At 62.6% G+C, this 56,614-nt stretch carries 54 protein-coding genes and 1 tRNA gene (2 of these 55 running past the window's edge); 25 read left to right on the plus strand and 30 right to left on the minus strand.

Features of this window, described 5'->3' with window-relative positions; translation table 11 throughout:
- From HFC70_RS08250 to HFC70_RS08285, 8 genes are all read left to right on the plus strand, one after another.
- Positions 1–233: the final stretch of an ABC transporter ATP-binding protein gene (locus tag HFC70_RS08250; protein ID WP_168472746.1), read on the plus strand. It extends 901 nt beyond the left edge of the window; only the last 233 of its 1,134 coding nucleotides appear in the window; its start codon lies off the left edge, out of view; the stop codon is at positions 231–233.
- A 12-nt stretch (positions 234–245) separates the two neighbouring features.
- Positions 246–449 carry a twin-arginine translocase TatA/TatE family subunit gene (locus HFC70_RS08255; RefSeq protein WP_168472747.1) on the plus strand — a complete coding sequence of 68 codons (204 nt, stop codon included), beginning with the start codon at positions 246–248 and terminating at the stop codon, positions 447–449.
- Positions 450–516: 67 nt separating this feature from the next.
- Positions 517–1,236 (plus strand): Sec-independent protein translocase protein TatB, encoded by a 720-nt coding sequence (gene tatB, locus HFC70_RS08260; protein WP_168472748.1) that lies wholly within the window; start codon positions 517–519, stop codon positions 1,234–1,236.
- Positions 1,233–2,057 carry a twin-arginine translocase subunit TatC gene (tatC, locus tag HFC70_RS08265; RefSeq protein ID WP_168472749.1) on the plus strand — a complete coding sequence of 275 codons (825 nt, stop codon included), beginning with the start codon at positions 1,233–1,235 and terminating at the stop codon, positions 2,055–2,057. The genes tatB and tatC overlap by 4 nt, the downstream gene beginning before the upstream one ends.
- Before the next feature lie 93 nt (positions 2,058–2,150).
- A complete protein-coding gene (gene serS / locus HFC70_RS08270) occupies positions 2,151–3,437 on the plus strand; it encodes a serine--tRNA ligase (RefSeq protein ID WP_168472750.1) in 1,287 nt (428 codons plus the stop codon).
- A 22-nt stretch (positions 3,438–3,459) separates the two neighbouring features.
- Positions 3,460–4,230, plus strand: coding sequence for a 5'/3'-nucleotidase SurE (gene surE / locus HFC70_RS08275; protein WP_168472751.1), 771 nt, complete (start codon positions 3,460–3,462; stop codon positions 4,228–4,230).
- Positions 4,227–4,880 carry a protein-L-isoaspartate(D-aspartate) O-methyltransferase gene (locus tag HFC70_RS08280; protein WP_168472752.1) on the plus strand — a complete coding sequence of 218 codons (654 nt, stop codon included), beginning with the start codon at positions 4,227–4,229 and terminating at the stop codon, positions 4,878–4,880. Before surE ends, HFC70_RS08280 begins: the two co-directional genes overlap by 4 nt.
- Positions 4,881–5,029: 149 nt before the next feature.
- On the plus strand, positions 5,030–6,607 hold the full coding sequence (locus HFC70_RS08285; RefSeq protein WP_168472753.1) for a LysM peptidoglycan-binding domain-containing M23 family metallopeptidase: 1,578 nt from the start codon (positions 5,030–5,032) through the stop codon (positions 6,605–6,607).
- Positions 6,608–6,666: 59 nt separating this feature from the next.
- Here HFC70_RS08285 and HFC70_RS08290 read toward each other — a convergent pair whose 3' ends face one another.
- Positions 6,667–7,536, minus strand: a complete 870-nt coding sequence (locus HFC70_RS08290) for an ATP-binding protein (RefSeq protein WP_168472754.1) — start codon at positions 7,534–7,536, stop codon at positions 6,667–6,669.
- Between the two features lie 214 nt (positions 7,537–7,750).
- On the opposite strand from HFC70_RS08290, the gene yajC reads away from it, so the two are divergent.
- The 5 genes from yajC to HFC70_RS08315 all read left to right on the plus strand — a co-directional run bounded on the left by yajC (position 7,751) and on the right by HFC70_RS08315 (position 12,524).
- Positions 7,751–8,098, plus strand: coding sequence for a preprotein translocase subunit YajC (yajC, locus tag HFC70_RS08295; protein WP_168472755.1), 348 nt, complete (start codon positions 7,751–7,753; stop codon positions 8,096–8,098).
- Between the two features lie 64 nt (positions 8,099–8,162).
- On the plus strand, positions 8,163–10,718 hold the full coding sequence (gene secDF, locus HFC70_RS08300; protein ID WP_168472756.1) for a protein translocase subunit SecDF: 2,556 nt from the start codon (positions 8,163–8,165) through the stop codon (positions 10,716–10,718).
- Positions 10,719–10,723: 5 nt separating this feature from the next.
- Complete coding sequence (locus HFC70_RS08305) at positions 10,724–11,110, plus strand: Mth938-like domain-containing protein (protein ID WP_168472757.1); 387 nt, start codon at positions 10,724–10,726, stop codon at positions 11,108–11,110.
- 65 nt (positions 11,111–11,175) lie between these two features.
- Entirely contained in the window at positions 11,176–11,988 is an 813-nt protein-coding gene (locus tag HFC70_RS08310) for a phytoene/squalene synthase family protein (RefSeq protein WP_168472758.1), read from the plus strand.
- 77 nt (positions 11,989–12,065) lie between these two features.
- The gene (locus HFC70_RS08315) at positions 12,066–12,524 is read left to right on the plus strand and encodes a hypothetical protein (RefSeq protein WP_168472759.1); all 459 of its coding nucleotides are present in this window, start codon (positions 12,066–12,068) and stop codon (positions 12,522–12,524) included.
- 45 nt (positions 12,525–12,569) lie between these two features.
- Here the strand turns inward: HFC70_RS08315 and trmFO are convergent, their stop codons facing one another.
- From trmFO to HFC70_RS08330, 3 genes are all read right to left on the minus strand, one after another.
- Positions 12,570–13,988 (minus strand): methylenetetrahydrofolate--tRNA-(uracil(54)-C(5))-methyltransferase (FADH(2)-oxidizing) TrmFO, encoded by a 1,419-nt coding sequence (gene trmFO / locus HFC70_RS08320; protein WP_168472760.1) that lies wholly within the window; start codon positions 13,986–13,988, stop codon positions 12,570–12,572.
- 102 nt (positions 13,989–14,090) lie between these two features.
- Positions 14,091–14,234 (minus strand): DUF1127 domain-containing protein, encoded by a 144-nt coding sequence (locus tag HFC70_RS08325; protein ID WP_168472761.1) that lies wholly within the window; start codon positions 14,232–14,234, stop codon positions 14,091–14,093.
- A gap of 264 nt (positions 14,235–14,498) precedes the next feature.
- Positions 14,499–14,645, minus strand: a complete 147-nt coding sequence (locus tag HFC70_RS08330) for a DUF1127 domain-containing protein (RefSeq protein WP_168472762.1) — start codon at positions 14,643–14,645, stop codon at positions 14,499–14,501.
- Positions 14,646–15,381: 736 nt separating this feature from the next.
- On the opposite strand from HFC70_RS08330, the gene HFC70_RS08335 reads away from it, so the two are divergent.
- From HFC70_RS08335 to tig, 4 genes are all read left to right on the plus strand, one after another.
- Positions 15,382–16,488 carry a DUF2157 domain-containing protein gene (locus HFC70_RS08335; protein ID WP_168472763.1) on the plus strand — a complete coding sequence of 369 codons (1,107 nt, stop codon included), beginning with the start codon at positions 15,382–15,384 and terminating at the stop codon, positions 16,486–16,488.
- On the plus strand, positions 16,485–17,081 hold the full coding sequence (locus HFC70_RS08340; protein ID WP_168472764.1) for a GDYXXLXY domain-containing protein: 597 nt from the start codon (positions 16,485–16,487) through the stop codon (positions 17,079–17,081). The genes HFC70_RS08335 and HFC70_RS08340 overlap by 4 nt, the downstream gene beginning before the upstream one ends.
- Positions 17,082–17,200: 119 nt before the next feature.
- Positions 17,201–17,285: transfer RNA gene (locus HFC70_RS08345), tRNA-Leu, on the plus strand.
- A gap of 185 nt (positions 17,286–17,470) precedes the next feature.
- Positions 17,471–18,961 (plus strand): trigger factor, encoded by a 1,491-nt coding sequence (tig, locus tag HFC70_RS08350; RefSeq protein ID WP_168472765.1) that lies wholly within the window; start codon positions 17,471–17,473, stop codon positions 18,959–18,961.
- 86 nt (positions 18,962–19,047) lie between these two features.
- On the opposite strand, the gene HFC70_RS08355 is transcribed toward tig, so the two are convergent.
- Together HFC70_RS08355 and HFC70_RS08360 are read right to left on the minus strand one after the other, a co-directional pair.
- Positions 19,048–19,347, minus strand: a complete 300-nt coding sequence (locus HFC70_RS08355) for a putative quinol monooxygenase (protein WP_168472766.1) — start codon at positions 19,345–19,347, stop codon at positions 19,048–19,050.
- 46 nt (positions 19,348–19,393) lie between these two features.
- The gene (locus HFC70_RS08360; protein ID WP_168472767.1) at positions 19,394–20,410 is read right to left on the minus strand and encodes an NADP-dependent oxidoreductase; all 1,017 of its coding nucleotides are present in this window, start codon (positions 20,408–20,410) and stop codon (positions 19,394–19,396) included.
- Positions 20,411–20,519: 109 nt separating this feature from the next.
- Here HFC70_RS08360 and HFC70_RS08365 point away from each other — a divergent pair, with 109 nt between their 5' ends.
- Complete coding sequence (locus tag HFC70_RS08365) at positions 20,520–21,068, plus strand: TetR/AcrR family transcriptional regulator (protein ID WP_210259187.1); 549 nt, start codon at positions 20,520–20,522, stop codon at positions 21,066–21,068.
- Between the two features lie 139 nt (positions 21,069–21,207).
- On the opposite strand, the gene HFC70_RS08370 is transcribed toward HFC70_RS08365, so the two are convergent.
- Positions 21,208–21,696, minus strand: a complete 489-nt coding sequence (locus HFC70_RS08370; RefSeq protein ID WP_168472769.1) for a hypothetical protein — start codon at positions 21,694–21,696, stop codon at positions 21,208–21,210.
- A 304-nt stretch (positions 21,697–22,000) separates the two neighbouring features.
- Here HFC70_RS08370 and HFC70_RS08375 point away from each other — a divergent pair, with 304 nt between their 5' ends.
- Positions 22,001–22,657 (plus strand): DapH/DapD/GlmU-related protein, encoded by a 657-nt coding sequence (locus tag HFC70_RS08375; RefSeq protein WP_168472770.1) that lies wholly within the window; start codon positions 22,001–22,003, stop codon positions 22,655–22,657.
- Positions 22,658–22,744: 87 nt separating this feature from the next.
- Here HFC70_RS08375 and sthA read toward each other — a convergent pair whose 3' ends face one another.
- The 8 genes from sthA to HFC70_RS08415 all read right to left on the minus strand — a co-directional run bounded on the left by sthA (position 22,745) and on the right by HFC70_RS08415 (position 32,741).
- A complete protein-coding gene (gene sthA / locus HFC70_RS08380; RefSeq protein WP_168472771.1) occupies positions 22,745–24,151 on the minus strand; it encodes a Si-specific NAD(P)(+) transhydrogenase in 1,407 nt (468 codons plus the stop codon).
- A gap of 205 nt (positions 24,152–24,356) precedes the next feature.
- Entirely contained in the window at positions 24,357–25,751 is a 1,395-nt protein-coding gene (locus tag HFC70_RS08385; RefSeq protein ID WP_168472772.1) for an amidase, read from the minus strand.
- 34 nt (positions 25,752–25,785) lie between these two features.
- On the minus strand, positions 25,786–26,799 hold the full coding sequence (locus tag HFC70_RS08390) for an ABC transporter ATP-binding protein (protein ID WP_168472773.1): 1,014 nt from the start codon (positions 26,797–26,799) through the stop codon (positions 25,786–25,788).
- Between the two features lie 262 nt (positions 26,800–27,061).
- A complete protein-coding gene (locus HFC70_RS08395) occupies positions 27,062–28,051 on the minus strand; it encodes an ABC transporter ATP-binding protein (RefSeq protein ID WP_168472774.1) in 990 nt (329 codons plus the stop codon).
- The gene (locus HFC70_RS08400; protein ID WP_168472775.1) at positions 28,048–28,923 is read right to left on the minus strand and encodes an ABC transporter permease; all 876 of its coding nucleotides are present in this window, start codon (positions 28,921–28,923) and stop codon (positions 28,048–28,050) included. The genes HFC70_RS08395 and HFC70_RS08400 overlap by 4 nt, the downstream gene beginning before the upstream one ends.
- The gene (locus tag HFC70_RS08405) at positions 28,920–29,870 is read right to left on the minus strand and encodes an ABC transporter permease (RefSeq protein ID WP_168472776.1); all 951 of its coding nucleotides are present in this window, start codon (positions 29,868–29,870) and stop codon (positions 28,920–28,922) included. Before HFC70_RS08405 ends, HFC70_RS08400 begins: the two co-directional genes overlap by 4 nt.
- Before the next feature lie 305 nt (positions 29,871–30,175).
- Positions 30,176–31,708, minus strand: coding sequence for an ABC transporter substrate-binding protein (locus HFC70_RS08410; RefSeq protein ID WP_168472777.1), 1,533 nt, complete (start codon positions 31,706–31,708; stop codon positions 30,176–30,178).
- A 124-nt stretch (positions 31,709–31,832) separates the two neighbouring features.
- Complete coding sequence (locus HFC70_RS08415) at positions 31,833–32,741, minus strand: LysR family transcriptional regulator (RefSeq protein WP_168472778.1); 909 nt, start codon at positions 32,739–32,741, stop codon at positions 31,833–31,835.
- 184 nt (positions 32,742–32,925) lie between these two features.
- On the opposite strand from HFC70_RS08415, the gene HFC70_RS08420 reads away from it, so the two are divergent.
- Together HFC70_RS08420 and speB are read left to right on the plus strand one after the other, a co-directional pair.
- Entirely contained in the window at positions 32,926–34,128 is a 1,203-nt protein-coding gene (locus tag HFC70_RS08420; protein ID WP_168472779.1) for an aminotransferase, read from the plus strand.
- 98 nt (positions 34,129–34,226) lie between these two features.
- Positions 34,227–35,285, plus strand: a complete 1,059-nt coding sequence (gene speB, locus HFC70_RS08425) for an agmatinase (RefSeq protein WP_168472780.1) — start codon at positions 34,227–34,229, stop codon at positions 35,283–35,285.
- On the opposite strand, the gene HFC70_RS08430 is transcribed toward speB, so the two are convergent.
- The 14 genes from HFC70_RS08430 to tssA form a co-directional block, all read right to left on the minus strand.
- Positions 35,282–36,247 carry a serine/threonine-protein kinase gene (locus HFC70_RS08430; RefSeq protein WP_168472781.1) on the minus strand — a complete coding sequence of 322 codons (966 nt, stop codon included), beginning with the start codon at positions 36,245–36,247 and terminating at the stop codon, positions 35,282–35,284. The genes speB and HFC70_RS08430 overlap by 4 nt on opposite strands.
- Positions 36,240–36,935, minus strand: coding sequence for a PP2C family serine/threonine-protein phosphatase (locus tag HFC70_RS08435; RefSeq protein WP_168472782.1), 696 nt, complete (start codon positions 36,933–36,935; stop codon positions 36,240–36,242). The genes HFC70_RS08430 and HFC70_RS08435 overlap by 8 nt, the downstream gene beginning before the upstream one ends.
- 11 nt (positions 36,936–36,946) lie before the next feature.
- A complete protein-coding gene (gene tagF, locus HFC70_RS08440) occupies positions 36,947–37,693 on the minus strand; it encodes a type VI secretion system-associated protein TagF (protein ID WP_168472783.1) in 747 nt (248 codons plus the stop codon).
- A gap of 14 nt (positions 37,694–37,707) precedes the next feature.
- On the minus strand, positions 37,708–41,274 hold the full coding sequence (gene tssM / locus HFC70_RS08445; RefSeq protein WP_168472784.1) for a type VI secretion system membrane subunit TssM: 3,567 nt from the start codon (positions 41,272–41,274) through the stop codon (positions 37,708–37,710).
- A gap of 10 nt (positions 41,275–41,284) precedes the next feature.
- On the minus strand, positions 41,285–42,166 hold the full coding sequence (gene icmH, locus HFC70_RS08450) for a type IVB secretion system protein IcmH/DotU (protein WP_168472785.1): 882 nt from the start codon (positions 42,164–42,166) through the stop codon (positions 41,285–41,287).
- Positions 42,163–43,503 carry a type VI secretion system baseplate subunit TssK gene (tssK, locus tag HFC70_RS08455; RefSeq protein WP_168472786.1) on the minus strand — a complete coding sequence of 447 codons (1,341 nt, stop codon included), beginning with the start codon at positions 43,501–43,503 and terminating at the stop codon, positions 42,163–42,165. The genes icmH and tssK overlap by 4 nt, the downstream gene beginning before the upstream one ends.
- Before the next feature lie 70 nt (positions 43,504–43,573).
- Complete coding sequence (gene tssJ, locus HFC70_RS08460) at positions 43,574–44,059, minus strand: type VI secretion system lipoprotein TssJ (RefSeq protein ID WP_168472787.1); 486 nt, start codon at positions 44,057–44,059, stop codon at positions 43,574–43,576.
- Positions 44,056–46,047, minus strand: a complete 1,992-nt coding sequence (gene tagH / locus HFC70_RS08465) for a type VI secretion system-associated FHA domain protein TagH (RefSeq protein WP_168472788.1) — start codon at positions 46,045–46,047, stop codon at positions 44,056–44,058. The genes tssJ and tagH overlap by 4 nt, the downstream gene beginning before the upstream one ends.
- Complete coding sequence (gene tssG, locus HFC70_RS08470) at positions 46,044–47,138, minus strand: type VI secretion system baseplate subunit TssG (protein WP_168472789.1); 1,095 nt, start codon at positions 47,136–47,138, stop codon at positions 46,044–46,046. The genes tagH and tssG overlap by 4 nt, the downstream gene beginning before the upstream one ends.
- On the minus strand, positions 47,135–48,883 hold the full coding sequence (tssF, locus tag HFC70_RS08475; protein ID WP_168472790.1) for a type VI secretion system baseplate subunit TssF: 1,749 nt from the start codon (positions 48,881–48,883) through the stop codon (positions 47,135–47,137). Before tssF ends, tssG begins: the two co-directional genes overlap by 4 nt.
- Before the next feature lie 15 nt (positions 48,884–48,898).
- Positions 48,899–49,309: a type VI secretion system baseplate subunit TssE gene (tssE, locus tag HFC70_RS08480; protein WP_168472791.1), complete on the minus strand. Its 411-nt coding sequence runs from the start codon at positions 49,307–49,309 to the stop codon at positions 48,899–48,901.
- Between the two features lie 84 nt (positions 49,310–49,393).
- Entirely contained in the window at positions 49,394–50,875 is a 1,482-nt protein-coding gene (gene tssC / locus HFC70_RS08485) for a type VI secretion system contractile sheath large subunit (RefSeq protein ID WP_168472792.1), read from the minus strand.
- 99 nt (positions 50,876–50,974) lie between these two features.
- Positions 50,975–51,481, minus strand: a complete 507-nt coding sequence (tssB, locus tag HFC70_RS08490; protein ID WP_168472793.1) for a type VI secretion system contractile sheath small subunit — start codon at positions 51,479–51,481, stop codon at positions 50,975–50,977.
- Positions 51,482–51,657: 176 nt separating this feature from the next.
- A complete protein-coding gene (gene tssA / locus HFC70_RS08495) occupies positions 51,658–53,427 on the minus strand; it encodes a type VI secretion system protein TssA (RefSeq protein WP_168472794.1) in 1,770 nt (589 codons plus the stop codon).
- Between the two features lie 308 nt (positions 53,428–53,735).
- On the opposite strand from tssA, the gene HFC70_RS08500 reads away from it, so the two are divergent.
- From HFC70_RS08500 to HFC70_RS08515, 4 genes are all read left to right on the plus strand, one after another.
- The gene (locus HFC70_RS08500; RefSeq protein WP_168472795.1) at positions 53,736–54,080 is read left to right on the plus strand and encodes an STAS domain-containing protein; all 345 of its coding nucleotides are present in this window, start codon (positions 53,736–53,738) and stop codon (positions 54,078–54,080) included.
- Positions 54,081–54,099: 19 nt separating this feature from the next.
- A complete protein-coding gene (locus HFC70_RS08505) occupies positions 54,100–54,528 on the plus strand; it encodes an ATP-binding protein (RefSeq protein WP_168472796.1) in 429 nt (142 codons plus the stop codon).
- An 87-nt stretch (positions 54,529–54,615) separates the two neighbouring features.
- Complete coding sequence (locus tag HFC70_RS08510; RefSeq protein ID WP_210259188.1) at positions 54,616–55,011, plus strand: hypothetical protein; 396 nt, start codon at positions 54,616–54,618, stop codon at positions 55,009–55,011.
- 64 nt (positions 55,012–55,075) lie between these two features.
- The gene (locus HFC70_RS08515; RefSeq protein ID WP_168472798.1) at positions 55,076–55,849 is read left to right on the plus strand and encodes a MinD/ParA family protein; all 774 of its coding nucleotides are present in this window, start codon (positions 55,076–55,078) and stop codon (positions 55,847–55,849) included.
- 10 nt (positions 55,850–55,859) lie between these two features.
- Here the strand turns inward: HFC70_RS08515 and HFC70_RS08520 are convergent, their stop codons facing one another.
- Positions 55,860–56,614, minus strand: the 3' portion of a protein-coding gene (locus HFC70_RS08520) for a serine/threonine-protein kinase (protein ID WP_168472799.1). The gene runs 721 nt beyond the window's last position; 755 of the gene's 1,476 nt are visible here — the last part of the coding sequence; its start codon lies off the right edge, out of view; the stop codon is at positions 55,860–55,862.

The raw sequence follows: 56,614 nt of genomic DNA on the forward strand, positions 1-56,614 counted from the left end.
TGCTCGAGGAGGGTGGCACCATTCCGGCCCGCATCGTATCGCGGCGTTTCCTGGGTGTCGTGGAACTGCTGAGCCTCGCCGTGCCGGGCAGCGACCAGGTGGTGCGGGCACGAATTCGCGCCGATCAGCTGGGGCAGGGCTTGCGCGACGTGACGCTGCGTGTAAACCAGCAGGACATTTTGGTATTTGAAAAAGATCTGCAAACACCTTACATCGGTGTGACAGAGAAATAAGGAGCTGAACTCATGGGTTCTTTTAGCATGTGGCATTGGCTGATCGTTCTGGCGATCGTGCTGTTGCTGTTCGGTCGCGGCAAGATCCCGGAACTGATGGGCGATGTGGCCAAGGGCATCAAGAGCTTCAAGAAGGGCATTTCGGAAGACGAAAAGCCCGAGGCGCCGGTCGCTTCTGGCAAGACGGTCGAGCATAAAGCCGACGAAACCAAGTAACGCTCAACGCGTAACGGACATGCGGCCCGAGACAGCGGCCGCATCGGCGGCCTTAGGAGCCTGATTCATGCTGGACATTGGCTGGACCGAATTGCTTGTCATAGCAGTGGTCCTTATCGTTGTGGTAGGCCCGAAAGACTTGCCGCCAATGCTGAGGGCATTCGGCAAGATGACGGGTCGTTTGCGCAAAACCGCCGGCGAGTTTCGCGCGCAGTTCGACGAAGCGCTGCGCGAGGCCGAGCTGGACGATGTGCGCAAGACCATCAGCGACGTGAAAAACCTTAATCCGGCCAGCTCTCTTCGCGATGCCATCAATCCGCTTCGGCAGATGGGCAACGAGATCAAGGCCGATTTGAAGAAAGCGACGCAGGTCGAGACATTTCCCGTGGATGACAGCAGCGCTGTCACGCCGAAGGATGCGCCTGCCCAGCCGATGACCGCCGCCGACCTGCCGCCGCTGGCCACGCTGCCGGCAACACCACCTGTCATTCCGCCGGCAGCACCGGCGCCTCAACCGGCCGTATCTGTGTCGGAACCGGTTGCCCCTGCTGCACCGGCTGCAAAGCGGGTCCGCAAGCCCAAGGCGGGGGTGGAGCCGACGCCGTCGAACGAAGCGCTGACCGTGGCTCCGACGAAGGCGCCAAGGGCGGCCAGTGCTGCAAAGCCTGCCGCAAGCGCCAAGCCGCCGGCCAAATCCAAGGTCTCGGCAAAGGCTTCGCCTGCTGAGACGCCGGCCAAGAAACCCGCCGCGAAGAAAACTGCTGGCCGGAAAGAGGACCTTGCATGACCGGCGACATCGAAGACAAGCCCCAGCCGCTGGTCGAGCATCTGATCGAGCTGCGCACGCGTCTGATCTGGGCGCTGGGTGCGTTCTTTCTGGCTTTCATCGTCTGCTTCGCCTTCGCCAAGCAACTCTTCAACTTCCTGGTCGTGCCCTATAAATGGGCGGTTGTCTGGGCCGGGCTCGATCTCAACAAGGCCGAGTTGATCTATACGGCGCCGCAGGAGTTCTTCTTCACCCAGCTGAAGGTGGCCATGTTCGGCGCTCTGGTCATCGCCTTTCCGGTGATTGCCGCGCAGATCTACAAATTCGTGGCGCCGGGCCTCTACAAGAACGAACGGCAGGCCTTTCTGCCCTTCCTGATCGCTTCACCGGTCCTGTTCCTGCTGGGCGGCGCGCTGGTCTATTTCTTCTTCACGCCGATGGTGATGTGGTTCTTCCTGGCCATGCAGCAGGCGCCCGGCGAGGGCGAAGTGGCCATTTCGCTGATGCCGAAAGTGTCGGAATATCTCAGCCTGATCATGTCGCTGGTGTTTGCCTTCGGCCTGGTGTTCCAGCTGCCCGTGGTGACAACGCTGCTGGCGCGGGTCGGCATTCTGGAAAGCAAGTGGTTGGCCGACAAGCGCAAGTATTTCATCGTCGTCGCCTTCGTGGTGGCCGCGGTGCTGACGCCGCCCGATCCGATCTCCCAGATCGGTCTTGCACTGCCGACCATCCTTCTCTACGAGGTTGCCATCTATGCGGCACGACTCGTCGAGCGCGGACGGGCCAAGACGGCAAAGTCCGAGGACGAGACCCCCGAGGCGACCGAGAACGGCGAGGCCTGATCGGGCTCGCTCTGATCGTGTGCCGCATTGCCCACGGGATCGGGCCGCTGGCAGGTCCGTTCCGATTTTTCGACTTAACGATCTGGAACGACGATGCTTGATATCAAATGGATTCGTGAAAACGCCGAAGCCCTCGATCTGGCGCTTGCCAAGCGCGGCGCCGAGGCCCTTTCAGCCGGCCTGATCGAACTTGACGAACGTCGTCGCTCCGCCGTCCAGTCCCTGCAGGACATGCAGTCGCGCCGCAATGCCGCCTCCAAGGAGATCGGCGCGGCGATGGCGCAGAAAAATTCCGAGCTCGCCGAAACGCTCAAAGCCGAGGTGGCGCATCTCAAGGACACCATGCCGGTGGCCGAAGAGGAGGAGCGCCAGCTCTCGGCCGAGCTGACGGATGCCCTGTCGCGCATTCCCAACATTCCCTTCGACGACGTGCCGGTCGGCAAGGACGAGCACGACAATGTCGTCGCTCGGACGATCGGCGAGAAGCCGCGCTGGAACCATACGGCGAAAGAGCATTTCGAGATTGGCGAGGCGCTCGGCTATATGGATTTCGAGCGGGCGGCCAAGCTGTCTGGTGCGCGCTTCACGGTGCTGACCGGACCGCTGGCGCGGCTTGAGCGGGCGCTCGGACAGTTCATGCTGGACCTGCACACGTCGGAACATGGCTATACAGAAGTCAGTTCGCCGCTGATGGTGCGCCCCGAAGCGCTCTACGGAACAGGCAATCTGCCGAAGTTCGAGGAAGATCTGTTCAAGACGACCGATGGCCGCTACCTGATCCCGACTGCCGAGGTCACGCTGACCAATCTGGTGTCCGGAGAAATCCTCGACCAGGAAAAGCTGCCGCTGCGCTTTACCGCGCTCACCCCGTCCTTCCGCTCGGAAGCAGGCTCCGCCGGACGCGATACTCGCGGCATGTTGCGCCAGCACCAGTTCTGGAAATGCGAACTGGTGTCGATCACCGATGCGGAAAGCGCCGTTGCTGAACACGAGCGGATGACAGCCTGCGCCGAGGAAGTGCTGAAACGCTTGGGTCTGCATTTCCGCACCATGACGCTGTGCACCGGCGACATGGGCTTCGGCTCGCGCAAGACCTATGATCTGGAAGTCTGGTTGCCGGGTCAGAACGCCTATCGCGAAATCTCGTCCTGCTCGGTGTGCGGCGATTTCCAGGCGCGGCGGATGAATGCCCGCTACCGCGCCAAGGACGGCAAGGCGACGCAGTTCGTGCACACGCTGAACGGTTCCGGCACGGCGGTCGGTCGCTGCCTGATCGCGGTCATGGAAAACTACCTGAACGAGGACGGCTCGGTGACCATTCCCGACGTGCTGCTGCCCTATATGGGCGGCCTCACAAAAATCGAAAAGGCCGTCGCCTGAGGTCGCAAGAGGGAGGTTGGGTATGCGAATTCTCCTGACCAACGACGACGGCATCCATGCCGAGGGGCTGGCGGTGCTGGAGCGTATCGCCCGCCAGTTGTCGGACGATGTCTGGATCGTGGCGCCCGAAACCGATCAGAGCGGACTTGCCCATTCGCTGACGCTGTCCGAGCCGCTTCGCCTGCGCAAGGTTGCCGACCGGCATTTTGCGCTGCGTGGCACGCCGACCGATTGCGTGATCATGGCGATCCGCCAGGTGATGGGTGGCAAGCCGGATCTGGTTCTCTCCGGGGTCAATGCCGGTGCCAACATGGCCGATGACGTGACCTATTCGGGAACGGTGGCCGGCGCCATCGAGGGTACGCTGCAGGGCGTGCGGTCGATCGCGATCAGCCAGGCCTATCATTATGACGGCGGCCGTGTCGTGCCGTGGGAGGTTGCCGAGACGCTGGCGCCGGACCTGATCGGCAAGCTTGTGCAGACAGACCTGCCGGATGGCACGTTCCTCAATCTGAACTTTCCGAACTGCGCGCCGGGCGATGTCCAGGGCATTGCGGTCACGGCCCAGGGCAAGCTCGATTTCGGCCTCAGCGTGGAAGAGCGCTCGGACGGACGCGGCTTTCCCTATTACTGGCTGCGGTTCGGAGAGCGCCAGGGCAATTTCCGCGAGGGCACGGATATCCATGCGCTCAAGCACCACAAGATTTCGGTTACGCCGTTGAAACTCGACATGACCGATTATACGGTTCAGGACCGCCTGGCGCAGGCGCTCGGGTTTGGAGTTGCCGGTTGAAAAGCGCGATGCTGGAGAAGGAAGGATTTGCCGCCCTCGTGCTTCGGCTGCGGGCCGAGGGGATTTCCGACCTCGATCTCCTGACGGCTGTCGAACAGACGCCGCGTTCGAAATTCGTGCCGCCGCTGTTTACCGCCCAGGCCTATTCGAGCCACACGATCCCGATCGATTGCGGCGCCTTCATGGAGGGTGCCGATCTCGCCGTACGGCTGCTCGACCGGCTGCATGTCAAGCCGGGGCAGCGCGTGCTGGAAATCGGCACCGGCAGCGGTTTCATAACCGCCATTCTCGGACGCTTGGCTGAGCGCGTCGTGTCGATCGATCGCTACAAGACTCTTCTGGCCGCGGCCCAGACCCGGCTCGATACCTTCGGCATCAAGAACGTGGTCTTGCGCCAGGCGGATGGCAGCAGCGGCCTGGTCGGCGAGGGAACATTCGATCGGATACTGTCGACCGCCGCATTTCCGGCCATGCCGCGCGGCTTTGCCGAGCAATTGGTGTCCGGTGGCATCCTGCTCGCGCCGCTGATGACCGACGACGACCGCTGCGTCATGGTCCGCCTGACAAAGACCGGCAGCCGCTTTGACCGGGAAGACCTGTTCGAGGTTCCCTATCTGCCGCTGACACCGAAAATCGCGTCCTACCTGTAGGCAACTGAGGAGCGCGCATCTGCCGGCTTATCGGGCGGTTTCCTTGCCTTTCTGCAAATAGTTCACGCGGATCTGGTGCGATTAACCCCACAGTAACACTAACGCGCTTTAATAAACCTACTAGAGTTTGCGTCGTAAGTAGGTTGTAAATGCGTATGAGTGTATCTCCGAAATCCGGATTGCCAGTCGCCCGCATGTTCGCGGTAAGCCTTCTGGCCAGCGTTGCGGCCGGTTGCAGCTCTGATGCGACGCGCTTCAGCGGTTTGTTTTCCAGCACAGACGATATCACGACGAGCTCGACGCCGCGGCGGAGCATTACCGGGCTCAACGGTGCCGTGCCTGTGCCCAGCGGCGACATGGCGGGATCGTCAGTCGCGCAGCAGCCCGACTATACGACGCGGCAGCAGGCGATGAGCCAGCCTTTCCCGGCACAACCCGGCTATAGCGCGCCGTCGTCGAATGCCTCGGCCGCCCGCATGGCGTCGGCGCCGGTTTCCGTCGAGCGCGCAGAGCTTGCGGCTCCCTCCAGCCAGCCGGCCACGATGCGCCCGCCGGCGGCACAGCCTTTCCCGGCCCAGCAGCGCGTAGCCGCAGCGCCAGCCATCGTTCCGCCAGAGGCTGAACCGTTGACGACCGGCAGCAATCCGCAGGGCGCCAAGAGCAGCGGCTGGAGCACGGCCAATGCGCCGCGTGTCACGCTTCGCCCCGGCGAGACGGTTGCAGCATTGTCGAAGCGCTACGGCGTTCCGGAAAAGGAAATCCTGAAAGCCAACGGCCTGACGAATGCGTCGGACGCCGCTGCCGGCCAGGCGATCATCATCCCGACCTATGGCGCTCGCGCCACGCCGGTCCGTGCCTCCGCTGATGGCGCATTGTTGCCGCAGGGCCAGGCACCGGTTCCGAACCGTGCACCTGAGCAGAAGGTGGCTGTGTTGCCGGCGTCGGGGACGTTGCGCGACAAGTCGCAGTCCGGCGACAATGCTTCCGGCAACAAGGTTGTCTCTGGCGACGGCAAGGCGCCTGCGCCGACCGGTGGCTCCTATGTCGTCAAGCCCGGCGATTCGCTGACCAAGATCGCCAAGGCAACCGGCACACCGATCGATGCGCTGAAAGCGGCAAACGGTCTGAAGGACGCCAATATCCGCGTTGGCCAGAGCCTGAAGCTTCCCGGCGCCGGCGCGGCGACGGTTGATCCCGATGCCGTGAAGACGGCCTCCGTGCCGACCAAGAAGGTCGAGCCCAGCAGTCCTGCGCCATTTGCAAGTCCGGCGCCGGCTAAGGCCCAGACCCAGACGGTCAATGAAGTGACGGCATCGGCCGATCCGAAGGATGTGGCGCCCGAGGCGACCGGCATCAGCAAATACCGTTGGCCGGTGACCGGTGCCGTGGTGGCCGGGTTCGGCGCCAATGTCGACGGCAAGCGCAACGACGGCATCGATATCTCCGTGCCCACCGGAACGCCGGTCAAGGCGGCCGAAAACGGTGTGGTGATCTACGCCGGTAATGGTCTGAAGGAACTCGGCAACACTGTTCTGGTGCGCCACGACGACGGCACCGTGACGGTCTACGGCCATGCTGAAGCGGTCGGCGTGACGCGTGGCCAGAAAGTGCAGCGCGGCCAGCAACTGGCAACATCGGGCATGAGCGGCAATGTGAAGCGTCCGCTGCTGCATTTCGAAGTGCGCAAGGATGCGACGCCGGTCAACCCCATGACATTCCTTGACTAAGGTACTGCGTTTCAAGGAATTCTGATGAAGGCCCGGATACGTCCGGGCCTTCTTTCGTTTCAGCTGCGGTCCATGGCCACGCGCAGGCGGCCGGCGAGGTCCTGGATATATTGCCAGGCAACGCGTCCCGACCTGCCGCCGCGGGTGGTTGCCCATTCCAGGGCCTCGGCATGCAGTTGCGGCTTTTCGAGCGGCAGATGGAAATAGTCCGCATAGCCGTCGATCATCGTCAGGTAATCGTCCTGGCTGCATTTGTGGAAGCCGAGCCAGAGACCGAAGCGATCGGAGAGCGATACCTTTTCCTCCACAGCTTCCGACGGATTGATGGCGGTCGACTGCTCGTTTTCCATCATGTGGCGGGGCAGGAGATGGCGGCGGTTCGAGGTGGCGTAGAACAGCACATTGTCCGGCCGTCCCTCGATGCCGCCGTCAAGGGCTGCCTTCAGGGATTTGTAGGCCGTGTCGTCATGGTCGAAGGAGAGGTCGTCGCAGAACAGGATGACCCGGTATTCGGTCTGCTTCAGGAGGTCGAGGAGGGCCGGCAGCGAGGCGATGTCCTCGCGGTGTACCTCGACGAGCTTCAGGGCGACGCCTGTATCGGAGCGTACGGCCGCATGCACCGCCTTGACCAGTGAGGATTTGCCCATGCCGCGGGCGCCCCAGAGCAGCACGTTGTTGGCCGCGAAGCCTTGAGCGAAGCGCTCGGTGTTTTCATGCAGGATGTCGCGCACCCGGTCGACGCCGCGGATCAATTGCAGCGCGACGCGGTTCGGCCGTGGGACAGGCTGCAAACGACTGCCGATGGGCGACCAGACGAAACAGTCGGCTGCAGCCCAGTCGTTGACGGCGGGGGCAGGACCGGCGAGCCGTTCGACGGCATCAGTCAGGCGGCGCAGTTCGGCCAGAAGCAGTTCATTGGTGTCGGACATGGCGTTCCTCCTTGAAAAGGCAGGAGAAGACCTCTCGCTGCGGCATTTTCGATGGCGGTAGCATGGCGTTTTTCCGTCCGAAAGGGTAAGAGGCGAGGAATCGGTACGCACTGGGGCTGTTCTTGTTGCAATCGCGACCGGCCCCACTATATTCCGGCGGCCGAAAGCGGACGGGTTCAACCCCTCTTTCCACGCCATTCTCGAGGAGTTTCTTATGTTTATTACTGAAGCATTTGCGCAGGACGCAGCACCGGCGATGGGCGGACTTGGGTCCGGTCTCGAGATGCTGTTCCTGTTTGCGCCGTTGATGGTGATTTGGTACTTCTTCCTGATCCGCCCGCAGCGCCAGCAGCTGAAAAAGCGCGAAGAGACGCTCTCGGCCATTCGCCGCGGTGACCAGGTCGTGATCGGCGGCGGCATCGTCGGCAAGGTCAGCAAGGTCGTCGACGACAAGGAACTCGAAGTCGAGATCGCCGAAGGCGTCAAGGTTCGCGTCATGCGCAGCTTCGTCGCCGAAGTCCGTGTCAAGGGCGAGCCGGTCAAGGCCGATACGCCCGCCTGAATATATCTGTTCCTGCCTGGTTCCAGACCGTCCTGATGTGATTTAACGCGCAATCGAGATCCGCATGCTGTACTTTTCCCGCTGGAAGACCGTTCTGATCTGGCTTGCCGTTCTGCTAAGCGTGCTGGTTGCCGTGCCAAATCTCTTCAGCGACGAGCAGCTTAAGGGCTTTCCGTCCTGGCTTCCCACGAAGAAAGTGACCCTCGGTCTCGATCTTCAGGGCGGTTCGCACATCATGCTCAAGATCGAGTCCTCCGACATCGTCAAGGAGCGGCTGGAAACGACGGTTGGCGATATCCGCAACTCCCTGCGCGAGGCCGGCATTCGTTATACCGGCCTGTCCGGGGTCGGACAGGCGGTTCAGGTCAGGATCACCGACGAGAGCCAGATTGATGCGGCCAAGGAGGCCCTGCGGCCTCTGACGGAAGCCGTCAGTGCGGGAACCTTGACAGGCGGCTCCATTCAGGAGGTGACGATCGAGGACGGCGGTAACGGACAATTGCGGCTGAACCTTACAGATGCGGGCATCAATTACCGCATCTCGTCGGCGCTTACCCAGTCGATCGAAGTTGTACGCCGCCGCGTCGATGAACTGGGCAATACCGAACCGCTGATCCAGCGCCAGGGTGCCGACCGGATCATCGTCCAGGTGCCGGGCCTGACCGATCCGCAGCGGCTGAAATCATTGCTGAACCAGACGGCAAAGCTCTCCTTCCATATGGTCGACAGCAGCATGCCGGTCGAGGAGGCGATCAACGGTCGTCCGCCGGCCACGGCCGAAGTCCTCTACAGCCAGGACGATCCGGCCGTGCCTTATCTCGTCGAAAAGCGGGCGCTGGTCTCGGGCGAAAACCTTGTCGACGCCCAGGCGAGCTTCAACCAGCAGACCAATGAGCCGGTGGTGACCTTCCGCTTCGACAGCCGCGGCGCGCAGCGTTTTGCGCAGGCGACGCAGCAGAATGTCGGCCGGCCCTTTGCCATCGTGCTTGACGATCAGGTGATCTCCGCCCCTGTCATCCGCGAGCCGATCATCGGCGGGTCCGGTCAGATTTCCGGCAATTTTTCCGTCGAAGGCGCCAATGACCTGGCCGTCCTCCTGCGCGCCGGCGCGCTGCCTGCCACATTGACCGTGGTCGAAGAGCGCACGGTCGGTCCGAGCCTCGGTGCGGATTCGATCCGTGCCGGTGTGGTCGCGGGTATCATCGGGGCAGCGCTTGTCGTCGTCTTCATGGTCGGTTTCTACGGATTCTTCGGTGTGTTGGCCGTCGTCGCGCTGGTGGCCAACGTCATCATGATCCTTGCCGTGCTCAGCCTGCTCGGATCGACGCTGACCTTACCCGGCATTGCCGGCATCGTGCTGACCATCGGCATGGCGGTCGATTCCAACGTGTTGATCTATGAGCGTATCCGCGAGGAATACCGCAGCGGCCGTGCGCTGATCCAGTCGATCGATACGGGTTTCAGCAAGGCCTTCGGTACGATCGTCGATGCCAATCTGACGACGCTGATTGCCGCCGTGGTTCTGTTTTTCTTAGGCTCTGGTCCGGTTCGTGGGTTCTCGGTAACGCTGGCCATCGGTATTATCACCACGGTCTTCACCGCCTTCACGCTGACCCGCTGGCTGTTTGCCGAATGGGTCCGCCGCCGGCGCCCGAAGCTTATGCCCAGGGGTGTGCGCACAGGCATTTTCGACGGCACGAACATCCCGTTCATGGGTATCCGCCGCTATGTCTTCATGATTTCGGCCGCCGTCTCGCTCGCCTCGCTGATCGGTTTTGCGACCGTTGGCATGAGTCTTGGCATCGACTTCACCGGCGGCTCGATCATCGAGGTCAAGTCGCGCGCCGGCGACGCCGATATTTCCGACATCCGCACAAGGCTCAGCGAGCTCAATCTTGGGGAAGTCCAGGCTCAGGGTTTTGGCGATCCGCAGAGCGTGCTGATCCGCATCCAGGCTCAGGAGGGTGGCGAGAATGCCGAACAATCCGCCATCAGCCTCGTGCGTGCCGAACTGGAAGATACCTATGAGTTCCGTCGCGTCGAAGTGGTCGGTCCGGCCGTATCGGGCGAATTGACCCAGACGGCGACGCTTGGCGTCCTGGTCGCGCTGGCCGCAATCTTGGTCTATATCTGGTTCCGCTTCGAATGGCAGTTTGCCGTGGGCGCCATCATCGCCACGCTGCATGACGTGATCCTGACGATCGGTCTCTTCGTGCTGACCGGGGTCGAGTTCAACCTGACGAGTATCGCAGCGGTGCTGACGATCGTCGGCTATTCGCTGAACGACACCGTCGTGGTTTATGACCGCATGCGCGAAAACCTGCGGCGTTACAAGAAGATGCCGCTCGACGTGCTGATCGATACTTCGATCAACCAGACTTTGTCGCGCACCATCCTGACATCGGTCACCACAATGCTGGCGCTGGCGGCGCTCTATCTGTTCGGCGGCGAAGTCATCCGCTCCTTCACCTTCGCCATGCTGTTCGGTGTTGCCGTCGGCACCTTCTCATCGATCTATATCGCCGGTCCGATGCTGATTGCCTTCAAGCTGCGGCCGGAGAGCTTTCAGGACGAGGGCGACGGAAAGCCGGACGTGCTTGCCGGCAAGGCGCAGGCCTGAGCGGCGTGAGCAAGGGGATCATCGTTCGCGAGGCGCATTTTCCAGGCCGGGCGCCGATCGATGCCTATGGCAATGGCGGCTTTCGCTTTGCCGAGATGTCGCATCGCGGGTCGCTGCTGCTGCTTCCCTCCGGCGTCTATGGCTGGGACGTGGAGGAGGGGCAGGCGCTGGAGACCACGCTGTTCCAGCGGCTGATGGATGAGGCCGGGAATATCGAGGTGCTGCTGGTCGGAACCGGCACGGCGCTGCGTTTCCTGCCGCCGGATCTCAAGGCCATGCTGAAGGGGGCCGGCATTTCCGCCGACCCGATGAGCACCGGTGCTGCGGTGCGCACCTACAATATCATGCTGGCCGAAGAGCGCGCGGTCGCCGCCGCATTGATCGCGGTCTGAGCACGAGGCAGAGGTTCTAAGTTTTGACCAGCGTCGGGACCAGCAATCAGGATCTTTGCCTATCCATGCTGCGCGATACGGATCGCGACCGCTATCTGGCCTGCCTGCTGTCGCCGGCCGACAAGCGTGGTTCGCTGGCCGCACTCTATGCCTTCAATGCCGAGATTGCTCGTGTCCGCGACCAGGTGAAAGAACCCTTGCCCGGCGAGGTCAGGCTGCAATACTGGCGCGATCTGTTGGGTGGCGCGGCGCATGGTGCGACGGCCGCCAATCCGGTGGCAGCCGGCCTGTTGCAGGCCATCGAGCTCCATCATTTGCCGCTCAAGCCCTTGCTGGACATGATCGACGCCCGCGTTTTCGACCTATATGACGATCCGATCGGCTCTCGCTCGGCGCTCGAGGGCTATGCCGGCGAGACCGCATCGGCGCTGATACAGTTGGCAAGCCTTGTCCTTGATGGTGAGGCGGCGGCGCGCAGTGCCGATAGGGCTGGACACGCCGGCGTAGCGCAGGCGATTGCCGGTCTTCTCCTGCTGATGCCGCTGCACCGTTCCAGGGGGCAGGTCTATATGCCCAGCGAAATCCTGGCAGCCACCGGGCTTGACCGGGACAGTTTTCTGGCCGGCGCGGACCGCGACCGTATCTCGGCAGCAGTCGAGGCCTTTGCCGGGCTCGGCCTCGATCATCTGGCCAAGGCGCGCAGTTATGGCCGGCCGCCCATCTCGCTTGTGCCGGCCTATCTCACCGTTTCTCTGGCCGGGCCGGTTCTCGGCCTTGCGCGACGGCGCGGTGCCGGCATCTTCGACACGCCGCTGCAGCCGCCGCAATGGCGCCGGCAGATCACGCTTTTGCGGGCGGTCTTGACGAAACGCTATTAAGCGCGTCCAAATTCGCACAAGGCTGGCATTGTACCAGCATCCAGAAGCCGCAACGACGGCACATCCGGAGGCTGATTGTGGGTTTGGTGACTTGGACACTGGTATTGGGCGCTGTGGTCTTGTTCTCGTTCTACGCGGCGAGAATGGCCAAGCGCGTCAGCGATGACGGCCTTAGGGATGCGGGCCTGGCCATTCTGGAATTCGGCCGAGCCTTTCCCAACGAGGCGATCCGCAGCCTGCATGTGACGGCGGACGGTGGGGCGGTCTTTGTCCGCCTGCATGACAACAAGGCCGGCTTCATGCGCAATATGCGCAGCCATTATGCGTGCCACCTGATCGAGCCCGGTACCGTGCGGGTTCGCGACCTGGCGGACGGTCGCAGCTTCGCAATCGATTTTCTGGACGCGCCCTTCCACAATGGCGAATTCACCTTCGCCTCGCCGATCGAAGCCGCCGAGGTATCGCTCTGGCTGCTCGGCAACTACGTCTCGTCGCGGGACCTGGATCAGCTTGCCGGGCCAGCCAGCGCCTCTTGAGGCGATCCGCCTGTTCCGACACCGGCAATAGATGCCCGAAAGACCTCAATCCTGTTCGAGCCAGTGCCGGCAGTCGGCAAGGGCGCGGGCCGCCACCAGCTGGCGCTTCATGACGGTCTTGTCCTTGCCGCGGAAACGCTTGACGCCTTCCGGCTTGACGATGGAGCCCGGCTCCAGCTCCGGAAACAGGCCGAAATTGATGTTCATCGGCTGAAACGAGCGTTTGCCCGGCTCGTCGTCTGAGACGATATGGCCGCCGGTGATATGGTTCAGCAGCGCGCCCAGCGCGGTCGTGGCCGGTGGCAGGTTCAGCATTTCGCCCTTGCGGTCGGCGGCCGCGAAACGGCCGGCCAACAGCCCGATCGACGCGCTCTCGACATAGCCTTCGCAGCCGGTGATCTGGCCGGCAAACCGCAGGCCCGGCCGCGATTTCAGCTGCAGGCTCTCGTCCAGCAGAACAGGCGAATGGATGTAGGTGTTGCGGTGCAGGCCGCCAAGGCGGGCAAACTCGGCCTTTTCGAGGCCGGGGATCATGCGGAAAATGTCGCTTTGGGCGCCGTAGCGCAGCTTGGTCTGGAAGCCGACCATGTTGTAGAGCGTGCCGAGCGCATTGTCCTGGCGCAGTTGCACCACGGCATAAGGCTTAACGGTCGGATTATGGGCATTGGTCAGGCCCATCGGCTTCATCGGCCCATGGCGCAGGGTCTCGCGGCCGCGTTCGGCCATGACCTCGATCGGCAGGCAGCCGTCGAAATAGGGCGTGCCTTCCCATTCCTTGAAGCCGACCGCGTCGCCGGCGATCAACGCATCGATGAAGGCATTGTACTGGGCCTCATCCATCGGGCAGTTGATATAGTCCTTGCCCGTGCCGCCCGGGCCGACCTTGTCGTAGCGCGACTGATACCAGCAGATGTCCATGTCGATGCTGTCACGATGCACGATCGGCGCGATCGCATCGAAAAACGCCAGAGCGTCCTCGCCGGTTTCAGTGCGGATGGCCTCGGCCAGATCCGGCGAGGTCAGAGGTCCGGTGGCGATGATCGCCAGGTCCCATTCCTTTGGCGGCAGGCCGGTTACTTCCTCGCGCAGCACGGTGATCAGCGGATGGGCAGCGATCGCCGCGGTCACCGCTTCGGCAAAGCCGTCGCGATCGACGGCAAGGGCACCGCCGGCGGGCACCTGGTGCTTGTCGGCGCAGGCCATGATCAGCGAACCGGCCAGGCGCATTTCGGCATGGATGACGCCGACGGCATTGGCCGTCGCATCATCGGAGCGGAAGGAGTTGGAGCAGACCAGTTCTGCCAGGCTGTCGGTCTTGTGGGCATCGGTGCCGCGGGTGCCGCGCATCTCGTGCAGAATGACCGGCACGCCGGCTTCTGCTGCCTGCCAGGCGGCTTCCGAGCCGGCAAGGCCGCCGCCGATAACGTGGATGGGGAGGGTGGTGTTGCTTGCTGTCTTTGTCATGGGCGGTCTCTACCATGACCGATCCGCGGTTCCAATCGGCCGCGAATCAAAAACGGCGCCAGGAAGCGCCGTTTCAACAAACTCGTTTCTTAACCGCCGGGATTAGCGGAAAGAACGAGTGGCAATGTTGCGGATGTCGTAGCGGGTGATGCCGATATCGGACAGGGCCTGGTTGGACAGGTTGCCGAGCTCGGACATCGTGCGGCGGTAGCTGATCCAGTTCTTGGCAATGCGAAGCGGGTTCATGGTCGTTTCCTCAGGTTTAATCTCTTGGCTGGTCTTGCGGTTCGTCCGCATCAGCGATTGGCGTTCTTATACGCCTGTAAAATAAGATTGTGCAGTGCAAATTCTGAGCGACTGCTATGCAAATGTGCAGTGCTATGCTGATGTTTTATGCAATGTCTATTTAAGAGGCGTGAACCCAACGATCGCAAGGCATAAAAAAAGCCTCCCCGGAGGGAGGCTCTTTGGTCTGACCGTCGATAGCCGAAATGGGCTATCGAAACCTGATCAGGCGCCGATGGCGTTGCGGGCAACGCGACGGATGTCTTCGCGGCCGATGCCGAGGTCGCGCAGTTCGCGGTCCGACATGCGGCCCAGTTCCGTGATGGTCTGACGATACTTGCGCCAGTTGGTCAGCGAACGGGTAATGTTCATGATATGCCTCTTTCGATTTGGCCCTTTGCCCTAACCGGGCCAGCCGTTGATTTCATGAGTTGAATATATGCTGCGCCGCACCAAACCAAAAGCGCTAAAGCCGGAGGTCACCTATGCGTCATTCGCATGGCGATGAGCTTCAGTGTTAACGATTGATCAATTATTGGGCGTTTGCGACGGAACTGGACAACGATAAGCGGCGAGAGTGCAATCTGCGATGCGCCGATCAAATCGTTTCGTATTTTTGCGGTCGTCGTGGAAGCTGCCCGGCGGGCCAAAAAATAACGCCCACCGGGGGAGGAGATCCGGTGGGCGTCATTTATGGGGACTGACAACTGGGAGGAGGAGTGTTGTCAGTCGGATCGACACTGCACTGGGAGGAGGAGTGCGCAGCGCCGAATTCAGTCGGAGGCAAAAACTGCACCCTTGGCCGGGTAAAAGCGAAGCGCTTCGTTCCTGACCTTTGTTAATTATCATACTAGCTGCGTTCATTGATTTTGTGCAGTGCAATATTATCATGGAAGGTATTCTGTCCGTGCATGGCTCTTTGGCGCGTTGACAGGCGGCCTGTACTGGCGATGCGGCAGAAAAACCCCTGAAATCCCAGGGAAAACCTGTTGATTTGCAGGAGCTTGGGGTGGAGCTTGAGTTTTCTCCGCCGGGGCGTCAGAGTGGCGGCGGCGGCGAGGATCGCCGGTCCGCGGTCGTGCTGCGGCAGATTTTTTGAGGAGTTGCGATGTATCGCGGCAGATTGCGCAAAGACCTGGATGTCTGGGTCGCCAAGGGAATCATCGGGCCGCCGGCGGCCGAGCAGATGCTGGCCGAATATGATTCTCGCCAGTCGACCTTCAGTGTCGGCAATGTGCTGCTGATCCTGGCTGCGGTGCTGATCTCGGCGTCGATCCTGCTTTTGATTGCGGCCAATTGGGAGGCGATACCGCGGTTTACTCGGGTGGTCGGGATCATTGCGCTGCTCTGGGCCTTCCACCTGGCCGGCGCATTTGCGATCGGTCGCGGCGCACCTCGCGTCGGGGCGGCCTTGCTGCTGATCGGCACCATGAGCTTCGGCGGGGCGATTTCACTGATCGCCCAGCTTTACCATCTGTCCGGCGATATGGTCGATGCCATGCTGTTGTGGTTCGGCATGGCGGTGTTGTCGGCGGCGCTGTTTCGCTCGGGCGTTCTGACGATTACAGCGGGATTCCTGTCCTGGGCGGTGTTCCTGACTTTCCTCGATCAGTACGACACGCGCTGGGACGGCTTCTACAGCTGGACGCCGATTGCAGCCGGCCTCGTCCTGGCGGCGCTCGCGGTCTGGACCGGGGCCCAGAGGGTTCAGCACATCATCTATATCGGTCTGATCGTCTGGCTCGGCTGGCTCTATTCCTTCGACGAGAGCCCGCGGTTTGCCTTGTTGCTGGCGCTGTGCGGCATGGCTTTGTTCGCAGCGATCGCCGTCAAGGCATCGCCGCTTTCGGTGGTGACGCGCAAGACGGGGGCGGCGCCCGCCTTCTACGCCTTCGTCGTCGCCGTCATGGGGCTTTTTCTGCTCAATATCGAATATGACGAAGGGTCGGGCCTGGCGATCGTCGCCATTGCGACAGTGGCGGCCTCTGTGCTGGCGCTGGCGCTGGAAGGTCGCGACAATGGCGCGGTGCGTTACCTTGCCTATATCACCTTTGCCGCCGAGATCCTCTATCTGTCCTTCGTGACGATCGACTCGATGCTCGGAACGTCGGGCTTCTTCCTTTTGTCCGGCCTGATCGTCGCGGTGCTGGCCTTTGTCGTCATCCGCATGGAAAAGCTGTTTTCCGCCAAGCCAAACGAAGGGAGCGCATCATGACCGGCTCGCAGCGCGGGGGAAGCCTGCTTTTTCGGGTCATGGCGATCGCGGTGCTGGTGTCTGCACTGCAGACGGCGGTGCTCGGCTATCAGATCGAGACGCGGGCGCGGATCCTGCGCTCCGGCACCGAAATCCTGCTGAAATCCGTGCCGGTCGATCCGCGCGATCTGCTGCGCGGTGAATATGTCGTCCTGTCCTATGATATCTCGCGGATCCCGGCAGCGCTGATTGCCGGCGAGAAACCGCAAGCCGGCGACTGGACAAAACTCTGGGTTCGCGTCGCGCCGCAGCCGGACGGCTTCTGGACGGTGGCCGAGGCCTCCTTCCAGGCCTTGCCGCAGACGAGCGGAACGGTGCTGCTGAAAACGGCGCCTTTCTATTATTATGGTCCGTCGGACTACGGATCGCAGGAGCTCGTCGTGGATTACGGCATCGAGCGGTTCTATGTGCCGGAGGGCGACGGCAAGACGCTTGAGGAGGCGCGCAATGACGGCGTGGTTTCGATCGCGGCCCGGGTCGGCAGCGACGGTTCGGCGCAGATCCGGCAATTGTTCGTCGACGGCAAGAGCGTCTACGAGGAACTGCAATACTGACTTTCCCGACCGGCGACCGGGGATTGTGTCATTTTTTCTTTGCGCAGGCAAAAACGGGTGATATAGAGACGCGCGCTCCGGAGGGGCCATGCGCGAGGCTGCATGCGGTTCCAAGGGACGCGGGTATGGTGAAATTGGTAGACACGCCAGATTTAGGTTCTGGTGCCGCAAGGCGTGGGAGTTCAAGTCTCTCTACCCGCACCAGAATTGCCGCTCGGGCTGGCGGAGGATCCGATTGTCCTCCAGCCAAGGCCCCTATGCGCCATTTTGCCTGGCAAAATGTCTGAGGATTACGACTTAGCCACGCCCGGGAAACGAGAATTCCGGCGTCGTGCTCACTGAAACCATCGGCTGTCCGAGCACGGCCGCCATGACACGAAGGTAAGAACATGCAGGTTATCGAAACGCTCGCTGAAGGGCTGAAGCGCGAAATCAAGGTCGTCATCCCGGCCAAGGACATGGAAGCTCGCATGAACGAGCGCCTGGTCGAAGCCAAGGACAAGGTCCGCATCAACGGTTTCCGTCCCGGCAAGGTGCCGATGGCGCATCTCAAGAAGATGTACGGCAAGTCGATCATGGCCGAACTGGTCAACGAGATCGTGCGCGACCGCCCGAGCTCGATCCTGTCGGAGCGCGGCGAAAAGTCGGCGACCCAGCCGGAAGTCGCCATGACCGAGGACGAGGCCGAAGCCGACAAGATCCTCAGCGCCGAAGCCGATTTCGAATTCACGCTGTCCTACGAAGTGATCCCGCCGATCGCGCTGCAGTCCCATGACAGCGTCAAGGTCATCCGCGAGATCGTTGAAGTCAGCGATGACGAAGTCAACGAGCAGATCATGAAGGTCGCCGAGAACGCCCGCACCTTCGAGACCAAGAAGGGCAAGGCCGCCGACGGCGACCGCATCACCATGGACTATGTCGGCAAGGTCGACGGCGTTGCCTTCGACGGCGGCACCGACAGCGACGCCGAACTGGTGCTCGGCTCCAACCGTTTCATCCCCGGCTTCGAAGCCCAGCTGGTCGGCGTCAAGGCAGGCGACGAGAAGACCATCACCGTGACCTTCCCGGAAGACTATCCGGCCAAGAACCTGGCCGGCAAGGAAGCCACTTTCGACGTCACCGTCAAGGATGTCGCCGGCCCGGCTGCCCTTGAAATCAACGACGAGCTGGCCACCAAGCTCGGCCTGGAATCGGCTGATCGCCTGCGCGAAGTCGTTCGCAGCCAGATCGAGAGTCAGTACGGCAACGTGACCCGCCAGAAGGTCAAGCGCCAGATCCTCGACCAGCTCGACACGCTCTACAAGTTCGACACGCCTTCGCGCCTGGTTGACGCCGAGTTCGAAAACATCTGGCGCCAGATCAACACAGATCTCGCCCAGTCCGGCAAGACCTTCGAAGATGAAGACACGACGGAAGAAAAGGCCCGCGAGGAATATCGTGCGCTGGCCGAGCGTCGCGTCCGCCTTGGCCTCGTTCTCTCCGAAATCGGCGAAAAGGCCGGCGTCGAAGTGTCCGAAGACGAAATGCAGCGCGCGCTTTATGCCCAGCTGCAGCAGTTCCCGGGCCAGGAAAAGCAGATCCTCGACTTCTTCCGCAACACGCCCGGCGCTTCCGCCTCGCTGCGCGCGCCGATCTTCGAAGAGAAGGTTGTCGACAAGCTGCTGACCGAAATCGACGTCACCGACAAGATGGTCTCCAAGGAAGAACTGCTGGCCGACGACGAGGCTGATGCTGGAGACAAGCCGGCCAAGAAGGCCGCCCCGAAGAAGAAGGCCGCTGCCAAGGCCGACGACGCTGCTGAAGGCGAAGAAGCCGCAGAAGCTGCGCCGAAGAAGAAGGCTGCTCCGAAGAAGAAGGCCGCTGAAGGCGACGCCGAGTAATCTTCGGGATTATCATCGACTATGAAAAGGCCGCCCCGATGGGCGGCCTTTTTGCGTCTGGGGCAGGGGTGGATGAGATCGCCTGTTCACGCAGCGGGTGTCCGTTCTCCTGAAACGTCATACGCCCGGAGGTCGCTGTTCAATCGGTCTCCCCAGGTCTCGAGGAACGCCAGCGTCTCGGCTTTTTCAAGATGTGCCGCGAGCGATGGCTGGTCCTGCCAGCGCTCGGCGACCAGGAAACGTCCTGCCGACCGGTCGTCCAGGGTGATGCTATAGAACAGGCATCCCTTTTCGGCTTTGGTCGTGAGGCTGATCTGCTCGACGTCGCTGACGAATGCCTCGACGTCGGACGGATCGAGGTGGATGTAACCCATGAGGATGAGCATGATGGATATGCCTTTCTCTTCGTCTGTAGACTGTTGACCCTTCGCGTCAGGAGGCAACGGTCAGCACGATCTTGCCCTGGATATGGCCTTGGGCAGCGCGCTCATGGGCTTTGCGGGCGTCGGCGAGGGGGTAGATGCTGTCGATGACGGTGCGGATCGTGCCGTCATCGAGCAGGCGTGCGACTTCGGCCAGTTGCGCGCCGCTGGAACGGACCTGCGTCGTCGACACCGTGATGCCCCGTTGCTCGGCCTCTGCGGCATGGGCAAATCCGAGCGGATAGACCGGGAATAAGGCGCCGCCGCGCTTCAGGGTCTGCAGGAAACGGCCTGATGTCGGGCCGCCCAGCGCGTCGACGACAAGATCGAGGTCGTGGGCCACGTCCTCGGGCGGGGTCTTGCCGTAATCGATGAAGTCGTCGGCGCCGAGGTCACGCAACAGGGCCTCGTGCCGACCGGATGCGACTGCGATGACATGGGCGCCTTTCAGCTTGGCGATCTGCACCGCGAGGTGGCCGACACCGCCAGCGGCACCGTTGACGAGGACGGTCCTGCCCATCAGCGGCACGGGCTGATGTTTGTGGGCCTGAAGCGGGTTCGGTTGATCGTGACCCAGCTCGATCATGAACTGCCAGGCGGTGAGCAGCGACATAGGTGCGGCGGCGGCATGGATGTGATCGATGCCGGCGGGCTTCAGGGCCAGGTCCGAGGCCGGCACGCTGACATATTCCGCATAGGCCTTGCTCTCGCCCACGCTGAAGAAGCGCACCATGGAATAGACGTCGTCGCCAACCGAGAAGTTTTCCACATCGTCGGCGACCGCCTCGACGGTGCCCGAAATATCGGTACCCAGGATGATCGGGAAGGACACTTGCGGCCGCCATTCCGGCGGCAGGGCCTTGTAGCCATCGCGCAGGTACCAGTCGGGCGGATTGATCCCGATCGCGTGAACGTGAACCAGGACCTCGCCCGATTGCGGTACGGGCTTTGGCGCATCCTCGTAGCGCAGCACCTCAGGCCCGCCAAATGCATGAATGCGAATTGCCTTCATTGTTTCAGTCGACATTGTGTTTCTCCATCGTGACAGATGTGCTACTAAATTCGGAGCGCTGCCCCATTTATTTGGAGCGCCGCTCCGTATAAAGGGAGCATCGCTCCGTTTGTCAAGGTCGATGATGAGAGCTGACGCCAGAAAAAACTACGACCATCTGCTTGCGGTGGCGCGGGACCTGTTCACCGGCGAGGGCGCCGACGTCTCGTTGCGCGATGTGGCGCGCCAGGCGGGGGTGGGCGACGGCACGCTGTACCGTCATTTTCCAACCCGGGAAGCGCTGCTCGAAGCCTTGCTGCGCAGCAATTTCGACGCCTTCGGGCAAAGGGCAGCGGATCTCGAAGCCTGGGACGACACCGGCAGCGCCCTGGTGACATGGCTGAAAGAGGCTGTGGCGATGACCCATGCCTATCGCGGCATCATCGCGCCGATGGTCGCTGCCATCGCCGATGAAAGTTCAGCGCTGCATGTCTCATGCGTCACCTTGCGCACCGCCGGCACGCGCCTGCTCGAACGCGCCCAGGCTCAAGGCGTGGCGCGGCAGGATATGGATGGCAACGACCTGTTCGCGCTGATCAGCGCGCTAGCATGGCTCGCCGACCAACCGCCGCTCGTGCCCCGCGCCGATCACCTGTTCGAGATTATCTCGGATGCGATCCTGCGGGATCGGTAGGGGGCGTGCGCAGGCCTGGTGGTGGAACCAGGCCTGCGCCGAGGAAGGCCGGAACCGCTGGGACTCTACCGGTTTTCGCTTGTGGCCTTTGGATGTGTAGACTGAAGGGGACCGAGACTAAAAGACGGGTGTCGCTACTTCATCCATATAAATACTTCCGAAGCTTGGGTAGTTCGCCGCTGACCTCCTTCATCAGAGTTTCAGCCGCCTGTTCAACGGATTGGTGCTTCTTCTGCTCAAAGTAGAACGAAAATCTCAAAGGTCGCCAGATCGAAAATTTGCGACACAATGTGAAAAGTCCCTCGATGTTATCGAAAAGGACGGGAAGGTCTGCGGGATCAGAGGGCAGGGCGCCGGCCCGGTAACCCCTGATCCAAAGGTTCTGTCCGGGATTGATGATAGCGAAAGCCGCTAATTTCACATCGGATACGTCGCTCATGTCCGCGAAATCATAGCGATAACCGTGATCGTTGCCCCCAAAAAATGAACCCGGCTGTGGGTTTGGTTGTAGGCCCCAGGAGAGGAGCTCTGGCTTCAAAAGGCGAAGGAAAGCCTCGTTACAGGCGCGCGAGCTTGTTAGCTTTTTCCGAGTTGTTTTCAATACTGCCGGATTACGTGATGTCATCATTTTCAATGTCGATGGATTGGATAGTAGCGACTTCATTTCCGGAAATAGGCGGAAAACGAAGTCAACGACGAGTTGTTTGCATCAGTCCGGCATATGAGGCATGTGTCTGTACGCTCAGATGAAGCCGGAGCATGGTGGAACTTGGCAATAGGACCGCTAGCGGATCCGGTCATTTGATGTGGATTTACTCTTGGCGCCTGCGGGCCGCCGCTCCCATGCTGTGCATGGGTGACATCGGAACGGATCGATAGCCGGTTGCGTTGCGAATACAAAGCGTCAGGTTGCGCGTGCAGGAAGGAAACATATGTGTATCAAGGATACGGGGAAAAACAATCAGTTCAAAGTGGATTCCAAACACACCGCCAATCTGTGGATCACCGTTACCGGGAACAACAATCGCGTTAGCATCAAGGATTTCCCGACTACGGAGACCAGGATCACTATCAAAGGTGACAATAACACGATCGAAATTGGCGCCCTTCACATAGCCAAGCGGTTGACCATCGTCGTGCGTAGCGACGCGTCGATCCGGATCGGCGATCGTACCTCAGCGCAGAGCCTGAATATCGTGGCCGACAGTGCAGCGGTCGATATCGGCGAAGATTGCATGATTTCGTCTGCTGTGATTGTCAGAACCACGGATGCTCACGGCATATATGATATGTTAACAGGAGGCCTGCTGAACCGACCTGGGCCGATCACTATCGGCAATCACGTCTGGCTCGGATACAATGCTATCATCAGCCGACATACGACGATCGGCGTAAATTGCGTGATCGGTGCGAAGTCCTATTTGCAGAAGATTACGGTGCCGGATAATGCCGTCGCTGTCGGAAAGCCGGGTAGGGTGGTGCGGCTGGGCGTTATTTGGGATAGCAATATCGTCGACAACATCTATGCAGCGCATGCCAAAGTGGATGCTATGCTGCATCGCTATCTGGATAAGCGCCTGGGCGATTGATTGATCCTTCCGATCCGAGGATCCAGCCGCGGGCTAAGCATAAAACGTCGGTTCTCCCATATCAAAGCCTGCGGCAGACCGGCCCTATCACGCCTCCCTCTTCAATTCCCCCATCCGGTTCCAGGCATCCAGCCCGGCGATCTTATAAGCTTCCGCCAGTGTCGGGTAGTTGAACGTGTTCTCCACGAAATATTCCACCGTGCCTTTGAGGTTGAGCACCGCCTGGCCGATATGCACCAGTTCGGTGGCGCCTTCGCCGACGATGTGGACGCCGAGCAGGCGGCGGGTTTTCAAGGAAAAGATCATCTTCAGCAGGCCGCTGTCGAGGCCCATGATGTGGCCGCGCGAGGTTTCGCGGAAATGGGCGATGCCGCATTCGTAAGGGATGTTGCGCTGCTGGACTTCTTCTTCGGTCAGCCCGCAGGTGGAAATTTCCGGCACGGCGTAGATGCCATAGGGAAAGAACTGCGGCGGTTCGGTGGTCGGCGCGCCGACGGCATGGCGGGCGGCGATGCGGCCCTGTTCCATGGAGGTCGAGGCAAGGCTCGGGAAGCCGACGACGTCTCCGGCCGCGTAGATATGGGGAACGGCGGTCTGGAAGGTGTCGGGGTTGATCTTCAGCCGGCCTCTGTTGTCGGCCTCCAGGCCGCAGGCCTCCAATTTCAAAGCATCGGTGGCGCCGACGCGACCGGCGGCAAACAGCACCATTTCGGCGGTCAGCACGCGGCCGTTCTTCAAGGTGACATGACACTTGCCGGCCGGGTCCTTGTCGACCTTTTCGACCGTCTGGCCGAAGATCAGCTTCACATTGCGGTCGCGCAGTTGGTAGGAAAAGTCCTCGACGATCTCCTTGTCGATGAAGTCGAGCATGCTGTCGCGGGGCTCGACGACCGTGACGGCGGTGTCGAGTGCCGAGAAGATCGTGGCATATTCGATGCCGATGACGCCGGCGCCGATGACGATCATCGAGCGTGGCACTTCCTTGATCTCGAGGATCTCGTCGCTGTCGATGATACAATCGCCGTCAAACGGGATATGGCTTGGCCGGAACGGCCGCGTGCCGACCGCGAGCAGGACCGCGTTGGCGGTGACCCGCAGGATCTCGCCGTCTTCCTTTTGCACTTCCAGCGTGTTGGCATCGATGAAATGAGCGGCGCCGCGCAACTGGCTGACCCGGTTGCGGGAAAACTGGTGCTCCAACACATCGACTTCATGGTCGAGCGTGATCAGCAGGCGGCGGCGCAGGTCCGCGGCGCTGATCTCCTGCTTGACGCGGTAGGCGCGCCCATAGAAGCCGCGCTCGCGCCAGCCGGTGAGGTTGAGTGCCGTCTCGCGCAGCGTCTTGGAAGGGATCGTGCCGGTGTGCACGGAGACGCCGCCGACGCGAGTTCCCTTCTCGATCACCAGCACTTTCTTTTCGAGTTTGGCGGCCTGAATGGCGGCGCGGCGGCCGGCCGGGCCGCTGCCAACGACCACGAGATCGTACTGGTTCATCTGTCTGCCCCGTCTGATGACATGCGAATCATGCTGCGCTGCAAAATTATGCGCAAAAGCAGATTAACAACTCAACCTCACCGTTTTGTTAGCGGTGCTGTAATCATCGGCCTTTGTCTTCACAATCTGAGTCAGGTCGTTTGCGGATTGAGTCCAGAAACGGGCGCAGGCTCATGAAAAGATTGGCTCTTCGGTCTGTTCGGTGTCAGGCGGCGGGTGGCGTCGGCCATTGCTTGATGCCGCCGGTCCAGGTCTCGAATTGTTTGGCAAGCTTCAATACCAGCATGTCATCGAAGCGCGGGCCGACGATCTGCAGGCCGATCGGCATGCCGGAGCGCGAGAAACCGCAATTGATCGAGGCGGCCGGCTGCTCCGACATGTTCCACGGCACGGTGAAGGCGATGTGCTCGAACGGCTTTTGCGGATCGTTGGTCGGCGAGGCCCATTCGGCCGGATAGGAGACGATCGGATTGGTCGGGCTCAGCACGGCATCGACCTGCGTGAACAGCGCGCCGCAGGTCTTGCGCATCTCGATGGTCTGGCCAAAGCCCTTGACGGCCTCGACGCCGGAGACATCGGCGCCGCCTTTCGCCCAGTCATAGATATAGGGCAGGATCTTTGCACGGCGCTCCTCGCTGAGCGGGCCGATATCGCCCCAGAACTTGGCGCGCCAGAACTGGTCGAGACCGTCGAGCATCTGGCGGGTCATCACCGGTCCCACATCGACGAGTTTTGCGCCGGCCTTTTCGAAGCGTTTTGCGGCCGCCAGCACGGCATCGCGCACCTCCGGTTCCGCCTCCAGTCCGCAGCCGGCATCCAGCATCACGCCGATCTTCAGGCCACGCACGGTGATGGCCAGATCCATCCAGTCGATATCATTTGGGGGAAGGCTGGTGCCGTCGCGCCAGTCGGGACGCGACAGGGTGGCCATCGCCCAGGCGGCATCCTCGACGGTCCTGGTCATCGGGCCGGCGCAGCGTCCGACATAATAGGGATCGACCGGGATGCGGCCATGGCTGGGCTTGAGGCCGAACAGCCCGGTCCAGCCGGCCGGCAGGCGCACCGAACCGCCGATATCCGTGCCGATATGCAAGGGGCCGTAGCCGGCAGCACCGGCTGCGGCGGCACCGGCGCTGGAGCCGCCAGGGTTCTGGGTGATGTCCCAGGGATTGCGGCTCAAGGGGTGGAAGCTCGACAGGCCGGAGGACAGCATGCCGTAGTCGGGGCAGGTGGTCTTGGCAAAGATCACTGCGCCGTCTTCCTTCAGACGCGCCGCAATCGGTGCATCCTCGAGTGCCGGCACGAGTTCGACGGCGGCGGTGCCGAGCGGCACGGGCGTGCCCTTGGTGGCGATCAGCTCCTTCAGCGTGACCGGAATGCCGTCGAGTGGCCCTTGCTGCTCGCCGCGGGACCAGCGCTCGCTCGAGGCTTTTGCCTGCTGGCGGGCGCTTTCTGGATCGTAGGCGTAAAGGGCTGATAGGCTCGGCTCGAAGGCGGCGATGCGGTCTTCGACGGCAAGCCAGTATTCCGACGGCGAAAGCGTTCCGGCCTGAAAATGCTGCAGCAGGTCCTTGATGGTCAAGTCGATGGGGTCGGTCATGTCAGATGTCTCTGCCATTGGAGGAAAAATGACGTCAGCCCGCCGGGGCCGAGGTCGGTTCAGTCTTGGAAAGAGCCCATTGCTGCTCGGCGCGGTGACAGGCTGCCTGCCGCCCGGCGACAATGGTTCGAAGCTCCGGGCGTTCCAGCGCACAGCGCTCGACCGCCAGGGGACAGCGGGCCCGGAAGGCGCAGCCGGAATCGGTGAGGAAGTTAAGGGTCGCTGCCGGGCGCGGCTGGCCGGCCGGTCGGCCGAAGCGCTCGATACTCGGCTCGGCATCGGCCAGCACGTGTGTGTAGGGATGCAATGGCGCCTCGAAGACATCGTGGGCCGGGCCTGTCTCCACCAGCCGGCCGCGATACATCACGCCGACCCGGTCGGCGATGCAATCGACCACCGCCAGATTGTGGGTGATGAACAGGAAGGTGACGCCGCGTTTTTCGCGCAGGTCCATCAGCAGGTTGAGCACCTGCGCCTGCACCGACAGATCGAGCGCCGAGACCGCTTCGTCGGCCACGACCAGTTTCGGCTCGGTAATCAGCGCCCGGGCGATGGCGATGCGCTGGCGCTGGCCGCCGGAGAATTCGTGCGGATGGCGTTCGGCATGGGCCGCCGTCAGGCCGACGCTCTCCAGCATGTCGGCGACCTTTTCCCGCGTTTCTGCCTTGCTTAGTTTTTTCGGCAGGACGTGCAGCGGTTCGGCGATGATGCGGCCGACCGTCTGGCGCGGATCGAGCGAGCCGAACGGATCCTGGAACACCATTTGGAAATGGGCGCGCTTGGCGATCAGGTCGCGCGGCGACAGCGAGAACAGGTCGTCACCATCGAAGATCACATGGCCGGCCGTCGGCCTGTCCAGCGCCATCACCAGCCGGGCGAGAGTGGATTTGCCGCAGCCCGATTCCCCGACGATGCCGAAGATCGTGCCGGCCTCGACGGTCAGCGACAACTCGTCCAGCGCCCGCGTGCTGTGCGGGGCGGCAAACAGTGAATGGCTGGCATAGTCGCGGGTCAGCGAGCGGATGTCGATGAGGGGGGGCTGGGTCATCGGGTGGCTCCGATGCGGTGCGGTTGCGGTGCCCGCCTTTGAGGTCTGAGGGCGGGGTTACCCCCCTCTGCCCTGCCGGGCATCTCCCCCACACGGGGGGAGATCGATGCGCGGTTCATGACGTCGATCATCCATGGAGCATGGTATCTGTTGATTGACTTTGCCGTGAGGCAAGTGCCGTGGCGGCCAATCTCCCCCCTTGAGGGGGAGATGTCACGAAGTGACAGAGGGGGGTAACCGCGGGAACGGGTGTGTCCGTTGCTCATGGGCGCTTCCCCTCCGCACTTTCCGCGTGGACGCAGCGCACGCCGCTACTATCGCCGATCGCCGTCCAGCCCGGTTCGCGCTCGTCGCAGATGCCTATCCTGTCCGGACAGCGATCGGAAAACACACAGCCGGGCGGCAGCCTGGCAAAGCCCGGCACGGTGCCGAGGATGGTGGCCAGCCGCCCGCCATCGGCCTGTCGGCGGGGCACGGCCTTCAGCAGGCCTCGGGTATAGGGGTTTTTCGGGTTGCTCAGCACCTGCCGTGTGGGACCTTCCTCCAGGCGTCGGCCGGCATACATGACAAGGGTGCGCTCGCACATGCGGGCAATCACGCCGAGGTCGTGGCTGACCAGGATCAGCGCCATGCCATATTCGCGGGTGAGGTCGTCGAGAATGTCGAGCACTTCGGCCTGCACAGTGACGTCGAGCGCCGTGGTCGGTTCATCGGCGATCATCAGGTCCGGCTTCAGCGCCAGCGCCATGGCAATGCCGACGCGCTGGCGCTGGCCGCCCGACATTTCGTGGGGATAGGTTTTGGCGCGGCGTGCGGCATCGGGGATGCGGACCTGGTCGAGTAGGGCCACGGCCTCCCGCCGGGCCGCCCTCCAGCTCAAGCCGCGGTGCCAGACCAGCCCTTCGGCAATCTGGTCGCCAACGGTCATCGCAGGGTTGAGGGCCGTCATCGGCTCCTGGAAAATCATGCCGATGCGGTTGCCGCGGATCTGGCAGAGCGCATCGTCTTCGAGACCGAGCAGATCCTGCCCGTCGAGTACGATGCGCCCGGTGGCCTTTGCGACGGGCGGCAGCAGGCCGATGATGGCGAGCGACAGCAGCGATTTGCCCGAGCCGGATTCGCCGACAATGCCCAGCGTTTCGCCGCGCTTCAGCGTCAAGCCGATATCGTTGAGGATCGGCATGGATCCTCCATCCGGCAGACGGACCGCAACATCGAGATTGTCGACCTGGAGCAGGGGCGTGTCGCTCATGACCGCCCTTTCTCGCGCGGGTCGAGCAGATCGCGCAGCCCGTCGCCCAGCATGTTGAAGCCGAACACCGTCAGGGCGATGGCAAGGCCGGGCAAGATGGCGAGCCATGGCGCGGTTGCCAGATAGGTCTGGGCATCGGCCAGCATGCGGCCCCAGGTGGGGGCCGGTGGGGCCAAGCCGAGGCCGAGAAAGCTTAAGCCCGCCTCCGTCAGGATGGCCAAGCCGAGCTGGATTGTCACCTGCACGATGATCTGGTTGGAGATGTTCGGCAGCACATGTTCGAGCGTGATCAGCAGCGGCCCCTTGCCGGCGCCGCGCGCCGCTAGCACATAGTCGCGCGACCAGATCTGCAGGGCGGCGCTCAGCGTCACGCGGGCAAAGACCGGCACCATGAAGACGGCGATGGCGATGATCGCGGTGAAGCGTCCGGTGCCCATGAAAGCACCGAGCATCATGGCCGACAGGATCGGCGGCAGCGCGAAGATCACGTCATTGGCGCGCATCACGAAGGCCTCGAACAGGCCGCGTCTGGCCGCCGTTGCCACGCCCAACACGGTGCCGATCGTGGCGCCGATGGCAACGGCAAGCGCGGAGGTGGACAGCGAATTCCAGGCGCCGACCATCAGCATCGACAGGAGGTCGCGGCCGAACTGGTCGGTGCCGAGCAGGCCGTGGGCAAGCGGTGGCTTCAGCTTGTGGATGATCTGCATCTTGGCCGGCGGCAGCGGCGTCCAGACCAGCGAGACGAGCGCGATGGCGACGAGGCAGGCGATGATCGCGCCGCCGATCAGCAGATTAGGGCGGCGCACGATCAGCGAGGCACCGCGCGGCCGGGGCGCGGGCGTTGCAGGATTGATCACGGGTGTGCTCATCGGCTGCCGCTCCGCAGGCGCGGATCGAGCACCAGATAGGACATGTCGACCAGGAAATTCATGATGATGACCAGCGCTGCGAAGAACAGCACGACATCCTGCATGACGATGAGGTCGCGCTGGGTCAGGGCCTGATAGGCGAGGCGGCCGAGGCCGGGCAGGTTGAAGACGTTTTCGATCAGCACGGCGCCGGCGATCAGGAAGGTGAATTGCAGGCCGAGAATGGTGAAAACCGGCACCAGGGCGTTGGGCACGGCATGGCGCCAGAGGGCTGTGCGGCGCGTCAGGCCCTTGGCGCGGGCGGTGCGCACGAAGTCCTCGTTCATGACCTCCAGCACGGCCGAGCGGGTGACCCGGGTCAGCACGCCGGCCTGCTGCAGGGCAAGCGCCACGGCGGGCAGGAAAAGCGCCGTGATGCCGCTCCAGAGGCCTGCCTGCCAGCCCGGAAATCCGCCCGCCGGCAACCAGCCGAGACCGATGGAAAAGGCGAGGATCAGCAGTAGCGCCACCCAGAAGCCGGGCACGGCGATGAACAGCTGCGAGAGGAAGCCGGCCGCGTAATCGACCGCGCTGTTGCGCCTTGACGCCGAGAGCACACCGAGCGGAATGGCGATCAGCACCGAGATCAGAATGGCCATCACCGCCAGCGGCAGGGTGACGGCGAGCCGCTCGGCGATCAGGCCGGCGACCGGCACGCTATAGGTATAGGATTGTCCGAGGTCTCCGGTCAGCACGCCGCCGAGCCAGAGGACATAGCGCACCACCAGCGGTTCGTTCAGCCCCATCTGCTCGCGAAGGGCCGCCAGCGTATCGGCACTGGCCGACATGCCCAGCATGATTTCGGCGGGGTCGCCGGGCAGGATGTCCATGACAACGAAGATCAGCGCCGAGACGGCCAGCAAGGTCAGCAGCAGGCCGCCCAGCCGGCGAAGGATGAGGGTTAGCATGGCAGGCGTTCCGGGGAGGGGCACGGGGACAAGGGCGTGTCAGTGAACGGCGGTGTCCACGCCTTTGGCCTAGCGGCCGCCTCTCCATCAAAGGCCAAGTTTATCGCATATGAAAACAATCCCCTCCCAAACCCTCCCCACAAGGGGGAGGGCTTAACCCAGACGTACGCTCGGCGAATAGATTCGAGCGATGTCCGCGGGTCTTCTCCCCCCGCGTGGGGGAGATGCCCGGCAGGGCAGAGGGGGGAGGCCAGGGATGCAGGTCTATTCATGCTAGGTCCCGAGGTCCGGGGGATGCCGGACACTCACTCCTCCCAGTAGACCCCGCTCAGCACGTTGGAGGGGATCGGTTCGTTTTCCCAAAGACCTTTCAGTTTCTTGTCCCAGATGCCGAGTTTCGGCATGACGAACAGGAAGAGTGCCGGCACGTCTTCGGCGAGGATTTTCTGGGCGTCGCCATAGAGCTTGTCCTGCTCTGATGTGTCCGCCGTCTCCTCGATCTTTTTCAGGATTTCGTTGAATGCGTGGTTCTTGTAGTTAAAATAATAGGGGTCGCGGTCATAGATATCGATGTCCATCGGCTCGGCATGGGCGACGATGGTCATGTCGTAGTCGCGGCCCTTGAAGACGTCCTGCACCCATTTGGCCGGAAATTCGGTCGGCTCGATGTTCATCGTCACGCCGATTTCGGCAAACATGGCCTGCATGACCTGGGCGCTGCGCGGCGCATAGGCCATTTGCGGCGTCTTGATGGTAAAGGTGAAGCCATCGGCGTAACCGGCTTCTGCCAGCAGGGCTTTTGCCTTTTCCGGATCATATGCATAGGTGCCGGTCATGTCGACGAAACCGCGGTCGTTCGGCGTGTAATGGCTGCCGATCGGCGTGCCATAGCCGGACCAGGCACCGTCGACGATGGTCGGACGATCGAGCGCCATCATCAGCGCCTGGCGCACCCGCTTGTCGCTGAACGGCTTGCGCTCGTTGTTCATGCCGGCCACGACCTTCAGCTCGGTGTTGCCGATGACGGTTGCCAGACGCGGATCGTCCTTGAAGGTCTCGACCAGTTCCGGCGCGCCGAATTCGGGAAAGGCATCGACATCGCCGGATTTCAGGGCGGCCGACTGGGCCTGCGGGTCGGAAATGAAGCGGAAGGTGACCTTCTCGAGTTTGACCGCAACCTCCTTGTTCCAGTAGTCGGGATTGGCGGCCAGTTCGACGCGGTCGCCCTTGGCCCAGCTGACGAATTTGAACGGGCCGGTGCCGATCGGCGTGGTCTTGGCGTCGGCCGCGCTCTTGGTGCCGACGATCGAAGAGGAGGGCCAGCCGAGCCAGTAGAGCAGGCTGCCGTTGCGGGTCTTCAGCTTCAGTATCAGCGTCTCGGCATCGGGCGTTTCGATCGTGTCGATGGCGGCAAAGAAGCGCTTTTGCGGATTGACGCTGTCGGCGCCGCGGGCGCGCTCCAGCGAGGCCTTGGCAACAGTGGAATCAAAGACCTCGCCGTCATGGAATGTGACGCCGCTCTGCAGCTTGAACGTATAGGTCAGGCCGTCGTCTGAAATTGCCCAGCTCTTGGCAAGCTGCGGCTGGATCTTGCCGGTACTGTCGATGGTCACCAGGCCTTCGAAAATATTCTGCCAGGTCACCTGGCCGATTGCCACGGGGGCGGCGATCGTCGGGTCAAGGCCGGCTGGCTCGATGGTCATGCCGAGCACCAGCGTGGTCTTGGCCGCCGCGATTGCCGTGCCGACAAAGGGAAGGGTCATGGCTGTGGTGGCGGCAAGGCCGATGGCCAGCTTGCGCAGCATGTCGCGCTTGGAGATCAAAAAAGCGTGCGTCATCAGATTCCCCTGTTTGGTGGCGATATCGCGTCCGTGGCCGGATGCCTTCGCTTCTGCAAAAAGTGTGGCATCTCGCGGGCGAACACACAATGTTGTTTTTGTGTTCTCCGTGTAGCGCAAATCGTTACACCCCCGGCATTTCGTCATGGCGCATGAAGCCGTCGAAATAATCGAGAAGCTTGGCAGCCGCAAAGGACAGCTGCCGGTCGGAGGCGACGCAGAGGTCGATCGGCGTCTTGACGCCCTTGCCACCGGCCATCGGAATGGCCACCAGCTGGCCGGATCGGCATTCGCGCCACACGGTCAGCGCCGGCAGCAGGGTGATGGCGGCGCCGCTCAACACCAGCTCCTTCTGCATTTCCAGCGAACTCGTGACAAAGACCGGATCGAGCGTTATTCCGGCATTCGAAAATAGCGCATCGAAGGCCAGCCTTGCGCCAAAACTACGGTCCGGTACGGCCAGCGCATGGCGTGCCAGATCGGCGACGGTCACTTCCGTCTGGCCGGCCAGCGGATGATCGGCCGCGGCGATCACGTCATAGGCGATCTGCTTGCGGATGCGGACCTTGGTACCTGGTTCCGGCGAGGAAAACAGCGTGACCGCGATATCGGCTTCGGCGCTGGCCAGCGCTTCCATGGCTTGGCGGGCGCTGGAAATCGTGACTTCGAAGCGGATCTTTGGATAGCGCAGGCTGAATTTGGCCAGCGCCGGTGCCAGCAGGTTGGCGACTGTCGCGCCGCTGGCATAGACGCTGACCCTGCCGCGCTGCAGGCCTTCCAGATCCTCGATCAGCTGCTGCACATGGTCGAGTTCGCGCAGCGTCTTGCCGGCCCGGGCCGCCAGAAGCTCGCCGGCCGCCGTCAGGCGAATGCCGCGGCTTGAGCGCTCGACCAGCGCCGTGCCGAAATGGTGTTCGAGATTGTCGATCTGCCGGCTGACGGCGGTGGCGGCGACATTGAGGTTTTCAGCCGCGGCCCGCATCGACAGGGTGCGTGCCAGTTCGTCGAAATACATCAGGGCCCGGATCTGCATGGGGTCGGCTTTTACTCTTTTTGAAGGCGCGTCTGTTTGATGGCCGGCACGATCATGACGCGGTGCAGCGATGGACGCAATCCAGGCTGTCTGTCGAATTCCGCTGCCGGTGTTCGGCGCGGCCATTGCGATGCGGCAGGTTCGGGATATAGGCTTGGCCATCGATTTTCAGGATTCTCCATTCATGCCCTTGCCTTCGACTAAAGCCCCGGCCTTCAATCCTCTGGTCGGCGATCTCTCCGCTCCTCCGATCCCTTCGGTCTTTGCCTGGGGCCGCGCCTATCAGGGCGGGGCCGGTCCGCTGATCGACCTGTCGCAGGCAGCGCCCGGCTATCCGCCGCATTCCGACATGCTGGCCTGGCTGGCGGCGGCGGCCGGGTCAACCGCCTATTCCGGCTATGGACCGATCGAGGGAGAGCCGGCGCTGAGGCAAGCCTATGCCGAGCATATGACATCGGTCTATGGCGCTCCGTTCGAGCCGGACAATGTGCACATTACCGCCGGGGCCAACCAGGGCTTCATGTGCGTGGCCATGGCGCTGGCCGGTCATGGCGACCGGATCGCGCTGCCCTGTCCCTTCTATTTCAACCATGACACGACGCTTGCCATGCTCGGCATCGAGACGGTGCCAGTTGCCTGCGACCCCGAGCAGGGCTTTCTGCCGGACATGGCATCGGTGAAGGCGGCGCTGTCCTCCGGCGTCAAGGCGCTGGTGATCATCACGCCGAACAACCCGACCGGTGCCATCTATCCGGCCGATGTTCTGCGCGAACTCTATCGCCTGTGCCGCGAGGCCGGCACCTGGCTGGTGCTCGACGAGACCTATCGCGACTTCCTGATCGACGCGAGCGTCACGCCGCATGACCTGTTTGACCAGCCGGACTGGCAGAGTGGCCTCATCCAGCTCTACAGTTTTTCCAAATCCTTCTGCATTCCGGGCCACCGCATGGCGACCATCACGGCCGGCCCTGAGGTCGTGGCGCAGGTGCTGAAGGTTATGGATAATCTGCAGATCTGCCCGCCGCGCGCACCGCAGGCCGCCCTTGCCAAGGCAATCCCGGCGCTGGGGAATTGGCGCGAAGCCAACCGCCTGGAAATCCTCAAGCGTGCCGATGCCTTGCGGGCGGCGTTTAAAAGCCTGCCCGATTGGCGGCTCGATTCGCTCGGCGCCTATTTCGCCTTTGCCCGTCACCCGTTCGGGGACCTTCCCTCCGCCGTCGTCGCCGAGGCGCTGGCCAGGCAAGCGGGTGTGCTCTGCGTGCCGGGCAGCTATTTCGGGCCGGGACAGGATCATTACCTGCGGCTGGCCTTTGCCAATGCCGATGTCGAGACGATTGCCCGCCTGCCGGAACGGCTGCTGGGCTTCGATCCGCGCAACAGCGCTTGAAAGGGCCTGACTTTGCGTTAGGCTCTTCCCTTAGGTGAGGCTGTCGACCGCATGTCGGCCGTCGTGTGATGACAACGGAAGACGAGGGAAACACCGCCATGGTTTGGGACAAGGGCAGACTGGAGGCGATCCGCGCCAAATATCTCGACAACAAGGGCGGCGAGATGTTCGACCCGACGTTCAGGAAGGTCGCGGAAAAGATCTTCAACAAGAGCGGCACGCGGCTGGCGCCCTATTCCGGCATTCCGACCTTCCTGTCGGCGCCCTATATGCCGGTCGATGCGGATCAGCCCGATTTCGGCAATCTGCAGGTGGCGATCGTCGGCGTGCCGATGGATCTCGGCGTCACCAACCGTCCGGGCTCGCGGTTCGGGCCGCGGGCGCTGCGCACCATCGAGCGCATCGGCCCCTATAACCATGTGCTGGAATGCGCGCCGGTGCAGGAGTTGCGGGTGGCGGATATCGGCGATGTTCCGTTTGCCAGCCGCTACAGGCTCGAACAGAGCCATGACGATATCGAAAGGCGCATCGGCCAGATCGTTGGGGCCGGCGTGGTGCCGCTGTCGGTCGGCGGCGACCATTCGATCAGCCACCCGATTCTCAAAGCCGTCGGCAGGGATCGCCCGGTTGGTCTGATCCATATCGACGCCCATTGCGATACCAGCGGCATGTTCGACCAGACCAAGTTCCACCATGGCGGTCCGTTCCGCAATGCGGTGCTGGACGGCGTGCTCGACCCGACCCGCACCGTGCAGATCGGCATTCGCGGCTCGGCGGAATATCTTTGGGAGTTCAGCTACGAGACCGGCATGACGATCATCCATGCCGAAGATATTACCGGTCTCGGCATGCCGGCGGTGATCGAGAAGGCACGCCGGATCGTCGGCGACGGGCCAACCTATCTGTCCTTCGATATCGACAGCGTCGACCCGAGCTTTGCGCCGGGCACCGGCACGCCGGAAGTCGGCGGCCTGACCACCCGCGAGGTGCTGGAACTGCTGCGCGGCCTGAAGGGGATCGATTTCGTCGGTGGCGACGTGGTGGAAGTGGCGCCGCAATATGACGCGACGACCAACACCGCCCATGCCGCCGCCCAGGTGCTGTTTGAAATCCTCAGCCTGATGGTGTTCAGCCCGTCGATCGCCGGGCGTGGTTAGTCCCGCCATCCGTTGCGGCGCTGGCTAAGATCGGGCAGCAGTCGCTTGATCGGTGCCAGCGCGCCGCCGGTGAATTCACGCGCAAAGACGGAGACCGACGAGGTGCGCTCGCGGTCGTCGAAGGAGAGAGCCCGCTTCAGGGCGCGCCATTTCCAGGGTGCCAGGCCTTCGGGGCGAACTGGCTGCAAATTTTGCTCGGCCGCTGCCTTGGCGTCACCGGCGCCAAACGGTCGTGTGCCGGTGAGCGCCAGGTAGATCACCACGGCCAGCGAGAAGACGTCGTCTCCGGTGCCGGGTTCGGCGCCGGCCAGGCGCTGCGGCGAGGCATAGACCGGCGTCAAGGCGCCGAGCCGTCCGAGAATGGCGACGGTATCCTCTTCGCGGGTCTTGATCGGCCGGGCGACGGGATAGGCGATGTTGAAGTCGATCAGCTTGATCCGACCTGACGTCTCCAGGAAGACGTTTCCGGGTTTCAGATCGGCATGGATGATGCCGCGGCGATGGGCATAATCGAGCGCCGTGGCGATATCGGTGACCAGTCGATCGACCTGCGCCATGCTGAGGCGGTGCTTTTCGGCATCACGCAGGGCACGGGCCAGGGATTGGCCTTCCAGATGTTCCATGACCATGAAATGCAGGCGGCCTTCCGCATCCATGTCGTAGACGCGGACGATATTGGGATGGACCATGTCGCGCAGCCGTCTCGCCTCGCGATGCATCAGGGCGATCAGATCGGGATCGACATTGCGCCCCGCGGCGATCACCTTCAGCGCCACATAGGGATCGCCGAGACCGGCTGTGACAGCCACCATATCGCGGGCCTTGTAGACGCGGGAATGGCCGCCGCGGCCGATTTCGGCGATCAACTGGAACCGGCCGCGCAGCAAGCGCAGCGGCGTGAACGGTGGCCCGTCGGCAAGCGGCACCAGAGCTGTGCCGGCAGATGCGGCCGCCTCAGTCATGGCGGTCGACCCAGACGAGAACGAGGGTGATGTCGTCCACCGAGCCGCCGGCGACGGATTTTGCCAGCAAGCGGTCTGCGGCGTGATCCTGGTTGGCGGAGAGGATGGCGATCAGGTCGTCTTCGTTCATGCCCTTCAACAGGCCGTCGCTGCACAGCAGGAAAAGATCGCCATCGGCGATCTCGATGAGCCGGCGCTCGATATCGACCTTGGCCGATGAACCCACGGCCCGGGTCAGGGCGCCGTTTTCCGCGGCATGGTCCTCGGAGATCAGATAGAGCCGCTGGCCGCGCAGCAGATAGAGCCTGGAATCGCCAACCCAGAGACAGCAGGCATAATCGCCGCCGACGATCAATGCCACCACCGTCGAGCCTGATATGCCGCCTTCCGGATAGGCAAGGCTTTGCGCGTGCAGATCGGCATTGGTTTTGTCGATCGCCTGCATGGCCTGATCGATGCGGGTCTCGAAGTCCTGGGGCGGAATCGGTGCTTGCTGAAGGTCGGCAATGATCGCATTGCTGGCCACATGCCCGTCGCGATGGCCGCCCATGCCGTCGGCAACGACGAACAAGCCGCGCTCGATATCGACCAGGGAAGCATCCTCGTTATAGACGTGGGAATAGCCGCGCCGCGTTGCGGCCTCGGCTTCGATCACACGGCGCGGATGCGGAGGAGGTGTGTTGAGCATGGATGGGTCCGTCACGGCTCTAAGGCACCGATAACGTTACGCCGCTGCCATGCCTTGCGCCAGTCCGCGTTGAAGAAAGGTTGGGCGGCGGTGTCGCCCGGCGGTCCGCGGAAGACGCAGAATTCCGGTCCCCGTTGCGGTCCCATGCCGTCATGCCACCAGTAACTTTCGGACACGTCGAGGCAAGGGGTGGAAGCGGCCCCCGGCCGGTAGCTTTCGACAGCGGCCTCGGCATTCCAGGCGGGCCGCCCGCCGATGAAGCAGGCGGCGTCTTCGCCGCCGCCGAGAACCGGTTTGAAGGTTTCATTCGATGCTCCAGCCGAAAGGCTCCTGCCTTCGTTCAACAGGGCTGCGGCGAAGTCGGCCGCCGCGAAATGCCCTTCCATGAAGGCCAGCATGGCTGGTTCGATACGGTCGAAGGTGAGATCGAGCGTCGCGTCGGGGCGGCGTGACGAAAAACCATCGGACAGTATCAGAACGGCAAAGGGAAAGACCCGGCCGGCGCCGTCGATCGAGCCTGCCATCAACCCGGCGCAGCCGCCATAGTCCGCAGCACCGGGAACGCCGCCGGGCAGCAGGAAGCGCCAGACCGGTGAGGTCAGCGCCGCCTGCGGCCAGTCCTGGCCCGTCTGCGATCTGGCCGCGGCAAGCCAGGGCGACACCATCGACGCCCAGGCTTCGGTGAGCCGCACCGGCAGCCCATGATAGACGAAGTCGCGTGCGGCCGGCACCTTGCCGAAATAGCCTGTCGTGTCCAAGCGGGCGACCTCTCTCAAAGGGCGGGAGGGCAGCGGAAGGACGAATAGAGGCCGCCGTTGAACGGATTGGTGACACTGGCGGCCCGCAGCCGGAAGCTGCCGCGGATCTTGTCCTTGTCGATGCCGAACTCGAACTGCTCCTGTCCGGCGCTGCGCGACAATCCCGAACCGGTCAGCATGCGGAACACCGCCCAGTTGCCGGTGTGATCGATAATCCGCGAAGAGCCGTCCAGCAGGGTGATGCGCAGCGAGGCGGTGCTGGCGTCGCGCTTGCTCGGCCAGACGAAATCCTTGCCGCGGATCGGGCCGTGCCGGTAGACCAGCTCTTCGCCGTCGAGGTTGAAGGTCGATTTCAGCGCCTTCGGGTCGAGGTAGACCGGTTCGATGGTGAATTTCGCTTCCGGTGCCGTGCCGGCCGCGCCGAAGAATGCGTCGCGGATCACCTGGGCGCGGGCAAACTGGGCCAGCGCCTCCGGCGCCAGTCCGATGCCGCTGCCCCGGGCATCGAGCGGCACGATCTGCCGGCCCTTGATGGTGACGAAGGCCGACAGGTTGTCCTTGAAGAACTGGTCGATAATGCCGGCCGGTTTGAACAGATCGGCGAAATCCTGCAGCGACACTTCGTCTTCGGCCGTCGGGGCAAACGGGTAGCGGTTGCCCATCATGGCGTCGCAGACCGGAATGACCTCCTGCTGCCAGCGCTGGTTGACATGGTCGTAGCCGAGCTTGCGCAGGATCTGCCATGTGCGGTTGACGGTGAACTCGACCATGGGGCGCACTGGCACCGGCTTGGTCGAGGCCTCGGCGCGAAGCCGCGAGAAACTGTCATTGGTCGGGCTTTTGGCCCGCTGCATGACAAAATCGAAGGCGGCGGCTTGCGGGCTCGGCGCCGTGGCAATGCCCGAAACGGTGCCGAACAGGTCGCCGAACAATTGCTGGACCTGGCCGAGGCCCTGGCCATTCTGCGGATCGACCAGTGCGGTCAGCGGCAGGAAGGCATCGCGGATGGTGGTTCCTGGCCACGGCGCGTCGCCGAAGGCGGTCGACAATGCTGTCTTGGCCAACGCATCGGTGACGCCGCCGGCCACAGCGGCGATGGCGCCCGGCGGGGCGGTGGCCTGGGCAGCAGTATCGCCCGGCGTCGGGCTGGTTTCCGAGCCCGGCAGGGGCAGTTCGGTATTTTCGCGCAGCTTGGTCAGCAATGCGGTCAATGGCGACTGCGGGCTGGAGAGTTCGCGCAGCACGTTCTGGCCGCGGTTCAGCGTGTCGAAATCCACCACCCTGACCTGGCCGATCGCATCGCGCCACACGGAGATGTAATCGCGCACATAGGCCGTGGCGACGTCCTTGGCGAGCGCCTGATAGGTGTCATTGCTGATGCCGTTCTCGCCGAGCACCCAGTCGGTGCCGGTCGAACTGCGGATATATTCGGGCAGGCGCGGCAGGAAGAACTGGTAGAAGCCGTTCTTGGTATAGAGGCCGGGAATGGCACCGTTACCGCCGGAGGCAGCATCGATCTGCAACACGCCGGCGCCGAGAATATTGACGATGCTGATCGGTGGCAGCTGGTAACGGCGCTGCGCCTCCGACACCATGCGGGCATAGATGTCGCTTGCCTGCGGAATGTCGTTCAGCCGCGTGCGGGCCGCCTGGACGGTCGGCTGGTCGGTGCTGGCGGTGGCCGGCAGCAGGGAGACCAGGCGCTCGGCATGCTGGTCCATACGCTGCTTGGCATCAGGCTGCATGACGAAGGCGGCTTCGCTCTGGCGCAGGAATTCGGTTTCGACCCGTGTCCGCTCGTAGCGCTGACCGGTGGTCAGCATCAGATAGGTTTCGAGCTGGTCGCGCAGCAAGAGGTTGTTCGGATCGGCGGAACTGGAGAGAAGCTGGATCTGGGTTTGCAGGCGTGCGACGGTGGAGGGCAGCAGATAGGCGTCCAGCAGTTCGTCATAGGTGATCGTGGCCACTTCGCTGAGTTTGGGCCTAGCGTCGATCGCCAGAATATCCGGCAATCCCCAGCCGGGTTGCACCATGGTCTTCAGGTCGCGGGCGGCATCGAGGATCGGCAGGATGTTTTGCAGGGTGCGGTCTGACCCCGCCTGGGCAATGCCGTTACTCAGCGCATCGGCGGCCGCGTCGGCCCGCTTGACGATGTCGAGTGAACTCCCAAGCCCGGTAAACCAGTAGCCGCAGAAGACCAGGGTGACGGCGGCGATGCCCGCATAGGCCGCGGTTCGGGCCGCTGCCATGCGGCGTTCGATCTTGGTGTTGCGGCCGACCATGTTCTGCTCGGCAAAGACGATGTCGGTCAAAAGCTTCTTGATGAAGAAAGCCTTGCCCTGACCGCTCATCGTTGGCTGATGGCTCGGAGCAAGGGCGAAGCTGCGGCCCATGGCGCCGAGCAACCGGTCGAAGGGCGTGCCTTCCTGGGTGCCGGAGGTGAAATAGACACCGCGCAGCAGCGGTTGCGCCTCGTAACGGTTGACCCGGAAAACGTCGCTGACGAAGCCGCGCAGCACGCCGGACAGCGAGGCAAACTCGTGGGGAAAGCCGTAGATGCGGCAACGCCGGCCATTGTTGCGTTCAGCTGCCAGTTTTGCCGGAAGACGCTTTTCGACCCGGTCGACCAGATCGAGGAAGCCGGCCTCGAAGGAGGCGCCAAAGGTTGCCTGGTCGTCGTCACGCGGGAAGGTGATGCCCCAGACCTGTTCGCGCTCGGCCTCGGCCGCGTCGTCGAAATATTCCTCGAAGCCGGCGATCAGGTCGCATTTGGTGAACAGCACATAGACCGGCAGGCGCATCTCGAAGCTGCGATGCAATTCGCGCAGCCGTTGCCGGAGAATTTCGGCATGGCGCTGGCGTTCCGTTTCGCTGGCCAGCGCCACATCGGCGATGCTGATGGCCAGAAGCACGCCGTTGACCGGACGGCGGCGGCGGTTTTCCTTGAGGATCTTCAGGAAGCCGCCCCAAGCGGCCGCGTCGATGCCCTGGTTGACATCCTGGGTGGTGTAGCGGCCGGCGGTATCGATCAGCACCGCGTCATTGGAAATCCACCAGTCGCAATGGCGGGTGCCGCCAATGCCCTGCAAAGCAGCATGGCCTTGTTCGGCCAGCGGAAAATCGAGCCCGGAATTCTGCAGGATGGTTGTCTTGCCGGTGCCTGGCGGACCGATGATGATGTACCAGGGCAGGTCGAACAGATATTCGCGGCGTCGCTTGCCGTCGAGCGGCGCGTCGCGCAGCGCCTTCAGGGCCTTCTCAAATCGCTCGCGGATCAGTTCGATTTCGTCGGAGGACAGGTCGCTGCCCATGGAGACGAGTTCGTCATTGGCCAGCATCGAATTGATCAGCCGGGCATTGGCGCGCCGGGCCAGGAAATAGCGCAGGAAGCTGACAACGAAAAACAGCGAGACAGTGCCGATGGCGATAAAGACGCGGATCGGCGTGGCAGCAAACGGGGTGACGCCGCCGACGCTGACCTGGCCGCCGAACAGCCAGAACAGCACGGCCAGGAAGACCAGCAGCGCGAGGATCAGCAGGTTGGACGGGCGCAGGATACTGGCGAGATAGGTGCGAAGCATTTGAGTTCTCCTAGCCCGGGGTCAGAGCCGAAATCTTGGCCAGTACGGGTTGAAGAACGCCGGAAAGATAGAATTCCAGATAGATGTAAACGAGGATCATCAACAGGCCGGCACCGGTGGCCGCCATCCACAGCGGCATGAAGCTGCGCAGCTTGCGACCGCCGCGGTCGCCCTTGGCATTGCGCGACAGGGGCTGATCGGCACCGGTTTCGGCGGCCCGCCGGACGATGCGCGAGATGTCGTTGCGCAACTCGTCAAGCTGGTCGCGGCCGCGTTCCAACACGCGGTAACGACCCTCGAAGCCGAGCATCAGGCAGGCATGGATCAAAAGCAGCAGCGCCAGGCGCTGGGCCGGTGTCTGCTTGACGCGATCAAGGATGACGAACACCTTTTCGCCGCCCCAGGTCTCGTTGTGATAGTGATTGAGCAGGCTGTTGGAGCTCCATTCGCTGCGGCTGCCCCATGGCGTCATCAGCACTGTTTCGTCGATGGTCGCGCAGAGCACGTAGCGGGCGGCAATGATGTCGCCGGCCTCGGCGCCGGATTTCTGGGCGATCTGCTGGAAGCGGTCCATCTCCTCGATGACCTGGCGGCGCAGCGCCGTGACATCGGCGCGTTCGGTGGAATTGCGCAATTGCGCGACGATCAGCAGGAGCGGGGCCGCAGCGCGCACCAGCTTTCGCTCCGGCGAACCCTCAAGCTGCTGGACGACGGCCAGCGCATTCTGCAGGGAGGCGTCCGGCGGCGGAGTGCCGGCCGCAGCGGTCGGCATTTGGCGCACGACGACCGTCGGCTCCTCGCCACTGTCGGCGCCGCCCAGCGCGGTGCGGGCCCTGGGGCTCAGGTGCCTGAGGACGGTTGGAGCATCGTTGTCGTCGCCGGAATAGCTCATTGGCCAGTCTCGCGCTGGATGGCCCAGAGTTCAAGATCCAGCCCCGGATATTCACCGCTGACATGCAGGGCGATGGCCGCAGACTCGCGGAACCGTGCCCAGAGCGGATTGCGGATATCGACCTCGAAATAGACGGCGTTTTGAATAAACGGGATTTCGCGCGGTGCCACCGACAGCGGCTGGATCGCGATGCCGGGCAGCTGCAGATTGACCAGATCGCGGATCTGCTCGACCGGGCCGATCTTGATATGCACCGGCAATTGCTGGCGAATGATCTCCAGCGCCATATTGGCGCGGGCGATCAGCACGAAACGCCGGCCGGCAAAGGCCATGCGGTCCTCGATTTCGCCAAGCCATATGCCGAAATCCCGTTCGACCAGCGCAATGCTGACGGCGTTGCGCTCGACGATGACGCTCAGCATGGTGCGCAGGATGCCGTGCAGCCCCTCGAAGGTCGAGCGCAGGTCGAGATGGGCATAGGGCGGCAAATCCGGCGCCAGGCGGGTGGTCGAGGCATAGGCGGAGATTTCCGCCGTCAGGGCAATGGTTTCGCGGTAGACGGCTTCCGGCGTGTGCAGGCCGGTCGAGATCAGATGGCCGAAGCTTGCCTCGAAGCGGTTGGCAATGCCGAGCAGCATGACGTCGAGCATGCCGGATCGGGTTTCGCCGGCCTGGCCGCTGGCGCCGGCGGCAAGCGAGGCGGCGCGGCTGCGCAGCAGGCCGCGGATCTGCTCCATGATCGACACCAGACGCCGGCTCGCGGCAACCGCCATGACCGGCGGGATGAAGGTTTCCGTCAAGGTGACCTGGCCAAGGGCTCCGACGGATTCGATTTCGGCCAGCGGCACGAAGGTCAATTCGTCGAGCCGGTCGCCGTCGATGATCAGCCGGGCATTCAGGGTGCCGACGGTGATGTCGGCGGGCGGACGGCCCGGACGGGCATTGTCGACCACCGGGACGGGCGACTTGCGGAACCGTTGTCCGCCGCCGTCGCCATCGGCAACTTCCGTTCCGCCGGGGACGCGGATCGGCAGGGCCAGATAGATGCGCTTGCCCTGGCTGCCGGCCGGAACATGGATGGCCGGCGCCAGCGGCTGCGGGCCGGGCGCGCAATAGACCGTGCCGTCCGGAAAGACCAGGTCTGCCGAGGTCAGACGGATCTGGCCCGACTTCAGGGCCTCAGTGTCGAATTCGAGCTTTCGAATGCCCCAGGGATAGGGCAGCATCGCCGACACGCGCTGCTCAAGGTTGCTCTCGATCCAGCGGTCGTATTGCTGCAGGTGCTGGGGCCTGAGAAACATGCCTTCCAGCCAGAGTGGCTTACCCGTTGATGTCAACCAATACCCCCCGGGCCGAAGCCCATAAAACACTTAAGAACAACGAAAAGGCCGATACCTGCGGAACCCGTCATTTGCCGAGAGAAAAACGAGAATATTTCTGTATCCTCACAGCCAGACTTGTCACATAGATGACAAAGCGGTTGGTCTTGCTCTTGCGCAGCTCAATCGAGTCGCGCCACTGCGCCGACTGGATGTCGCGAAAGCTGGCAACGACGCCGATATAGGCCGCTTCGCTGGAAATCTTGCCGTCGTATTTCTTTTCGCTGCCGGGTGTCAGCTCGTATTCCCGGCTTGAGATCAGATCGGCGCCCAACAGCTTGGTCTCGTCATCAAAGTCGAAGTAATTGGCATTGTTGAAGGCCTTGATGCCTTTCAATTCATAGATCCTGACGACGATCGGCGAGGGCTGGCCGGTATCACCCGGATTGACACCGGCATCGGCACTCAACAGCACGGCAACCGGGGTGGGCTTCGGCAGACCGCCGCAGCCGGCCAGGAATGCGGTCAGCGTCGCGGTCGTGGCCGCGCAGAACTCCCGTCGTGAATAGATCATTTCTTACTCTCCCAATACTGAGACGCAACTCGTCTTGCCTGCTCTTCCTGGACCTGCGCGAAGGCCTCGGCGATGATCTGCTTGGCGACGCTGTCCAGATTGCCGCTCATGCGCGCATGGGTTTCGGTATAGGCTTCCCATTTGCCCTTGCGCGCGCCAAGCCCTCTGATACGCAGGGCGCCGTCGTCTTCGCTGTCGCGCTCGATGGTCTGCGGCCCCAGTCGTTCCATCAGCAGCCGCACGGCGCGCTGCATGGCGGCCATCGTCAGGATGACATGCTGCTTGACATCCTCGAAGGCGTTGCCGGCGGCCTCGGCCGGCGCCTGGAACCCGCCGGAGCGGGTCAGGAACAGTTCGTCAAGCGCCAGTTCCGCCATCTTGAAATGCTTGAACGGATTGTTCTCCTCGGGCTGCACCTGGGTTTCATCCATGCGGAATTCGGTCTTGACCATGCGCCGCGCCGACAGCAGCAGCACCAGTCCATCGGACAGGGCACGCACCATCTCGCCCACTTCGCGCATCACCTCGACCTGCTTGTCCGGTGCGATCTGCGCCTGAGGGAAGCCCATGCCCTCGAACAGCGCCTTGACCGCCGCCGAACCCGATCCGGCGGGGCTGGCGAACGGCTGCTCGGCAAAGGCCGGTGGCGCGAAGGATGGCTGCGGAGCGGATGAGCCGAAAGGCGGCAAGGTGGCGTGGCCGGCGCCTGCCTGTGTTGCCAGCAGGGGATTGGCGGTTGGCAGCGGCCCGGCGGCGTTTGACATCGACGGGGTCGCGCCGGCGGGCGGATATCCCGGCATGCCGCCGGCCGCCTTCTCCAGCAGCTTGGCCTTGCGCTCCTCGCGCCGCGATTTCATCGCCTCGATGGCGTCGAACGCCTCGGGCACGGCTTGCGGCCCGGCTTGCGGCAAGACTGCAACCGGCATGACCTGGCTTTCGTCGATACGGGCAATATCGGCCATCAGCGCCGGGCTGAGGGTTTCGCGGGGCGTCGGCATTGCGGCAGGCGGTATCGGCCGCGCTTCGCCGATGGACGGCTGGCCTGGATAGGTCTGCACAAGGGATGGCATTGGCCCTTGCGTTGGCGCGACAGAGGTCCGCCGGTTCGAACGGCCCGCCAGTACCGATAGCGGATCGAAATCATCCGGGATGAGCTTTGCGGCCGGCAGGGCCGGTTGCGGTGATGGCGGCTGTGGTGCTGCGGCAGTCATGGGGGGCAGGGGCTTGAACCGGTTATCGGCCTGAACGGCCGGAAAGAGCCCGGGATCAGCGGTGGACTGCGGCGAGAAGGGTTGGTGGGGGGCCTGCGCTCCGGCTGCGCCGAAGACTGTGCCGTTGGCCGGAGCGTCCGGCATCGGCCAGCCTTGAGCGGAGGGATATGGCTGAGGGGCTGCCGGCTGGCCCTGACTGAAGGACGAAGGGGCGGATGGGGCCATCATCGACGGCATGGCTGGCCCCAAGCTCGGGGCCGGTTGAACTGGCTCACCGGGCGAACCGAGATAGGCCAGCGGGTCCTGCGAATTGCGGCCCCAGAGATCGCCCCAGTCACCGCGCTCGGCCAGCGCCTGTTCGGCATTGGCCGAGGGCTGGCCGGGCGCCATCGCGGCGCTGAGCGGAGATGTGCGCTCTGCCCGGACCGGCATTGCCTCTCCCGGGAAACCGGCCTGGCGGGCCGGGGCTGTTGCCAGCAGGTCCACGCCGATGACATGCCGGGCGGCGCGGAACCGCATGCCGGGCTGGATCGCCACCGAATTGCCGCGGCCGAGCGGTTCCTGCCGGCCATCCAGGAATATGCCGTTGGTGCTTTCGTCGATCAGCAGGAACTTGTTGTTGTCAAAGACGATCCGTCCATGGATCGCCGACAGGATGCGATCGGGATCCGGCAGAACCCAGTGGCATTTCATCGAGCGGCCGAACAGGCCGCCCTCCGGGCCGAAGACATGTTCGGAAGGCTCCGTTGCGCCGACGAGAAAAAGCCGCAGCCTCATGATGCCCTCCCGCTTCGCAGGATTTCATCATCCCGTCCGCTGGCCTCAAAGGAGGAGATCCTGTCGTCGGTTGACAGCAGGACGATGCTTTCGAGGTCGTTTCTCTCGTCGGCATGCAGCCAGCTCGTCCAGCCGAGGCGGCAATCGCCGAGGCGCGCCATCGGAATGGTCTCCGGCTCGAAGTCGAATTGCAGGTCCCATTCCAGCGGTTCGCGGGTCACCATCATCAGCAATTCGCAGAACTGGCGATGCTTGGCGCCATGCGGCAGGAAAGGCGCCAGCACATCGAAACCGGCTCTGCCGACGCAAATGCGGAATTTTCCGAAATCGTCGTCGAGTTCGAAGCCGAGAATGGTGTCGTCGCCCAGGATATTATTGGCCGTGCCGAGCGCCAGGCGAGATTCCGGGCCGATCGCCACGCTGCGCTCGATGAATTCCTCGATATGGCAGGGGATCGAGAAGAAATTGGACAGCGTCGCGCCGACCACGTCGGCCGAATTGGAAAACAGCGATATCAGCCCCAGATGGGGAAGCAGGGCGGAACGGGAGATCTCGCCGATACGCTCGCGATCCTCGATCGGAAATCCGCACAGCGCCAGAAAGCGCTGCGACAGAGGATCGGTGCCGCCGGTCTCGTAGCGCAGGTAATAGCGGTACTTTTTCCAGATGACGTGCAGCAGAGAAATCAGCCGATGATTGAACAGGTCGAGGAAATCCTCGACCGGTCCCGGCGTTTCCTCCGCCTCGATGATCCGCTCGGTGAACGATGGCGGCAAAGGCGAGGCGGGGCCATAAAGGCCGAAGAAATTCACCCGGATATCCAGGCGGTCGGACGCCTCGTCATGGGCGACGTGGCTAATATCGGAGGCGCCGAAGCTCAGCGACCGGGCGGCCCGGAAGCGCAGGAACTCGTTTGCCGGATCGCCGAGGCTGCCGACCGGCAGCGAGCCCTGGCGGCGCAATTCCATCAGCGCGACCAGTTGATGAAAGCGGATATCCGAAAGACCGGCCAGCTTGTTGGCAACGACAGGCGCCATGACCGGCGCTTCCGGCCGATCGGCCTGCATGGGGATATCGCTCACAGTCATCATAGGGTAGCTGCCTCCCCCCATTTCGGGCTCCAGCGAAACACGATGTTGGAATCGAGGCCGGTCATGGAAAAGCGGTGCAGGCTGTTGATGCTCGAATAGGATTTCAGGAAACGATCGAGAATGGTGCCGAACAGATACATCTCGCCTTCGCCGCCCATCATGCCTTCCGATACCGACAGGGCGAGTTCGAAGCTGCGCACCGGCCGGCCGCGGCTGATCACATCGACGCCGCGGCGCTCGAAACCCTTGAAGCTCTGCAGCAGCATGTCCCTCTGCAGGCCGGCCTGACGATCGGTGCGGGCGCGGAAATCATAGGCGCCGACTACGGTGCGCAGCGCTTCCACATCGATCATCGAGGCGAAGTTGCGGGCGAGATTGGCAATCAGCGTCCAGAGGATGTCTTCCTCCAGCGGGGGCGGAACCTCGCTGAGCACGGGCGTGATATTGGAGAATTCCAGCTTGGCCGGGGTCGAGGAAGTCGGCTGATTGACCGCGCCGACGCCAAGGCGAGCGGCAAGCGCGCCGTTGGAGCAGATCAGCCGCATCGACACCGTCTCGGTTTCCGGAAGGCCGATCTTGCCCAGGCGCGTCACGAAGGACAGATAGTGGTCTATGCCGTTGCCAAGAATGGCGGGCCGAACCTGGGTCCGGTAATAGAGCCTGGGTGTGCCTTCCTGAGCGATGTCGTGGCGAAAGCTCTCGAAGGGCTCGTATTCGATGCGCCGGCCGGTGCCCTGGACCCATCCGGCCACGGATTCGATGGCGTGAATGGAAAACTGGCTGGAATCGCCGACCGGGCGGACAGGATATTCGGACCGCTCATGGGAGACGGTCAGCGCCGTGCCTTCTGTCTCGAACAGGTTGATGGCGGGCGTCGTGTTCAAGGCGAACAGATCGGGTCCGAGCCGGGTCGATTCCGGAAAGGGCTGGTTCATGTCAAAGGCCAGCGTGAAGCTCTCGGCCCGGCTGTCGGCAAAGGCGTCGAGCCCGCTGAGCTTCAGGAACATGAACTTTTCCGGGCAGGCGAAATATTCCTGCATGATACGGAAGCCGTCGAACGAACCTTCCGGATAGGGCAGGGTGGCCTCTTGCGCACTGAACCCCATCGGCTCGATGCGCAGATCCGCCGTGACAGGACTGCCGCCGGCCGCCGTGAACTGCACCGAACGCACCCGCTCCATGAAGAAGAGGTAGAGCTGGCGGGCGGTTACCGTGTCCTTGGCGCTGTTGAAGAACAGCACCAGAGGTGCCGCGGACAAGGCCTGCAGCCCTGAGCCGCCGGTGCCGCGAAACGTCAGCGTGATGCGGCTGCTGTTCTTGCGGTTGTCGAGTTCGGCGGCGGTGATTTCAAGCGGCAGCACGGTCAGGTCGAAACTGGTTGTGAAGGACACGGTCTCGCCGTCGACGGCGCGCGACTGTACCCGCGTTCCGCGCGGTACCTCGATCGATGTGCCGCTCGCCCCTTCGGCAAAGGCGAAGCGCACCATGGTGATCGGCGCAACCGGCCTTAAATAATGAGGCCAGACCAGTTGCAGCAGGCTCAGCGCCAGCTCCGGCATTTCGGCGTCGAGGCGCTGGCGCAGCCGGCCGACCAGGAAGGCCATGCCTTCCAGAAGGCGTTCGACATCGGGGTCTGAGGCTTCCTTGCCGAGATAACGCGCCAGACGCGGATTGGCGCGCGCAAACAGGCTGCCCATTTCGCGCAGGTAAGAAAGCTCGTCCCGGTAGTAATTGTTGACTGCCATCAGCCCAATCCCCGGCTATCCGCTGAACCGCATGCGGCCGTCGCTGTTCAACACGGAATCGAAGGAGACCCGTATCGTCCTGTCATCGTGGGCCAGTTCACCGCTAACATGAAAGATGAACTCCAGCGGCCGGGTCTTGTCCTCGACGGGCTGCACAGACACGTTGCGCAGCCGCGGCTCGAAGGCCCGCATCTGGCGCTCGACGTCGCGGGCAATCGACAGGAACGAACTGCGATAGTCGGCCGTGGCGTTGAAATCCGAGAGGCCGAAATCGGGACGCGTCTCGCAGCAGCCCTTGCGACTGTTGAGGATCAGCTGAAGGTTGGCGAGAATGCTGTCGAGAATGGCCGAGTCATCGGTAAAATCGGCACGTTCCGCTCCGGCGCCGTCCCGCTCCAGCCGTTGCAGAAGGCTTACTGATACCATGTCCCGTCCCCACTCATGAAAGCCTTTGGCCGGGCATCGGCTGCCCGGCCATGTGCCGTATCGTCAAGACCCTGCCGACTCGCTTCAGGCCTTGTCGAGCTTGCCTTTGAGCGAAAGCGTGAAATCCGCGCCCATATATTTGAAGTGCGGCTGCACGGCCATGCTGACGCTGTACCAGCCTGGTTCGCCTTCGACATCGGCCACGACGATCTGAGCCTTGCGCAGGGGGCGGCGGGAGCGGACCTCGGCGGAAGGGTTCTCCTGGTCCGACACATATTGACGGATCCAGTTGTTGAGTTCCGTTTCCAGTTCGCCGCGGTTCTTCCAACTGCCGATATTCTCGCGCTGCAGCACCTTGATGTAGTGGGCCAGGCGGTTGACGATCATCATATAGGGAAGCTGGGTGCCGAGCTTGTAGTTCAGCTCGTTGGCTTTGCCTTCGGTGGTATTGCCGAAGGATTTCGGCTTCTGCACGGAATTGGCCGAGAAGAAGGCCGCGTTGTCGCTGCCCTTGCGCATGGTGAGCGCAATGAAGCCCTGTTCGGCCAGTTCGTATTCCTTGCGGTCGGAGATCAGCACCTCGGTCGGGATCTTGCTCTGCAGCTGGCCCATGGCCTCGAAGCTGTGCATCGGCAGGTCCTCAACGGCGCCGCCCGATTGCGGGCCGATGATGTTCGGGCACCAGCGGAACTTGGCAAAGCTGTCGGTAAGGCGCGAGGCGAGCGCGATCGAGGCATTGCCCCAGAGGTAGTTGTCCGTCTGGCCGGCCGAACGTTCCTCGTAGTTGAAGGCCTTGACCGGAACGGTTTCGGGGCCATAGGGCGTGCGCAGCATGAAGCGGGGCATGGCGAGCGCGAAATAGCGCGAGTCTTCGGTGGATCGGAAGGCGTTCCACTTGGCGTATTTCGGGCCTTCGAAGATCGATTCCATGTCCTTCAGGTTCGGGATTTCCTCGAACGTGTCGACGCCGAACATGGCAGGCGAGGCGCCGGCAATGATCGGCGCATGGGCCATGGCGCCGACGCTTGCGCAATACTGCGCGAGCTTCACGTCGGATGCTCCGGGGCCGAAGGCGTAGTTGCAGACCACGGCGCCGACCGGCTGGCCGCCGAACTGGCCGTATTCCGCGGTATAGATATGCTTGTAGAGGCCGGATTTGGCCACTTCCGGGCTGTCCTCGAAATCCATGAGCAACTCGTCCTTGGAGACGTTCATGATTTCGATCTTGATGTTCTGGCGGAAATCGGTGCGGTCGACGGCAAATTTCAGGCCGCGCCAGGCCGATTCCAGGGTCTTGAACTGTTCGTTGTGCAGCACTTCGTCGACCTGGGCCGACAGCTTGCGGTCGATCTCGGCGATCATCTGGTCGATCGCGGCGCTGTTGACGGCGCTGTCGGAGCGCGTCGGCTTCAGCAGTTCGGCGATGAAGGCACTGACGCCCTTGCGGGCCACATCGTAGCCGTCATCGCTCGGCACAAGCCGGGTTTCCTGCAAGATCTGGTCGAGCAGCGAGCTTTCGGCATGTTCGACGGTGACCTGTTGCTGGGCGGATTCTCTCTCAGCCATAAATGAGCCTTCCCTTGAAAACTGGCATAATCCATATTGAATTGCACAATTGCCTGCCGAGCCTGCACAGCAGCCTTCGGCAGGCAGCCAGAGCAGGCCTTATTTCGTGTCGGACGATCCGGCAGCGGCAGACAGTTCTGCCAGCAGTCTCTCGCGAGCTTCGTCATCGCCGAGCACACCCTGAATCGCCTTGCGGAAGGCCGGCATGTTGCCGAGCGGCCCCTTGAGGGCGACGAGCGCTTCACGCAGTTCGAGGAGCTTGTTGAGCTCCGAGGACTGGCGAACGATCGCCTCGGGCGTGAAATCATCCAGGCTGTTGAATTTCAGCGACAATGTCATGTCGCCGGCATCGGCCTCTTCCGAGAGCTTGTTCTCGACGGCGATGTCGAGGGACAGATCGTGGCCCTTCATCACGTCGTTGAAGTTCTCTTTGTTGACGTTGATCAGCTCGCGGTCCTCGACCGGCGTATCGTCGCCCTTCAAAGTGTAGTCGCCGAGGAAAACCATCTTCAGAGGAAGTTCGACTTCCTCCTTGGCGTCTCCGGTGGCGGGCTTATAGCGGATGTTGACGCGTTCCTTGGGCGCCACAGACGATTCTTTTGTCACGGTTCAGTTTCCCCCGTTGAAATACTCAGTGCAAACTATGCTTACTAATTTCCCTAGGCGGCCCAGAATGTCGTCAGGAAAAAATACACCTGTGATGACCCCACGCGAAGCGAACCCAGTCCCATCTTGGAGTGTGTTTGTATAAGAAATATTACGCTATGCCATGAAGTCTGGGTTCAAGCGGTCTGAGGCGACGTTAATCGTGCGGCCTGAACAATATCGAGCTCGCTGAGTGTCTCAGCAATTCTCGATTTACGCAACTGGATCTCGCGTTCATCAACAATGCGGATTGCGTTTTTATGGGTATAACAGCGCCATGAAAGGCCAGCCAGAGCGACGGCCAGAGCGGGGTCCCAACTCTTCAGCGATTGCGCCGCGACGGTTTGCTCCAGGCTTTGCAAAAGCGGCACGAGCGGCTGCAGAAGCTCGAATCGCAGGCAATATTCGCCGATTTCGAGCTTGGCGCGAAAGTTCTCGCGTCCGCCATGGCAGGTTTCGGCATAGTCCGACAGCAATTTCAGACCGGAGATCACCTGGCCTTGCTGACCCTGGCCTGCCGCCGCGGCCTTGATCTTGTCTAGAGCCGAGCCGCCACTGTCCGCAGCACCGCCGCTGCCGGCTGCGACTTCACTGCCGATCCAGGCCTGGGTCTCCGGGTCGGCAAAGGGCATTCCGTCGCTGAATGTCAATTGCACCACCGATGGCACGCGTTTGAGAAAGGCCCAGAGTTGGCCGATCAGCACGAGCCTTGCCGCGTCGTATTCAGGGCCGAGCGCCTGCATGGCGCGGGCCACCATCAGCTGCGCATCGAGCCAGAAGGGCGAGGACATGAAGGCGCCTTCGGCGGAGAGGAGAATGCCTTGCGCGTTTGCCGCCGCTTTCAGGGCCTGCAGTTCGGCCAGCTTGGTTTTCTGGGGCGGAGGGAGAAGGGTGCGTCCCGCCTTGTCGGGCGGGGCCATGCCGACCGGACCCCAAGCCGCCAGGCGAGCGGCCAGATAGGTTCGCGGATCCGCAGGTGCTTCCTGACGCACGGCGCCGGCCATCCGGGCTGCCGCATTGAACAGTGATTGGAAAGCCTTATCCGCGCCTTCGTTGACAGGAAGATCAGCAATGACCTGGGCTGCTGAGGGCGTCGGCGGGGCTGTCGGGGCAGATGCAGCGGCCGATCTTTCCGGCTGGTGGGGCTCCGGTGTCGGCGTGTTTGGAGCGAGCGGCGCGGCGTTTGGCTGGGCGACCGGCGGCTCCGGGGCGGGCGGTGGCGCTGCGGCGGCCTCAGCGGCCTTGGCCTCGGCCGCTGCAACAGCTTCCAGGTCGGCCCTCGCCTCGCGGGCATAGGGTCGCAGTGCCCTGACCAACGGTCCGATGGCGGGCGGGTATTTCTGCATGCGCTCGGACAGGAACTGGTCGACATCGACGAGCCGGTCATGGGCAACCAGGGCATAGAGCTTGGCCTCGTTGGAGGCTGGCGGCGCGCCTTCTATGACGGCGGCCAGCTTTTCGGCCAGCCAGTCGAGGCTTCCGGCCCGGGCCCGCTCGCGGTTGAGGCCCGGGAACAGTCCTTCCCAATGCTGCGTCACCACGCCGTTCAGAATGGAAATGCCGACCGCCATTCCCTTATAGCCTTCCTCGCGGTGAAGGCCGAATACGAGGCGGGAGGCGAGCACCAGATCCTTCGAGCGGCTGGCCAGGATATCTAGCGTGCGGCTGTTGAAGAGCTTCCAGTCGACGGCTGCAGGCCCGGCAGTCTCCATTTTGCGGAACTCGGTTTCCAGGAGATCGAATTCCGGTTCGTCGCGCATGTCCTTGCCGGCAGGCGCATCGCCACTGGCCGGATTCCGGCCGATGTCGGTGCGCGGATCTTTCAGCAGGGCGTCAACATCAATTTCCGGCATCAGCTGCTGTTCCTCGAAGGTGCGGCGGAACCTGTCCGGCCGTGGATAGGACATTCTTTAGCGCGTGCCATGCTCGGCCGATCGGCGACAGCAAGGCTTAACGCCGGATCAAAAGCGTACGAACAGATCCGCGCGGTGACAAGATGGGGTTGCCGTCGGGTGCTGCCTCTTTATGCGGATATTCCGACGGTCCAGCCGCAAATGTTCAGACTTGCCGGGTGGCCAGTCGCTCCGCCCATTCCCCCGGCGACTTTCCACCAATTTAAGCGTTTGCGGCCTGATCGAACCAGCGTCATAGTCGTGTAAATTGTAACTTCTATGAACCTGTAGAGTTGCTGCGATGGCGAGAGGCATTTTCGTGAATGATTGACATCACCGACAAGACAGAAATGGGCGCGGCCGTGGTTTGTCCCAAGGGCAAGATCGACACCTTGACGGCCAAGGTGTTCGAGGCGCATCTGAAGACCCATATCGACAGCGGCAAGGGGCCGCTGCTCGTCGATATGAGCGGCGTCGATTATGTCAGCAGCTTCGGCTTGCGCTCCCTGCTGATCGCGGCAAAGCTCTTGGCGCCGGCCGGTCGCAAATATATCCTGTTCGGTCTGAGCCCCCAGGTTTACGACGTGCTGCGCGTATCCGGCTTTCTGAAGATCATTCCGGTCGTACCCAGCCTTGCGGATGCGCTTGCGCTTCTCGAGGCCAACTGAGGGAGAGCGGTTAGCGACGATGACGGGCTCCTCCTGCACAGTCTCCGTAGACAACAGCCTGGACGAACTTGAGCGCATCTATGCGGCATTCGAGGCCTTCATCGAGCGATGCGGACTGACGGCGGCGGCGCGCCATGCGCTCCTGCTGGTGACGGAGGAATTGTTCGCCAATTCAGTGCGCTACGGCTATGACGAGGGGGCCCGCGATACGATCAGCCTGACGGTCGGCTTGCACCAGGGCGATATTTCCCTGACGATTCGCGATCGGGCCCGACCATTCGACGTATCGAAGCCGCCGAGAGCTCCGGACCAGAACGAGAGCCTCGAGGACATGGATATCGGCGGCCTCGGTCTGTTTCTGGTGCATGAATTCGCACAATCGATTACCTATGATCGCGACGGAACAACCAATGTCACGGAATTGGTGCTAAAGGAACCGGCGGCCTGAGCGAACCTCGCAAAGCAGCGATGGTGCCAGGATAACAGGACGCGGGCGGGGGAACGCATGGTGTCGGAAGACGAGCGACGGAAAGCGATGGGGAGCTTGGCGGCCACCTGCGAGGCGATTTCGCAGGGGCAGTTCGAGGACATGGATCAGTTGTTCGGCATTGTCGCCGATGAGACCCTTCCCGTCGATATCCGCGATCTGGCGGAAACCTTTGCCGGCATGGTGGTACAGATCGAGGCCCGGGAATTCCATGCCAACCAGCTGATCGACGAATTGAAGGAGACCCAGCGCCAGCTGGAAACGGCTCAGCAGGCGTTGAGGAGTGAAAATACCGACCTGAAGCAGCGGCTGAAGCAACTGGACGTGACATTCGACGAACAGCAGGCCGAGCAGGAAATTCGCGAGATCGCCGACAGCGACTATTTCCGCGATCTCCAGCAACGGGCCAAATCGTTGCGGTCGCGCTTCAAGGACAAAGGTTGACCCCCACTTTCAGGCGCTGACGGCGCCTTTTCAGTTTCCATTTTCTCTCGGACGGCAGATCCTGATGACCAAGATCATTTCGACCCATTCCTATCGCGGCGGCACCGGCAAATCGAACATCACCGCCAATCTTGCGGCCGGGCTTGCGCTGCGCGGTTACCGCGTCGCCGTCGTCGACACCGATATCCAGTCGCCGGGCATCCACACGCTGTTCAGGGTCGATCCGCATGCGGTTCGCTTCACTCTCAACGATTATCTCTGGGGCAAATGCGGCGTGTCGGAAGCGGCCCTCGACGTGACCTCGGGTGTGGTCGATGAAAACGGCGTCGAAGTCGTGCCCGAAGGCGGCAGGGTTTTTCTTATTCCTTCCAGCATCAAGACCGGCGAAATTGCCCGTATCCTGAAGGAAAAGTACGACGTCGAGGATTTGAACACCGGATTTCACGATCTGTGCAGCGAGCTGGAGCTCGACTATCTGCTGATCGACACCCATCCCGGCGTCAACGAGGAGACGCTGCTGTCGATCGCGATTTCCGACACGCTGATGCTGCTGCTTCGGCCCGATATCCAAGACTACCAGGGCACGGCAGTGACGCTGGAACTGGCCCGCAAGCTCGAAGTGCCGCAGCTGTTGCTGGTGGTCAACAAGGCGCTCGACACCTTCGACTTCCGGGAATTGGCGCAGAGGGTGTTTTCCAGCTACCGCACGCCGGTGGCGGCCGTGCTGCCATTGTCGACCGACCTGATCCGCATCGGCAGCACCGGCCTGGTGCGCACCCTTCACCCCGACCACCCGTTCTCGACGGGCATTGAAGCCATTCTCGACGTGATCGTGTGATTGTCGGCGCCTAGGACTCGAAGATAGCGGCTGCGAAGGCGTCGACCGTCGTCATGCGCTGTTGGCGGTCGAAGTGCAGCGCCGACAGGATGGCAGCCCAAGCGGCGGGGTCGAGATCGGGCACCGGCTCGGGCACCAGCCCTTGCGCCTGCGCCTCGTTGGCGGGTTTCATGGCGAAGGGATGGAACCCCATGAACAGCTGATAGGCAATGCAGCCGAGCGCATAGATGTCGTCGCGCGGATCGCGTGGCGCGCCTTCAAACATTTCCGGGCTGGCATAGGCGGCGGTCAGAGCCTGGAGTTCGCCTGCGTCGAAGCCATCGACCGTGCCGGCGGTCGCCAGGCCGAAATCGATGAGCTTCACCTGGCGGTCGTCGCCGACGAAGATGTTGCCGGGCTTCAGGTCGGAATGAATGACGCCGTTCCTGTGGGCATAGGACAGGCCGGCGCAGATGCCCTTCAGCACGGCGGCGATCATGCCGATCGGCATGGGTTGGCCTGTCGATGTCGCCAGCAGGCGGTTCAATGGCTTGCCCGTCAGAAGCTCCATGACGATGAACACTTCGGCCTTGTCGCGATCGAAATCGAACACGGTGGCGATATTGGGATGGGCTAGGCTCTGGGCCTTGCGGGCTTCTGCCTCAAGGGTGCGCAGGGCATTGGAATTGCTTCTGAAATCGTCGTTGAGCAGCTTCAGGGCGACATAGGGCTGGGCGCTGCCTGCCTCCAGGCGTCTTCGGTCGACGGCAGAATAGACGACGCCCA

The sequence above is a fragment of the Agrobacterium sp. a22-2 genome, assembly GCF_012276985.1.
Classification (GTDB): Bacteria; Pseudomonadota; Alphaproteobacteria; order Rhizobiales; family Rhizobiaceae; genus Allorhizobium.

Excerpts from the sequence above, each read along its gene's own strand:
- tatB (WP_168472748.1), top strand. The coding sequence starts at position 517 with ATGCTGGACATTGGCTGGACCGAATTGCTTGTCATAGCAGTGGTCCTT.
- HFC70_RS08335 (WP_168472763.1), top strand. The coding sequence starts at position 15,382 with ATGTATCGCGGCAGATTGCGCAAAGACCTGGATGTCTGGGTCGCCAAG.
- HFC70_RS08355 (WP_168472766.1), bottom strand. The coding sequence starts at position 19,347 with ATGCTCATCCTCATGGGTTACATCCACCTCGATCCGTCCGACGTCGAG.
- HFC70_RS08330 (WP_168472762.1), bottom strand. The coding sequence starts at position 14,645 with ATGAACATTACCCGTTCGCTGACCAACTGGCGCAAGTATCGTCAGACC.
- HFC70_RS08360 (WP_168472767.1), bottom strand. The coding sequence starts at position 20,410 with ATGTCGACTGAAACAATGAAGGCAATTCGCATTCATGCATTTGGCGGG.
- HFC70_RS08255 (WP_168472747.1), top strand. The coding sequence starts at position 246 with ATGGGTTCTTTTAGCATGTGGCATTGGCTGATCGTTCTGGCGATCGTG.
- HFC70_RS08515 (WP_168472798.1), top strand. The coding sequence starts at position 55,076 with ATGACCAAGATCATTTCGACCCATTCCTATCGCGGCGGCACCGGCAAA.
- tagH (WP_168472788.1), bottom strand. The coding sequence starts at position 46,047 with ATGAGGCTGCGGCTTTTTCTCGTCGGCGCAACGGAGCCTTCCGAACAT.
- tatC (WP_168472749.1), top strand. The coding sequence starts at position 1,233 with ATGACCGGCGACATCGAAGACAAGCCCCAGCCGCTGGTCGAGCATCTG.
- HFC70_RS08430 (WP_168472781.1), bottom strand. The coding sequence starts at position 36,247 with ATGACTGAGGCGGCCGCATCTGCCGGCACAGCTCTGGTGCCGCTTGCC.
- secDF (WP_168472756.1), top strand. The coding sequence starts at position 8,163 with ATGCTGTACTTTTCCCGCTGGAAGACCGTTCTGATCTGGCTTGCCGTT.
- speB (WP_168472780.1), top strand. The coding sequence starts at position 34,227 with ATGGTTTGGGACAAGGGCAGACTGGAGGCGATCCGCGCCAAATATCTC.
- tig (WP_168472765.1), top strand. The coding sequence starts at position 17,471 with ATGCAGGTTATCGAAACGCTCGCTGAAGGGCTGAAGCGCGAAATCAAG.
- HFC70_RS08310 (WP_168472758.1), top strand. The coding sequence starts at position 11,176 with ATGCTGCGCGATACGGATCGCGACCGCTATCTGGCCTGCCTGCTGTCG.
- HFC70_RS08285 (WP_168472753.1), top strand. The coding sequence starts at position 5,030 with ATGCGTATGAGTGTATCTCCGAAATCCGGATTGCCAGTCGCCCGCATG.
- tssF (WP_168472790.1), bottom strand. The coding sequence starts at position 48,883 with ATGGCAGTCAACAATTACTACCGGGACGAGCTTTCTTACCTGCGCGAA.
- tssC (WP_168472792.1), bottom strand. The coding sequence starts at position 50,875 with ATGGCTGAGAGAGAATCCGCCCAGCAACAGGTCACCGTCGAACATGCC.
- HFC70_RS08290 (WP_168472754.1), bottom strand. The coding sequence starts at position 7,536 with ATGTCCGACACCAATGAACTGCTTCTGGCCGAACTGCGCCGCCTGACT.
- HFC70_RS08415 (WP_168472778.1), bottom strand. The coding sequence starts at position 32,741 with ATGCAGATCCGGGCCCTGATGTATTTCGACGAACTGGCACGCACCCTG.
- sthA (WP_168472771.1), bottom strand. The coding sequence starts at position 24,151 with ATGAACCAGTACGATCTCGTGGTCGTTGGCAGCGGCCCGGCCGGCCGC.
- HFC70_RS08435 (WP_168472782.1), bottom strand. The coding sequence starts at position 36,935 with ATGCTCAACACACCTCCTCCGCATCCGCGCCGTGTGATCGAAGCCGAG.
- HFC70_RS08405 (WP_168472776.1), bottom strand. The coding sequence starts at position 29,870 with ATGCTAACCCTCATCCTTCGCCGGCTGGGCGGCCTGCTGCTGACCTTG.
- icmH (WP_168472785.1), bottom strand. The coding sequence starts at position 42,166 with ATGAGCTATTCCGGCGACGACAACGATGCTCCAACCGTCCTCAGGCAC.
- HFC70_RS08385 (WP_168472772.1), bottom strand. The coding sequence starts at position 25,751 with ATGACCGACCCCATCGACTTGACCATCAAGGACCTGCTGCAGCATTTT.
- HFC70_RS08325 (WP_168472761.1), bottom strand. The coding sequence starts at position 14,234 with ATGAACCCGCTTCGCATTGCCAAGAACTGGATCAGCTACCGCCGCACG.
- serS (WP_168472750.1), top strand. The coding sequence starts at position 2,151 with ATGCTTGATATCAAATGGATTCGTGAAAACGCCGAAGCCCTCGATCTG.
- HFC70_RS08365 (WP_210259187.1), top strand. The coding sequence starts at position 20,520 with ATGAGAGCTGACGCCAGAAAAAACTACGACCATCTGCTTGCGGTGGCG.
- HFC70_RS08400 (WP_168472775.1), bottom strand. The coding sequence starts at position 28,923 with ATGAGCACACCCGTGATCAATCCTGCAACGCCCGCGCCCCGGCCGCGC.
- HFC70_RS08410 (WP_168472777.1), bottom strand. The coding sequence starts at position 31,708 with ATGACGCACGCTTTTTTGATCTCCAAGCGCGACATGCTGCGCAAGCTG.
- surE (WP_168472751.1), top strand. The coding sequence starts at position 3,460 with ATGCGAATTCTCCTGACCAACGACGACGGCATCCATGCCGAGGGGCTG.
- HFC70_RS08420 (WP_168472779.1), top strand. The coding sequence starts at position 32,926 with ATGCCCTTGCCTTCGACTAAAGCCCCGGCCTTCAATCCTCTGGTCGGC.
- HFC70_RS08395 (WP_168472774.1), bottom strand. The coding sequence starts at position 28,051 with ATGAGCGACACGCCCCTGCTCCAGGTCGACAATCTCGATGTTGCGGTC.
- HFC70_RS08510 (WP_210259188.1), top strand. The coding sequence starts at position 54,616 with ATGGGGAGCTTGGCGGCCACCTGCGAGGCGATTTCGCAGGGGCAGTTC.
- HFC70_RS08505 (WP_168472796.1), top strand. The coding sequence starts at position 54,100 with ATGACGGGCTCCTCCTGCACAGTCTCCGTAGACAACAGCCTGGACGAA.
- tssJ (WP_168472787.1), bottom strand. The coding sequence starts at position 44,059 with ATGATCTATTCACGACGGGAGTTCTGCGCGGCCACGACCGCGACGCTG.
- HFC70_RS08375 (WP_168472770.1), top strand. The coding sequence starts at position 22,001 with ATGTGTATCAAGGATACGGGGAAAAACAATCAGTTCAAAGTGGATTCC.
- tssE (WP_168472791.1), bottom strand. The coding sequence starts at position 49,309 with ATGGTATCAGTAAGCCTTCTGCAACGGCTGGAGCGGGACGGCGCCGGA.
- HFC70_RS08390 (WP_168472773.1), bottom strand. The coding sequence starts at position 26,799 with ATGACCCAGCCCCCCCTCATCGACATCCGCTCGCTGACCCGCGACTAT.
- tssG (WP_168472789.1), bottom strand. The coding sequence starts at position 47,138 with ATGATGACTGTGAGCGATATCCCCATGCAGGCCGATCGGCCGGAAGCG.
- yajC (WP_168472755.1), top strand. The coding sequence starts at position 7,751 with ATGTTTATTACTGAAGCATTTGCGCAGGACGCAGCACCGGCGATGGGC.
- HFC70_RS08370 (WP_168472769.1), bottom strand. The coding sequence starts at position 21,696 with ATGATGACATCACGTAATCCGGCAGTATTGAAAACAACTCGGAAAAAG.
- HFC70_RS08340 (WP_168472764.1), top strand. The coding sequence starts at position 16,485 with ATGACCGGCTCGCAGCGCGGGGGAAGCCTGCTTTTTCGGGTCATGGCG.
- tssA (WP_168472794.1), bottom strand. The coding sequence starts at position 53,427 with ATGTCCTATCCACGGCCGGACAGGTTCCGCCGCACCTTCGAGGAACAG.
- HFC70_RS08500 (WP_168472795.1), top strand. The coding sequence starts at position 53,736 with ATGATTGACATCACCGACAAGACAGAAATGGGCGCGGCCGTGGTTTGT.
- trmFO (WP_168472760.1), bottom strand. The coding sequence starts at position 13,988 with ATGACAAAGACAGCAAGCAACACCACCCTCCCCATCCACGTTATCGGC.
- tssM (WP_168472784.1), bottom strand. The coding sequence starts at position 41,274 with ATGCTTCGCACCTATCTCGCCAGTATCCTGCGCCCGTCCAACCTGCTG.